Here is a 57,671-nt window from a genome sequence, read left to right on the forward strand (position 1 = left end):
ATGAGTAACACTGCGAAATCGGTATGGAATAATTGTCTTAATTTCATAAAAGATAACATCCAACCGCAAGCATATAAAACATGGTTTGAGCCCATTGTTGCAGTGAAACTCACTGACAATGCGTTAAGCATTCAGGTACCTAGTAAGTTTTTTTATGAGTGGTTAGAAGAGCACTACGTAAAAATTCTTAAAGTTGCATTAACAAAAGAGTTGGGTAAAAATGCCAAATTGGTTTACATTATTAAAATGGAAAACACTTACGGCAACAAGCAACCCTTTACAGAAAAAATACCTAGCTCAAATAGGTCTGCAGTAAAATCACAAGATGTTGATATTCCTTTAAACAATAAAAGTCCAGAATTACGCAATCCTTTTGTTATACCTGGTATTAGAAACGTTAAAGTAGAATCTCAACTAAACCCAAATTACAGTTTTGATAACTTTTTAGAAGGAGACTCTAACCGTTTGGCACGTAGTGCAGGTTTAGCTGTAGCAAACAAACCAGGAGGCACATCTTTTAATCCGTTATTAATTTTTGGTGGTGTTGGTTTAGGTAAAACACATTTAGCACATGCTATTGGTGTTGATATTAAAGACAAATACCCAGAAAAAACAGTTTTATATATTTCTGCCGAAAAGTTTACACAACAATATATAGACGCCATAAAGAAAAATAATAGAAATGATTTTATTCATTTTTATCAAATAATTGATGTTCTTATTATTGATGATGTACAATTTTTATCAGGAAAAACAGGAACGCAAGATGTTTTCTTCCACATATTTAACCACCTGCACCAAAACGGCAAACAAGTTGTTTTAACCAGTGATAAAGCACCGGTTGATATGCAAGATATTGAACAACGTTTATTATCTCGTTTTAAATGGGGGCTTTCGGCTGAATTGCAAACACCAGATTTTGAAACGCGCGTATCAATTTTAAAAAATAAATTGTATCGTGATGGTGTTGAAATGCCTGAAGATATTATTGATTATGTTGCTAAAAACATAAAATCGAATGTTAGAGAACTTGAAGGCGCTATTATTTCGCTTATTGCACAATCTTCTTTTAATAAAAAAGAAATAACTATAGATTTAGCTAGAGTTATTGTTGAGAAGTTTGTTAAAAATACCAAACGTGAAGTATCAATAGACTACATACAAAAGGTAGTCTCTGATTATTTTCAAATGGATATTGACACCTTACAATCTAAAACTAGAAAACGTCATATTGTTCAGGCCCGTCAATTAGCTATGTTTTTTGCAAAAAAATTCACAAAAGCATCATTAGCTAGTATTGGTTCTCAAATTGGAAAACGTGACCACGCTACCGTTTTACATGCTTGCAAAACAGTAGACAACCTTACTTCAACAGATAAACAATTTAGAAAATACGTTGACGATATTACCAAAAAGCTTTCAGTTTAATATTTTTTTACAATGACAAAAATACTAATGGTGTGCTTAGGTAATATTTGCCGATCTCCATTAGCAGAAGGTATCTTAAAATCTAAATTACCCAAAGAAAAATTTTTAGTTGATTCTGCAGGAACCGCAAACTATCATGCTAACAAACAACCTGATAGCCGCTCAATTGCCATAGCAAAAACACATGGTTTAAATATTTCAAACCAAAAATCAAGACAATTTACAGTAAACGATTTTGATGCGTTTGATTTTATTTACGTAATGGATAAAACAAATTACCAAAACGTTGTAAACCTTACCAGGAACCATGCAGATAAAAGTAAAGTTGAAATGATACTGAATGTAGTTTATCCTAATAAAAATTTTGAAGTGCCAGACCCTTACTATGGTGGAGCTCAAGGATTTGAAAACGTATACCAAATGCTTGATGAAGCTTGTAATTTAATTGCCAAAAAACTACAATAAAATAATGCGAACCAAAGCAAACCTATATTTAATACCAACAACTTTAGGTGATAATGAGCCGCTAGATGTTTTACCTATTACAGTAAAAAACACCATTGAGCAAATTGATTTTTTTATTGTTGAAAACGAAAAAACAGCTAGACGATTTATAAAAAGAATAGCCCCTAATAAACCCCAACCATCTTTACACCTTTTTGTTTTAAACAAGCATACCGAAATTTCAGAATTACCCGAATTTTTAACACCATGCTTAAATGGTAAGAATGTTGGATTACTATCTGAAGCTGGCTGCCCAGGTGTTGCAGATCCTGGTGCAGAAATTGTTAAAATAGCACATCAAAAAAATATTAAAGTAATTCCGCTAGTTGGTCCTTCATCAATATTACTAGCTTTAATGAGTTCTGGTATGAATGGCCAAAGCTTTGCTTTTAACGGCTACCTTCCTATTGATAAAAGTGAGCGTAAACAAGAATTAAAACGTTTAGAGCGCTTATCATTTGATCAAAATCAATCACAAATTTTTATTGAAACACCTTACCGTAATAACAAAATGCTAGAAGATATTTCAGCTGTTTTATCTGAAAACACAAGTGTTTGCGTAGCGTGCGACATTACTTTACCTTCTGAATTTATAAAAACTTTACCAGCGGGTAACTGGAAAAAAAATATGGTAGATCTTCATAAAAGACCCACCATATTTATTATTCATAAAAGCTAATAATGATTATTTTTTGCTGAAAAGCACAACAACTTACATAGCTTTTGCTTTCTTATTAGGTTTTATAAAAGAAGTATCATAGCCAGAAAAACGCTTCATGTAAGTGTACACTGTTGTACCAAAACCATCAGCAAAATTGTCTAATCCGTAACTTCTTAAATACTTTTTCACACTTCCAGGTCCTGCTAAATGCGCAGCTGCCAAAATACCAGATTCTGTTACCAAAACGCCATTTATGCGTTTACCAACAAAATTTCTGATGTCTCTTCTAAGAATCCATTTGTTTCTTGATGCATTAGCAATAAATGCTTTTTCCTGAAGTTTAGGGTCATTTAAAAACGCCTTGGCATTATAAATACCAATGAGTTTTAAAGTTTCTTCGCCAAATTGATACTTACCTAAATAACCAAACGTGTTAATACACGCATAATCTCCTCTAGATTCTTTAAAAGCCACCGCTTCTTTAAAACCAATAAAGGATTTACCTAGATAAGGCGTAAAAACTTCTTTAGATGCTATAAGATCCTGGTCTTTAACATCATTTAGGCCTACTGTGTAATTTAAGCCTAGTCCTTTTGTAGAATACTTACTCAAGTCTATAGTCTCATTTTCTGTATAAGAAATATATGCTATGACACATATAGTAAGACTGAGGGTAATATAACCTGCTATATTCTTTACCATAGTTCTAAATTTTTTCAGCATATTTTATACAAAAAACATGCCTTGAAATTTGAGCGTGCAAATATACGTAAAATATTAATACGCACAAACCTACTCGATTAAATACGTAATTTAATAGTAGAATGGATGAAATACAGTGCCTTTTTTATTAAATTCTAAGGCAGGAAAAGGTATTTTTATCACATTCAAAACGCTAAAAATAGAACTTAAAACTGGAGACTTAGTTTTTATGTTTTTCAAATTTACATCAAAACTTAAATAGAATTGACGCATAGGCTTTTTATTTGTTAACAACTGATTGTCAATATCTTTTGAATTACCAAGCATACCATGCGCACCATAACCAACGGCAATATTTAACCATTTTGGTAAATGGCTATGTTTAAAAAATGCATGTAAATTGAAACTTAGCCAATAGGTTTGGCCATTGTAATCTTTTAAAATTTCTTCTAAAAAATTAGCGCCAAGTGTATCTGGGTTTTGTTGTGCGTATGCTGTTTGATGAAAAGAATATTTTAAATTAATGCGTTGTTCTTTCCATAATAATTCTTGACTAACATACAATCCTGTACCGGCAGCATTGGCAAAAACATCGCCCCATGAAAAGCCCCATTCTTTTGAAAAACCATCTAAAACTTCAACAGCCGTTAAAAAAGAAAAGCCTAAAGTTGCACCATAAATTAATTGCTGCTTTTTATTTACACCACTCCAATTTAATAAATTGGCTCCCACTTTTCCCATTTGGTAGGCTGTAAACATATGGCCCGCTTTATCCATTTGTAGCCACTCATTATTATCATTAACGGTGTGAAATTTAGATCTTTCATAATCTGCATACCACAACGCATTTAATCCTAAAAGCGAAGCGGTTGCTAGTGATGCTTCAGAAATAATAACCAAATTACGCCTTGGTTTGTTTAAAGTATCACTGGGTTTAAAAAAATGAGATTTTTCAACTTGCCCAAATACAATATTTACAAATAGAATAAAGGGTAAAACATATTTGTGTTTACGGCGCTTCACTATCTATTTATACCTTGTGAAGACAAATACCTTTGGTAAGCTCTGGCATTTTGATTGTGTTGTGAGAGTGTTTTTGCAAATTTATGGTAGCCTAAACGCTTAGCATCGGCAGCAAAATATAAGTATTTATGCTTTTCATAATTTAAAACCGCATTAATTGCAGATAAATCTGGCATTGTTATAAGCCCGGGCGGTAAGCCTGTGTTTTTATAAGTATTGTAAGGTGAATTAATATCTTTATGAACATTTAATACACGCTTTATAACCGTGTTTTTATATTTTGGTAGCTGATAAGCTGCAAATTTAAGTGTTGGGTCTGCTTGTAGAGGCATACCAATTTTAAGGCGGTTTATGTAAACACCTGCAATTCTGGGTTGCTCTTGTGCTTGTTTAGATTCTTCGTAAACAATAGAAGCCAATGTCATAACTTCATCTTGTGATAACCCTAATGTTTTGGCTTTATTTAAACGGTTTTTATTCCAAAAAGCCTTGTATTCTTTAAGCATTCTTGCTCTAAAATCTTCAGCATTAGTATTCCAAAAAAACTCATAACTGTTTGGTAAATACATACCTAAAGCTGTTTTTTTTGTAAAACTATTTTCTTTATAAAATGTTTTATCTGTAAAAGCTTTAATTAATGAAACACTATCGGCTTCAATTTGTAACGCAATTCTACCGGCTAATTTTTCCAGAGAACTTTGGTTGTTAAAAGACACTTTAACGGGTATATTTTTACTACGTATGGCATTAATAATTTCGTTATTACTCATGTCCTTTTTTATGGCATACTTACCGGGTTTTACGTTATTAATGTACTTTTTTTGTTTTGCTAGTGCATCAAATTTTGTTATATTTTTTAACAAAGGCTCTAATTGTTCTCTAACTTGAGCATAATTATCAGTAGATTTAATATAAATGTAAGCTTCTTCGTTATTAAAAGCAGTATTTGGCACCATCATAGCACTGTAAATAAAATATGCAAAATAACCTGCTATTACCAAGCCTATTAATGCTATGGCCCAAAGAATTTTTTTTATGTACATGTTAATTATTTATTAGCTGAAATAAATATTCGTTTTTATAAGAATTGTTAATAAAATTCCAATCTTTTTTTAAACCCACTTGTTTAAAACCCTGTTTTTCAAAAAGTTTTATGCTAGCTAGGTTATCTTCTGAAATGTTACAATACAATTGATGCAACCTTAAATGTGTAAAACAGTAATTAACCAACAAGCTTAAAGCCTGAGCACCATAACCCTTGCCTCTACTTTTTCCGTTTTCAATTAAAATTCCAACACCTGCTCTACTATTTTTAACATCAAAATCAAAAATATCAATCATTCCCAAAGCTTCATTATTGTAATTTGAAATTACCAAACGTAGCTGCTTAACTTCATAAACATCTTTATGAGCATTTTCTAAATACTGCTTAATTATGTATTTTGAAAAAGGTGTTTGTGTGTTACTTATTTGCCAAATGGCCTCGTTATTTTCTACTTGATGAACAAAAGTTAAGTCTTCAGGCTCTAAAGCGCGCAAATAAATATCTTCGCCTTTTAATGTAATCATACTGCGCCTTTAAATACAAATTTTGCTGGCCCTACAAGCCATACGTTTTTGTAGGCTCCGTTATCTTCAGTAAATGATACATTTAATTTACCACCTTGCACATTCAAATTAACGTTATTGCTAGTTGTTTGGTTTGTTGCATGCATAGCAATGGCTACAGCAGTAACACCGGTACCACATGAAAGGGTTTCATCTTCAACACCGCGTTCATACGTTCTAACTGTAAATGTGTCATTTGTTATTTTTTTTACAAAATTAACATTACTACCAGCTTCATTGTAAGGTGCGCCGTAACGTATTTTTGCACCTTCGGTTTTAATATCAAAATCTTCAATATTATTTTTAAATTGAACATGATGAGGCGAACCTGTATTTAAAAACACGTGGTTTTCATGTTTTTCAATAGCATCAACATCTAACATTTGAAGTTTTACAATATCATTTGTAATTGATGCATGATGCAAACCATCAATAGCTTCAAAAACAGTGTTTTTTGTAATAATACCCAAATCTCTGGCAAAAGCTACTAAACAACGGCCGCCATTACCACACATGGTACTTTCATTTCCATCAGAATTATAGTAAACCATTTTAAAATCATGTTTTTCATGGTTTTCTAATAGAATTAATCCATCAGCACCTATGCCAAAACGTCGGTCACATAAAAAAGCAATGTGTTTGGTATTATTTTTGTCAAACGTTTGTAAACGATTATCAATCATTACAAAATCGTTACCTGTTCCTTGATATTTATAAAATTCTTGTTGCATAATAATGCACAAATATAGGAATATAAAACCATTTTTTTGTTTGTTAAAACTAGTTAAAGTTGAAGTTAAAAACCGTTAAAGAGCAAGTTGTAAATTCAATAAATAATTAATTTTAATTTTGAAATACGTTTACTTAAATATGTAACGTTTTAAGAAGAACTCAAATAAAACAAGTTCAACATAGAAATAATTTAAAATAAACTTAATTCTGAAAAATTATGAAGAAGATTGTATCATTAGTACTTATTTCGGCCTTAGGTGGTGTTTTAACGCTAGGTGGTTACAAATTATTTTTAGAAAAAGATAAAACCGTTGTTGTTGATACTACACAAACAACACCTAATTTTTTCCCTACTAGTAATATAAACACCTTGTATAATACTACTGAGGCACCAGATTTTGTAAGTGCTGCAGAAAACACAGTACATGCTGTTGTACACGTAAAAAACGTATCAATGGGCTCTGGACAAATGACCTTTGAAGATTTATTTTGGGGCCGTAATTCACAACGCCCACAGTTGGGTACAGGTTCTGGTGTAATAATAAATGCCGATGGCTATATAATTACCAATAACCACGTTATTAAAAATTCACAAGAGCTTTCGGTCACCTTAAACAATAATAAAACTTATGAAGCTGAATTAATTGGAGCCGATGAAAAAACAGATATTGCACTTTTAAAAATTGAACCTGATGAAGCTTTACCATTTGTTACTTTTGGAGATTCAGACAACGCTAAAATTGGCGAGTGGGTATTAGCTGTTGGTAATCCTTTTAATTTAACATCTACTGTTACAGCAGGTATTATTAGTGCAAAAGCCAGAGATTTATCGGGCAAAAGTATTCAATCGTTCATTCAAACTGATGCTGCTGTAAATCCAGGAAATTCTGGCGGCGCATTAGTGAATACTAATGGTGAGTTAATAGGTATTAACACAGCCATTACATCGCAAACTGGTTCATACGTAGGCTACTCTTTTGCAGTACCAAGTAATATTGCTAGAAAAGTTGTTGAAGATATTATGGAATACGGTAATGTACAAAATGGTATTTTAGGTATTAGAGGCGGCGCTTTAAATAGTAGATATTCTGATGAACTAGGCATTAATGATACCGAAGGTGTTTATATTGCTGAAGTTGTTGAAGACTCTGGAGCAGATAGAGCTGGTTTAAAAGAAGGAGACATTATTAAGAAAATTAATAACATTAAAATTTCAAAATTCTCAGACTTAACAGGTCAAATAGGCTCTAAAAGACCAAATGATGTAGTTGAAGTAACCTATACCAGAGACGGAAAAATTAAAACCGTTAATGTTACTTTACTAAAAAATCAAACCTATACTATGCCTTTGGTTGGTGAAGTGAAAAACGTTAAACCAACCGATTTAAAAAAGCTAAAAGCTTCAAATGGTGTAAAAATTATTAAACTAAATGAAAAATATAGAGATTACTGGACGCGTAATGGTGTTGAAGCCGGTAGTATAATTACTATGGTAAATGATGTTGAAGTAAACTCTATTGATGATGTGCAAAAAGCATTAAAAAATGCTACAGAATTTGAATCTTTAAAAATTGAGCTTATTAATACTAAAGGCGAAAAAGACCGTTTTAACTTTAGATAATTTCTTTAAATATTCGATTAAAAGTATAGCTTCCTCGTGTAAAATCAAGGGAGCTATTTTTTTTACAAAAAGCGCTACGAAAACGTTTGAAATATGATACTTTTGCAAAAAATTAAACCCAACTAAACATTTTTTGTATGAGTACAAACAAAACTTACGAAAAAGAATTAGCCTTTCAAGCAGACCGCAGAAGAGCTACCGTAGAATTCATTAAAGTTGTAAGCGATTTGTGGTATGACAAATCTATTGAACTAGTGCTTTTTAGAAATCAATTAATAGACCGCAACGTAAGTCAAATACTAAACTTACATGACTATGCCGGCAAATTTGTGCAAAAACACATTTCTATTTTTGATTCTGTTGAAATTGCTCGTGCAATAAAAACATTAAACGTGCCGCCCGCAAAATTAGATATTGGCAAACTTACCTATGAGTTTCATTTAGACGATAATAAACACGAAAACGCCACCTCATTTGTAGCCAATAAACTTAAAAACGCCGATAACAGTAAAAACATTACACCAAAAGATGTTGTGCTTTATGGCTTTGGAAGAATTGGCCGTTTAGTAGCCAGAGAACTAATGGTTAGAACCGGTAAAGGTAGCCAATTACGTTTAAGAGCCATAGTTACCAGAGGCGAAACCAATGCGCAGGTTTTAGAAAAAAGAGCATCGCTTTTACGTAATGATTCTGTTCATGGTGATTTCCCCGGCACTGTTGCTGTTGATACTGAAAAAAATGCATTAATAATAAACGGTACTACGGTAAATATTATTTCTGCCAACGCTCCCGAAGAAATTAATTATACCAATTACAATATTAAAAACGCACTAGTTATAGATAACACAGGCGTTTTTAGAGATAAAAAAGCTTTAAGCAAACACCTAAAAGCTAAAGGGGTTGAAAAGGTATTATTAACAGCACCCGGAAAAGAAATACCTAACATTGTTTATGGGGTAAACCATTTAGAACACAGCCCTGATAATGTTGATATTTTTTCGGCAGCATCATGCACAACCAATGCCATTACCCCTATTTTAAAAGTAATTGAAGATTCTTTTGGAATAAAAAGCGGCCATTTAGAAACCATTCACGCTTACACGAATGACCAAAACTTAGTAGATAACATGCACAACAAATACCGCCGTGGTAGAGCTGCTGCATTAAATATGGTTATTACTGAAACAGGCGCTGGTAGTGCTGTTGCCAAAGCGCTGCCTAGTTTAGATGGCAAACTAACATCAAACGCCATACGCGTACCTGTTCCTAATGGTTCTTTAGCTATTTTAAATTTAGAATTAGATAAAAAAACATCACTAAATAGCGTTAATACCATTTTAAAAAAATATGCTTTAGAAGGCGATTTAGTTGAACAAATAAAATACGAACTAAGTGACGAATTAGTATCAAGCGATATTGTAGGCTGTTCTGCTCCTTCAATTTACGATAGTAAAGCCACTATTGTTAGAAAAGATGGAAAAAACATAGTGCTATATGTTTGGTATGATAACGAATATGGCTATAGCCACCAAGTAGTAAGGCTTGCAAAATATATTGCCAAAGTAAGACGTTTTACTTATTATTAATTAATAACATCTCTTTTTTAATTTTATGCGTATATACAAAAGCCTCTTTAATAAAGAGGCTTTTTATTAAAAATGCATTTGTTTCACTTAATTTTATAAATTAGCAACACCAAAACCACACTTAAAAAAACCAATAATAATGAAGTTCATAAAATCACATACTATTTTACTACTTATGCTATTAATTTCTGCCACAAGTTTTTCACAAACTAATGCAGATGACAACCTATCATTAAATAGTGGTACAATAGACAGTCAGTTTGAATTTGTAATTAGAAAATCTGGTAATTTTAAAGGCACTAATGGTCAAGCTTACGAAGCCGTAAAACAAGCATGGTTATATACCTTAAAAGCTCACACCTTAGATTCTTTAAAGACCATAAGAAAAACATTGGTTGATACTGAAGCTGTTGTGAAAAATCAAGCCAAAGAAATTTCAGAATTAAAATCTAAACTAACGAATACAAAAGACAATTTAGATAAAACAAATTTAGAAAAAGATAGCATGGCTTTATTTGGCTTGCAAATGAGTAAAACTGGCTATAATATGCTTATGTGGACTATTATTGCTGCTTTACTTGCACTGTTGCTATTCTTCATATTTAAATTTAAAAACAGCAATGCTATTACCAAACAAGCTAAGAAAAATTTAGCTGAAATTGAAGAAGAGTTTGATGAACACCGTCGTGTTGCTTTAGAACGCGAACAAAAAGTAAGACGCCAGTTGCAAGACGAAATTAATAAACAAAAAGGGGTTCAATAACCTTAATAGAATTAATACATAAAAAAAGCTGCAATTAAAAAATTGCAGCTTTTTTTTTTATAATAAATTCACTAATTATCTTGAATAATTAGGAGACTCTTTAGTAATAGTTACATCATGCGGATGACTTTCATTAATACCACTAGCTGTAATTTTAACAAACTGTCCGTTTTCTTTTAAAGCTTCAATATCTTTAGCACCGCAATATCCCATACCAGCACGTAAACCGCCAATAAACTGGTGAATACTTTCATATAAATCACCTTTGTAAGGTACTCTACCAACAATACCTTCGGGTACTAATTTTTTAATATCATCTTCAACATCTTGAAAGTATCTATCTTTACTACCCTGTTTCATAGCTTCAACAGAACCCATACCACGGTAAGATTTAAACTTTCTACCTTCATAAATAATAGTTTCTCCAGGAGACTCCTTGGTTCCTGCTAAAAGAGATCCTAACATTACAGTATCTGCACCTGCGGCAATAGCCTTTGGTATATCGCCAGTGTAACGTATACCACCATCTGCAATTACAGGTACGCCGGTACCTTTAACAGCAGCAGCAACTTCTAATACAGCAGAAAACTGAGGAAAACCAACACCAGCAATTACTCGTGTTGTACAAATAGAACCTGGACCAATACCAACTTTTACGGCATCGGCACCTGCTTCAACTAAGTATTTTGCAGCAGCAGCGGTTGCTATATTTCCAACAATAACATCAAGTTCAGGGAATTTACTTTTCACCTCTTTAAGTACGCTAACAACACCTTTGGTATGCCCATGCGCTGTATCAATAACAACGGCATCAACACCAGCATTAACAAGTGCTTCGGCACGTTCAACGGCATCAGCAGTTACACCTAAAGCTGCAGCTACACGTAAACGCCCATATTGGTCTTTATTAGCCATTGGTTTTTGGCTAACTTTTGTAATATCTCTAAAGGTAATTAAACCAGATAATTTATAATTATCATCAACTATCAGTAATTTTTCAATTTTATGGGCTTGTAAAATAACTTCGGCCTCGGTTAATGATGTTCCAACAGGAGCAGTTACAAGGTTTTCACCCGTCATAACTTCAACAATTGGTTTTTTATTATCATGAACAAAACGTAAATCGCGGTTTGTTACAATACCTTTAAGTTTTCCATCTTCATCTACAATTGGAATACCACCAATGCTATGCTCTGCCATGGCACGTTTAGCATCACCAACAACAGCGGTAAGCGGTAGCGTAACGGGGTCTATAATCATACCACTTTCGGCACGCTTAACACGCCTTACTTTATTGGCTTGTGCCTCAATGGTCATGTTTTTGTGTAAAACACCAATACCACCTTCTTGCGCCATAGCAATTGCCATTTTACTTTCGGTAACCGTATCCATGGCTGCCGAAATAATAGGTACATTAATAGTAATGTTACGTGTTAATTTTGTTTGAATGTTTACCTCGCGTGGAAGTACTTCAGAAAATGCTGGAACTAGTAGAACATCGTCATAGGTTAAACCTTCTCCTACTATCTTGTTTTGATGTGCGGTCATTGTGCAATTACATTAATAATTGCGTGCAAATATACACCTTTTTTTCTTATTTAATGTTAATACAAACTTAAGAAGTCTTAAGTAATACATATAGTTATTTCTGGCACCATTAAATCAATTGGTTATTTAAAATGTAATTTGAAGCGTTGCATACCAATTTCTTGGTGCCGAAGGAATAATACCTGGCCCAGGATAACCTGTTGCTCTTCTGGTAAAATAACTATTATCTAATAGGTTATTAACACCTGTTTCTAACTTAAAATTATTAGTAAATCTATATGAAAAAGATACATCTAAAATATCATAACTTGGTATTGCACCAATAACATCGGTAGCATTATTAGGGTTGTACGGTGAGTTTGTAACATCTGTAAACTGTTCTGAAATAGCAGTGTATTGTAATGCCATTACCGCATTTTTAAATCCAAAATTAACACCTGCTTTTAAATTTATAGCTGGTATAAATTCTACTTCATTGCCTTCTATACCACTTTCTTCAGATTTTGTGTATTCTGAAGTTGTTAAAGCTAAATTACTAAAGGCATTAAATGAAATATTGTTGTTGTTTTTAAAAAATGTTTCTTTAATATTCCATTGTATTAAAGACTCTAAACCATAAATAAAAGCTGTACCAATATTTTTTCGTACCCATTGCGCTCTGTTATTTAAAACTTGTCCAATTCTATTATCATACAATAGTGAAAACGCATTTACATCATAAGACAGTGCTTTATTAAATTTACCGCGTACACCAACATCAAAAGTATAACCTTCTTCATCTGTTATATTAGGATCAATTATAAACGACGGATTTACAGTACGGATATTTGAAAATGTAACTGATCTGTAATTTTGTGAAATATTACTGTATAGCTCAAAATATGGTTTTGGTTTGTAACTTACACCAATGCCTAACAATACAAAATTTCTAACAAATGTGTTATTGTCTGGTATAAATTCATCTAAATTAACATCATAGTAACTTCCTTTAGATTCGGTGTTAATATGCTCAAACCTAAAACCTGGTGTTACACTTAAATTATTGGTTATATTGAAAATATGCTCTCCAAAAAATGACGCATTAAAATTAGGGTAATCAAAACTATTTTGGTTGGGGTATTGTGCTGCATTAATAAAATTAAAATCGGCATCGGCATTTTTACTTCCTGGTCCTTGTTGTGAGCTATTATTGGCATTGTAAACCTTAGAACCTAATAACAAATAAGCGTCTTTATTTCCTATTTTGTAGTTAGATAAAAACCTAACTTCTGCCCCCCAATTACTAAACTCATCAATTAATAAATCTCTTTGGTATTCATATTCACCAAACTCATTAACCGCATCACCATTAGGATTAAAAATTCTTGGGTTATCTGCACCTGGAACACCTCTAAAACCAACTGCTTTTCTTGCGGCTTCTAAAGCAAAAAGGCTAACTGTAATTTTATTATTTGTGTTAAAATCGTGCTCTAATTTAAGGTTAAATAAATTCCAATTTACATCAAACCAGTTTCTTTTAAAATAACTTTGCTCTGGGTTTTCTAGAAACTGCACATCAGACAAACCACCTGGTTGGTGTGCTAAATAATCGAAATATGTATATTCAAATGCTATACGTGTTTTTTCATTGAATTTATATGCCAAATGTGCAAAAGCATTATGCGATTCATAATCTGAATTTGGCCTGAAACCATCTCCTTTTTTTCCGTTGTAAAACGTGTAATATGAAACCTTATTTAACGTGCCACTCAAAGACGTAAAGTTTGAAAACGAATTAAATGAAGACACCGTATTGCGAGTTGTAAACTCAATAGGATTTAAACTTGGATTCTTAAATTTAAAATTTACCAAGCCACCAAATTGCGTACCATATTGCAATGATGCTGCACCCCTAATTACCTGAATTTGAGATAAAGCCTCGGTTGGTGGTGTATAATAACTTTCGGGGTAGCCTAAAACATCGGCACTAATATCGTAATCGTTTTGTCTGGTGTTAAAATTGGCCGTTCGGTTAGGGTCTAAACCACGCCCACCAATGTTTAGTTGCAATCCGCCATCATTAGCATCATAAATATTTAAACCTACTACTTTTGAAAATATTTGACGTGCATTGTTTGCTGCTTTGTTACCATCAATTAAATCTAAATGTACAACTTCAGATTTTTTTCCAGCGTAAATATGCGTGCCTTCAACGGGTGCTAATGCCGTTACTGTATAATCTTGTTGCTTTTTTGTTCTAATTACAACTTCAGAGAGTGTTTCAGATAATGGTATTAAATACACTTCAAAGGTGTTGCTTAAAGTATTGATAATTACTTCAGCAATTTTATAATCTTCATTTTGAAAAAAGAATTGGGTTTCTCCTTCGGTGTTAATCTTTAATATACCTGTGTTATTTGTTACACCTAATAATTTACTTTTTGCTGATATAATTTTTACATTTGAAACCGGCAGTAAAGACGTTTCATTGTAAACTTTAAATGTAATTTCTTGTGCAAATGTTAAGCTTGTAAACAAGAAAAAAAACAGACTAAAAACCTTTAATTTCATCTTTAAATGGTAAAACCCATGTTTTGTGTTTAAACCCTTTTTTTTCGTTATACAAATCTACAGTAGGGTTTATAAACTGCTGATTTAATCTGCCATTAAGCGCTACATAACTTTCGGCAAAAATTTGAATATTTTCATGTCCTTGGTTTTTAAAATGATCTCCTAATTTATGAGCATATTCTAAAATAAAATCTGGCTGAAAACTCATTTGCTTTATTTGAAAGCTGGTTAAAAAATCGGTATTATCTACATAAAAATATTTACCAGTAGCCGCATTTTTTACAATAAGTTGTGTTTCGCCAACCTTTTCCATAAGCATAACACGCCATGAAAATCTGTAACCTTGTTCATGCCAAAATAATTCTTCTGGATACAACAAATTTCTAAACGGCAAAAGTAGTTGTATTACAAAAAATATAGAAATAATACACCGTTTAATATTTTGATTTTTAACTGCATATTTTTCTTCAACATTACATATTTCAAAACGGTTTAACTTAAAAATGTGTTTTATAATGCTTATAAATGTATTGTGAACTGAAGCGTTAAAAAACACCAATGTAGCCACTATCATGATGTAAGGAAACATACCAATGTTGAACAAAATTCTTGTAAACACATGAAAAACAACCACCAAAACAAAAGCAAATGGCCTTGTTTTTTTGTAGAGTAATAAAAACGGAATTGTTAAATCATATAAAGCACCACTCCAACTCATGGCGTAATGAAACCATGTTTCTTTCATTAATGGCCCTATTAACCATAAATCGGTTTTTGATGATAACCATATTTTTAACGGTTGTGCTTTAAGCAACCAATCTGAATTTAATTTTGCCAAACCTGCATAAAAATATACAATACCTAAAAGTAATTTTATACTGTCTACGGTGTATGCTGGCACATATTTGTAGTTTATTTTTCTTTTAAAACTATCTATTGAAAATGTAGCGTTTAATGGTAAAAAATAAAGTAAAAAACTTAAAATACTTATAAAGTAATAATGGTTTAAATAGGTTGTTTTATCAATTAATTCAATGTAGGTGAACGATAAAAAGAAAAGCAACATTGAAATTCTATACCAAAATCCTAAAATGATACCAACGCAAGCGGTTATGGCTATACCAAATAAAATATATGTGTATTTGCCCCAAGTTTTAACCCATTCAAAACCATAATATTTAAAATGAAATTTTGGAGTTATATAAAAATCTTCAACCCAACCCATGCTTATAAATCTTACTAAACTTAGTAACATAAGCACACCAAATAAAACACGAAAAGAAGCTAATATGCTAGCTTCTTTTCTATTATTTTTTAAATATGACTTGATGACTAAACCGTTTGCCATTTTGTATTTATAGTTTATTAATCACCATCACTATCAACAAAATCTACCGTTACATCCATGGCATTTAAAGCACTTGTTTTTAAAACTGTAACGTACAGTTGAATAACGTTAAAGGTTTCTAAAAGTTGGTTGTTGTTAGTTTCAACTTGTATGGTAAAATCACTATTTAAACTGGCTACAACTTGATCTATTGCGGCAAAGCGTTCTTCAATAATGGCTGTAATATTTTTTGTTGCTCTTTCATCGGCATCAAAAGCGGTGGCTTGTAAAAAATCTAAATAATCATCAATACTTTGTCCGTTTGTACTGTTAGAAAAAGATGTTCCGTAGTATAAATTTTTCACAGCTTTATAAGCTTCTAAAAATAAAGCTTTTGAGTTTTGTGAACTGTAAAAAGACTCAACAGTTTCTTTATTTGGGCTACCGTTTCTTTTACCAGATGGTGTAGCAATTTTAAGTTCTCTAAAACCTTTTTCAACGTAGTTAACATAATCATTAACCAACTTGTCAAAAGATGCTGTTGCAGATGATCCATTGTTGGCAATTACAGCGTTTGCATTACTGTTCCAGTAGGTTACAACCTCATTTGTTAGGCTTACCATTCTGTTTAACACTTTTTCTAAATACGCAATGTAATTGTCTTTAATAGCGTTAGTTGTGTAATACGAAACTATTTCTGTGTTTGTAGCAGCAAGACCGTTTACCATATAATCTACCGCTGGAAAGCCTTGTTCATTATTTCTTTTCTCTAGTGTAAAATCTATATCGGCAATTGGTAATGTGTTAGCTTCAATATTGCTTACAATAGTGTTATCATCTTCTTGAGAATCATCGGCAGTGGTTATAAAATCTACAGGATATGAATTCATAAACAACCTGTAATTTAACTCTTCGGCTTTACCAAAATTAAACATTGCTATGTGTTGCCATGATTTTTGCGCATTAAATAATGCTGTTTGCAACGCTACTAAATTAGTTTCGTTTGGTGTTGTTGTAAACTGCGTTTGACTAGATTTTAATGTTGCTAATTTGGTATTGAAATCGGTTATTGCTGGTGTAATTATATTGTTTACCCAATTTGTTAATAGCGCTTCTCTGTTGAATGTGTTATTATTGCCTTTATCACCAGAATCATCACTTGAACTACATGAAATAATTACTAAAGTTGCAAAAGCAAAACAAACTAAAAATCCTTTTTTCATTTTCTTTTTTTTTATTGAAAAGCAATTTATTGCTACGAATATACTGCTTATTTGTAAAACCAAAAGAGTGGCTTATTTACATAAGCCACTTTTGTTAATTTATTGTATGTTATAATTTTTAAATTATGCACCTGCTTGGGCTACGGTAAAATTAAACTTTGCTGCAATAGCTGCAGAAATTTCATCTAATTTCGTTTCGGTAATATCCCAGAAGCCATCTCCTTCAATTAAATCGTCAATAAAACCTTGTACTTCTGTTTGTGTAAATAATGGTGTTACACCATCTAGAGACAAGAATTGTAAAGAGTATACAAAACCGTAACCTTCAGATAAATCATGAAAAGCAGTAGGTCTGTCAGTTAATTTAGCTTTACCTTGTTGTAAGTAATAAACGGCTCTAATACCAATTACTTTGGCAAGCTCTTTTCTAATAACCGTTATAGCTTCATCTCTAACATCGTATTTTTTTTGAGCAATGGCTGCTCTACCAATAATAAACGCATCAATAATAGTTTGTGCAGTACCTGTAAAATCACTATCGCCCTCTACTCTGTTAATGTATTTTTGCATTAAAATATCATCATTGGCAGATAACCCGTACACGTATCCATATGCTTCATCAAAATGGTGTTCCATGGTGGTGTAATCTTTACCTTCTGCATTTTCACCAGCATCATTTGCTGTACGGAAGCTATTTGTACCATCAAAATCATCTTCATCTAATCTATTAAAATAATGGTTAGCAGCTTGATCAAACACTAAAGCACCAATTAAAGATTTATAAAATGCTTGATTATACTCTAAACCATCACCATTTACATTTCTATTTCCATCGGCTATTCCAGCATTGCCTTTAGTAGCTACTACCGCATTTGAAACTGGTGTTTGTACTTCAGAAATAAAATTAGCTATATACGCATCAAAATCTGCTTTTAAAGCATCGGCATTGTTTGTAACGCCTACAGAAAATAAACCTAATGAATTGGCTACTTTGTTTCTTATTTTCTTTCCGGTGCCGTTTAATGAAGCATCATCAAACCCTTCGCCGTTTTTAAAATTATTTTCTAATTCAGTAAGTGTTGAAGTTGTAGCGTTTAAATCGCTACCAATGGCAGCCACTTGTTTTAAACGCGTTGTTTGCCCAGAAAAACTTACTGTTGTGTTTCCATCTCTTGTAAAAGTGTATGATGTTGGCACTGTTAAATCTGTAATATCTATACCTGTTGTTTGAGAAATTATGCGTTGTGCACCATCATTATCATCATCTGAACATGATTGAAATAATGCAGCAACTGCTACAAGCGATAAAACTAATTTTTTCATTTCGTCTGTTTATTTAGATTTATTTAAAATAATTTTCGCAAATATAAAACCCATTTTAAAGGATGCAAAATTTATTTAGATTAATTTTAAATTAAAAAACTAAAAGACAATTAATCTGCTGTATTTAAGAAAGATATACTAAAAATAATTTCTAAATATTTTTGAAGCTTCGTTAAAAGCGCTTTCAAAACTCATAGCGTTTAAAGTGTTTTGCTGTTTTGAAGTGAAGTATGACAGTAGTTTTTCAGTTGGCATATTGCCTGTAAGTTCATTTTTTGCCATAGGGCAACCACCAAAACCTTGAATGGCACCATCAAAACGTAAACAACCAGCATTGTATGCTGCATCAATTTTTTCAAACCAAGTATTTGGTGTGGTATGTAAATGTGCACCAAATTCTATTTTGGGGTACTTAGGAATTAAATTAGAAAACAAATACGATATATTTTCTGGGTTTGAACTACCAATGGTATCACTTAATGATAAAATTTCAACACCCATAGTGCTTAAACGTTCGGTCCACTCTCCTACTACATCAACATTCCACGGGTCGCCGTAAGGGTTTCCAAAGCCCATTGAAATATAAACAACTACTTTTTTATTATGCTTGTTAGCTTCTTCTAAAATATCATTTAAAATATCAACAGACTGCGCAATGGTTTTATGTGTATTACGCATTTGAAAATTTTCAGATATTGAAAACGGATACCCTAAATAATTTATTTCAGAATGTTTACAAGCATCTTGGGCCCCACGTAAATTGGCTACAATTGCCAATAATTTACTGCTGGTTTTAGTTAAATCTAACTGCTCTAAAACCTGAGCTGTATCAACCATTTGCGGAATGGCTTTTGGTGAAACAAAACTACCAAAATCTATAGTATCAAAACCAACACGTAATAACGACTGGATATACTGTACTTTTTTTTCTGTTGGAATAAATTGCTTAATACCTTGCATAGCATCACGCGGGCATTCTATAATCTTAATTTTTTCTAACATATACTCGTTTCGTTTCGGTGTAAAAATACTACTAATTTTTATAAGGTTTAAACTTAGAGGTTAATAGATATAACCTTAAAGTTGGTTTATATTTACTAAATTTTAATTTAATTGATAACGTACGTGTAAGCAAAAACTAATTGTCAATTATTTCCTATTTATCGATTAATAATTACGCTTAACGTTTATTTTACAATATTTTCACATTAACAGGTACATTTGATTTACCAAATTTACCCAATGATACCCAACCTAAAAAAATCATTCCTTTTTTGTGTAGCAGTAATGCTAACTGCATTTGGTTTTATATCTGCGCAAAACAATGATTTTGCTTGCGGAACCTCATTTTCTGAAGCACAAATTGAACTCTTCAACAGTATAAATTACAACGAGACTTTAAGTAACAAGCATTTAAATTTAAAAGACTTATCGGAAAACATTATTAATTATATTCCTGTAAAAATTCATGTTTTAAGATATTCTAACGGAAATGAAGGTATATGTGATGCCGATTTAAATGCTGCACTTGATAATTTAAACAACCATTTTAACAACGCTAGAATGACATTTTTTGTTTCTAGTGAAGTTAATTACATTGATAGTAACCATACTGCTCACATAATAAAAGGAGAAGATGATACTGTTTTTGAAACTAATAATTTTCCAGGAGTTATAAATATTTATTTTACGCATACCTTAAAAAACGAAGCAAACCAAAGTATTTGTGGTTACACCAATAATACCAGAAACAAAGATTATTTAGTAATTAAAAATAGTTGTGCCACATCATCACTTGTGCATGAAATGGGTCACTTTTTTTCACTATTGCACACACATGGTAACGACAATAATGCATTAACCACAGAGCTTGTTGATGGTAGCAATTGTGATACGGATGGCGATGGTATTTGTGACACACCTGCAGACCCAAAATTAACAACTAGTAATGTTAATGAATTTTGTGAATATATAGGCACAGAAACCGATGCTCATGGGCATACTTTTAAACCCGATGTTAGCAACATAATGTCTTACGCAAAAAAAATATGCAGAACGCATTTTACCAACCAACAATTACAAAGAATGTATGCTTTCTATATAACACAAAAGCATTATTTATCTAGCCCTACGTTTAATGCAGACATAGAAGCATATAATACCATAAGTTGTGAAAGTAAATTAACAGTAAACTTTAACAACTCTTGCGCTAACATATCTGCTTGGGAATGGGATATAAATTCTGATGGTGTTATAGATTATACCACACAAAACCCAACACATACATTTAATACCGGTATTTACAGTGTAACACTTTCAGTTTATAAAAATTCAAAAAAAATAACTAAAACATACTATAACCTTGTTAAAGTTGGCGTATTAACTGAAACTCTTTTTGATGAAGGTTTTGATACTTTTGACGTAGCAGGAGATGATGGATGGACTGTAAACGATAACAACAGTGGTTACCACTGGGTTATTAACCATGGTGAAACACACTCTGATGCTACTGGCCCCATAAATAATCATCATCACAAAAATGGTAATTTAAACAGGTATATTTATACCGAAGCTTCAGGCGCTGAAGAAGGCGCTACAACAGAGTTTATTTCGCCATGTATTGATGTAGTTCATCAAAATTCTGAAATAGATTTTAACTACCATATGTTTGGTGAAAATATAGGTGAACTTCATGTTGATATTAAAACTAATGATGGGTATATAAATGATGTTATTCCGCCATTTATTGGCAGCCAACAAAATAACCAAACCGATGATTTTTTAAAAGCATCTATCAATTTATCATATTATGTTGGTGAAACTATCAATATTAGGTTTAGGGCCGTAAGAGGTAATGGCTGGAAAGGTGATATTGCTATTGATAATGTACACTTAAAAACAATTAGTGTTCCTGTTACAGATAAAGACATTAAATTGTACCCAAACCCTGTTAAAAACAACCTACTTTATATACAAAGAGTAGCATCTAATTTTAATGATGAAAACAGTGTTTTATACTTTGAAATTGCAAACTTAGTAGGGCAAAAATTTTCATCAGGCGTAGTTACTAACAAACCAATTGACACCAGTAATTTAGCTTCAGGCTCATACTTACTTACGGTTATTAGTAATTCTGTTAGGGTAGTAAAACGTTTTGTTAAGTAGCTTTTAAAATTGCTTTGTTTATAGATTTCACCAAACGCGGTCCTTCATAAATAAAACCTGTATAAACTTGCACTAAATCTGCACCAGCATTTATTTTTTCAAGAGCATCATTAGCAGAATGAATACCACCAACACCAATTATTGGAAATGCTTTATTGCTTTTAGTTGCTAAATACTGTATAACTTTGGTGCTTTTATCTTTTATTGGTTGCCCGCTTAAACCACCATTACCAATAGCTTTTAGCATATCTTCAGATGCTTTTAAACCAGTTCTATCTACAGATGTGTTACTTGCAATAACACCATCTAACTTTGTTTCGTTTATTAGCTCTATTATTTCATCTAATTGCCCTTCATTTAAATCTGGTGCAATTTTTAATAATATAGGTTTCTGTTTTTCAAATGTTGTATTAGCCTTTTGTACCGCGCTAATTAGTTCTAGCAAATAATCTTTATCGTTTAATTTAGCATGACTACCAACATTAGGGCAACTTACATTTAGCACAAAATAATCTACATACGGGTGCAGTGCATTAAAACACGTTAAATAATCTTTAGTATAGTCTTCAGGTTTTGTATCTGTGTTTTTTCCAATATTTCCGCCAATAATTAAATTTCCCTTATTCTTTTTTAATTTTTCAATAGCAGCTTCAACACCTTCATTATTAAAACCCATTCGGTTTATAATACCTTTATCATCTTTTAACCTAAACAACCTTTTTTTAGGATTTCCCATTTGCCCTTTAGGCGTTACAGTACCAATTTCAATAAACCCAAAACCAAAGTTTGCCAATTCGTTATATAAAATGGCATTTTTATCAAAACCTGCTGCTAAACCAACAGGATTTTTAAAAGTTAAACCAAACAAATTGCGTTCTAGAGTTTTATCATTCACAACATATAAACTTTTAAAAACAGCTTGTAAACCAGGTATTTTTGATGTGAATTTTATTAAACTAAATGTGAAATGATGAATTTTTTCAGGATCGAAAGCGAAAAATATCGGACGGATAAGTTGTTTGTACATCAGTATTATTTGTGCAAAAATACACTTAATAGTTTAAATAAAAAATCAATATAGTTAAAGAGCTAAACAATTAATAATTGTAATTTTGAAATTATAATTACACATTTAAAAATTCACTTTTAAAATGATTTCAAAAGAACATATAATAAAACGTTTTACTAGTTACGTAACTATTGATACAGAATCTGACCCAAACTCTAAAACCACACCAAGCACAGAAAAACAATGGAATTTAGCCAATAAACTAGTTGAAGAGTTAAAAGCTATTGGCATGCAAGATGTAACTATTGATGCTAATGCATATATTATGGCAACCTTACCAAGTAATGTAAACCATGAGGTACCTACTATTGGATTTATTTCGCATTTTGATACATCGCCAGATTTTACAGGCGCTAATGTTAAACCTCAAATAATTGATAATTATGATGGTAAAGACATTGTTTTAAATGAAGAAGAAAATATTGTTTTATCACCAGATTATTTTGAAGATTTATTGCAATACAAAGGACAAACTTTAATTACCACCGATGGCACAACACTTTTAGGAGCCGATGATAAAGCAGGTATTTGCGAAATTGTGTCGGCTATGGAATATTTAATTCAAAATCCAGATATAAAACACGGCAAAATACGTGTTGGCTTTACACCCGATGAAGAAATTGGACGAGGCGCTCATAAATTTGATGTTGAAAAATTTGGAGCAGATTGGGCTTACACCATGGACGGAAGCCAAATTGGTGAATTAGAATACGAAAATTTTAATGCCGCTGGTGCCGTAGTTAAAATAAAAGGGAAAATTGTGCATCCTGGTTATGCCAAAGGAAAAATGATAAATTCAATGTACATAGCCACCGAATTTATAAATTCACTACCAAGACTAGAAACGCCAGAGCATACTGAAGGTTACCAAGGTTTTTTCCATTTACATAACATGGAAGGTGATGTTGAAGAAACCACACTACACTATATAATTAGAGACCATGATAAAGAGCATTTTGAGGCCAGAAAAGAAGTAATGGTAAAACTAACAAACGAACTTAATGCCCAATACGGTAATGAGGTTATTGTTACCGAAATAAAAGACCAGTACTTTAACATGCGTGAAAAAATTGAACCTGTAATGCATATTGTTGATATTGCAGAAGAAGCAATGAAACAATTAGAAATTAAACCACTTATAAAAGCAATTAGAGGTGGTACCGATGGTTCTCAATTAAGCTACATGGGCTTACCTTGCCCCAATATTTTTGCTGGCGGGCACAATTTTCATGGGCGTTATGAATATGTTCCTGTTGAAAGTATTATAAAAGCCACAGAAGTAATATGTAAAATTACAGAGTTAACGGCTAAATAAACTTTCATATTGATAGCTTAAGTATATTTTCACTTTATATTTATCGATAAAAATCGTAATTATTCGGCTTAATGTAAATTGTTTTTACAAAAACAATTTTAATCTAATAAATACAGTGTTTATCGAATAAAAACTGTTATTTCATTGACATATAATATTTTTACAATGCTATTAATCTAATATTAATTAATTTATAACAATGAAAGACAAGGGTAATTTTTTATTAAAAAATTTAAAGGTTATAGCATTTGTATTGACTTTTATGTTCTGTTTTGGTTCTAGTGCCAATGCAACAACAAATGCGCCTTCAATGAACTTAACTACAAACACACTAACAATTTCAGCACAAAACCCAACATTAACTTGGGGCTTTGGTTGGTATTATAAGTGGAAAAAGAAATGGTACAAAAAGAAGAGAAAGCATTGGAAAAAACCAAAACAACCTACAGATTCAGTACCATTAGATGGAGGTTTAGGTATTTTGCTTTTAGGTGCAACTGCTTTTGGAGTAAGAAAACTTAGAAAAAACTAAATATCAAAATTACTTTTAATATTTAAAAAAAGGTCTCAATATATATTGAGACCTTTTTTTATATGTAAGTTTTATAATTTCAAAAGCTAAATGGTTTCTATAATGAAAAAACTCGCTCTTATTATATTTACAGTAATGCTTTATGCTACTTTTCAACATTACTCTCTACTCTAATATTTTGAATAATATATATTAAAAAGGCTCCATTAAAAATGAAGCCTTAATATATTTTTTTAAACAATTTAAGTGTTTATTTTGTAGTTGCTGGAGTATTAATTTTGTTACTCATTTCCATTGAAATTGAAGTGCGTTCAAACTTAATTTTACCTGATAAGGTTTCAATAATACAGCTACCATCTTTATCATTAAGCTCTAAAACTTTACCATGCATACCACTTTTAGTAACAACTTTGTCGCCTTTTTTTAGTTCTGCAGCAAACTTTTTTTCTTTTTTTGCTCGTCTCATTTGAGGTGCAATCATAAAAAAATAAAGCACTACAAATAATAAAATCATTGGCATAAATGCCCCAAATCCTTCTCCCATAATTTATATGTTATTGTACTGGTGAATTAGTTGCTTTTGCATCTGTTTTTACAAAAGCTGTTATTTTTACTGTTTCTTTACCTTTTTCGGTGTTAGCAGTAACTGTTATTGTTTTTGATATTTTATTTGAACCACTACCATTATAAGTAACAGTAAATTTACCAGATTCTCCAGGAGCTAAAGGTGCTCTACTCCAATCTTGTGGTACTGTACAACCGCAAGAACTTTTAATATCTGTAATTACTAAAGGTGCATCTCCTTTGTTTGTGTAATTAAATACTGTAGATACTGATTTTTTAGCCTCTATTTCACCAAAATCATGTTCTTTTTTATCAAATTCAATCACAGGGAATTTTGATGCTTGAGCATCTCTTTCGGCAGCAGCTGCAATATTACTTTTATCTATTTTACTTGCGGCATTTTCTTTACAAGCTGTAAAAGCCAGTAAACACATAGTGCTTAAACCTAAAATTACTTTTCTCATGTTAATTATTTTTCTATTTGTAAGGGTAAAAATACTAATTATTTAATCTATTAAAAATTTTTCAACTTCAACTTAACAACATTTTATAATAAACCGCGTCCAATTTTATTAAGGGTTCCAGCGTCAGTATATTCTTTCACGAGTTTATCTAAAATACCATTTATAAAAATACTACTTTTTGGGGTAGAATATTCTTTAGCTATTTCTAAATACTCATTTATAGTTACTTTTACTGGTATTGAAGGGAAGTTTTTAAGCTCGTTAATTGCCATTTGTAGCAATACATAATCAATATCTGCAATTCTTTCTGCGTCCCAATTTTTGGTTTTGGTCTCTATTTCTTTGTTTAAATTAGCTCTATTTAATAGTGTTTTTTTAAACAAATCTATAGCAAATTGTTTATCATCTTCTTCTTTAAAAAGTTTAGGCACAAAATGGGTATCTAAACTGTTTGGTTTTACTTTACGTATCAATTTTAAAATGGTGGTATTTACGGTAGGCAAATCATCTAACCATGTTAAGTTTTTATCTTCAATGTAATCGTAAAGTTTATCATTTGGTGCAATAATATCTTTAAAAACATCTACAATAAATGCTTTATCTTCTTTAAAATCAGATACACGTGTGTTCATGTATTCTTTGTAAAGATCACTGCTTATAATATCTTTAAAAAGTATTTCAACATATTCAGTATCTAACTCCCAATTAGTAACTTTATGTAAATCTAACTCATCTTTAAGTGATAAACTATTGCTTAAAAAAGTTAACAACTGATTATTAACAAACTTTTTATTGGGGTCTTTATCTTCTTTTGTGGCTAAGTGTTTGTTTTGCTTTTTTTGAAGATCTTTTTCAGCTCTTTTTCTAATTTCTAGCAGTAAAGAAATTAATAACAAGTACAAATTGTACATATTATTTATACTAAACAATAGAAATTTTTGGTCTTTACTAAAATCATCACTTTCACTACCTTTAAAGGCGTATAAAGTTTGCATAACTTTTACTCTAATATGTCTTCTGTTTAGCATAATTACAAAGAACTTAATTTAAGAAATAATAAAACATTTACTGTTTGTTTTTCGCTGCAAAAATAATATTATTTTATAAAGAAACTTCATTTTTAATTTTAATTATTTCACTAATAATTTAGAGTATTTTTAACAATTACTAAACGCGTTTTAAAAGTATATAACATATATATACGTTATATTTGCTTTCTTGTTTACTAGTATTAAATGAAAGAATTAAAACATTTAAATAAATATTTTTTAAAATATAAAACATACCTTATTATTGGTAGTTTAACCACTGTTGCAGCACGTATATTTTTATTATACACACCGCGTTATGTAAAAAAAATTATTGCTACGGTTGAAAATTACAGAGCCAATACCATTACAGAGGCTGTTTTTAAAACGCAATTAACACAAGCTATTCTATACATTATTGGTGCTGCGGTAATTGCTGGTATACTTACGTTTTTTATGAGGCAAACCATTATTAATGTATCGCGATACATTGAGTATGATTTAAAAAACGAAATTTATGAACAATACCAAAAACTATCTTTAAATTTTTATAAGCAGAACCGAACGGGAGACCTCATGAACCGCATTACTGAAGATGTTGGTAGAGTGCGTATGTACTCTGGCCCCGCTTTAATGTATAGTATAAACACAGTTGCACTTTTTGTGGTGGCATTAATTTATATGTTTAAAGAAGCACCAAAGCTTACGCTTTACACTATTTTACCGCTGCCTGTGCTATCTGTAATAATTTATAAATTAAGTAAAGAAATACATAAAAGAAGTACCATTGTACAAGAGTATTTATCAAAACTTTCAACATTTACACAAGAGTCTTTTAGTGGTATTTCGGTAATAAAAGCCTATGGCATTGAACCCCAAACCTCTACTAATTTTGAAACTTTAGCTATTGAAAGCAAAGACAAACAAATAAGTTTAACAAGAGTGCAAGCATGGTTTTTCCCTATGATGATTTTATTAATTGGCGCCAGTAATTTACTTGTAATTTACGTTGGCGGCATGCAATACATAAACGGAGAAATAGACAGTATTGGTACCATTGCAGAGTTTATTATTTACGTTAACATGCTTACATGGCCTGTTGCTACAGTTGGTTGGGTAACTTCTATTGTTCAGCAAGCCGAAGCATCGCAAAAACGGATAAATGAATTTTTAAAACTGGAGCCCGAAATTAAAAACACTGTTACCAAAAACACTGAAATAACTGGTGATATTGTGTTTAAAAACGTATCTTTTACTTACGATGACACTAATATTAACGCTTTAAAAGGCATCAGTTTTTCTGTAAAAGAAGGAGAAACACTTGCTATACTTGGCAAAACAGGTTCGGGTAAATCTACTATTTTAGATTTAATTGGAAGACTATACGATATTGATAATGGCAGTATTACCATAAACAATAAAGAAATAAAAAACTTAAATTTAAACAATTTAAGAGACAGTATTGGCTATGTGCCACAAGATGCTTTTCTTTTTTCAGATTCTATAAAAAACAATATAAAATTTGGCAAAGAAAACGCTACTGAAGAAGCTGTAATTGAAGCCGCCAAAAACGCCCAAGTACATAAAAACATTATTAAGTTTAACAACGGCTATAACACTGTTTTAGGCGAACGTGGTATTACGCTTTCTGGCGGGCAAAAGCAACGTGTTTCTATTGCCAGAGCTGTAATTAAATCTCCAAAAATATTACTTTTTGATGATTGTTTATCGGCTGTAGATACTGAAACTGAAGAAAAAATACTTAAAAACCTTAACAAAATTTCAAAAGGAAAAACTTCTATAATTGTTAGCCATAGAGTATCATCAGCAAAAAATGCTCATAAAATTATTGTTTTAGATGATGGTAAAATTATTCAAGAGGGCACGCATGAAACCCTTATAAACACTGATGGTTACTACAAAGATTTGTATTTAAAACAAATTAGCGAAACTTCAAGCAAATAACCTTTAAATCAACATTTTACGATTACCATATTTAAAATAAAATCAACAAAACTTAACATTTCAAAAAGAAAATTCATAATTTGTTGGTTAATAAAGGTTTTTTTTAGATTTTTGGTACACAAACCATAATACTATAAATTTCTATACAACTATGAATAATAATGATATGATGGAGCGAGAAGAAATATTTTCTAAAGTATTGAGAGCAGGTAGACGTACCTATTTCTTTGACGTAAGAGCTACTAAAGCAGATGATTACTACTTAACTATTACAGAAAGTAAAAAGTTCACTAATGACGATGGATCATTTCACTACAAAAAGCATAAAATTTATATTTACAAAGAAGATTTTGCTGAATTTAAAAGTATTTTATCTGAAATGACAGATTATATCATAGAAGAAAAAGGTGATGAAGTAATAAGCGAACGTCATCAAAAAGATTTCAAAAAAGAATACAACAATGAATATTCTGCAAAATCTGAAACCGAAGACACCCTTAAAGCTACTGAAAGTTTTACAGATGTAGATTTTGATGATATTTAACTCATAAATTCTAAAAAAAGCAGCGTTTAAAACGTTGCTTTTTTTCACGATACTACCGTACCGTTTTTAACCTTTTGCTCTGGGTTTAACAAAATAACATCTTTACCATTTACGGCTCCTAACACCAAGCATTCACTCATAAAATTAGCTATTTGTTTTTTTGGAAAATTTACAATTGCCATAATTTGCTTATGCAGTAAACTTTCTTTGGTATAACGTTTTGTAATTTGTGCCGATGTTTTTTTAATTCCTAAATCACCAAAATCTATAATTAATTGATAAGTTGGTTTTCTTGCTTCAGGAAAATCATTAACTTCAATAATGGTTCCTACTCTTAAATCTACTTTAGTAAAATCTTCAAAAGTTATTGTTTCATTCATTTTTTAAAAATACAAATTATACCGAAATTTGATTAAAAATTAACACCATGGCAAATACACCTTCAAATATGTTACCTTTAGGTACAAAAGCACCAAATTTTTCACTATTTGATACTGTTTCAAATAAAACATTACATTTTGATGATGTAAAGGGTGAAAAAGGCACTGTAGTTATGTTTATTTGCAACCACTGCCCTTTTGTAATTCATGTAAATACTACTATTGTAAATATAGCCAATAACTATATAGAAAAAGGCATTGGTTTTGTGGCTATTTCAAGTAATGATGCTATTAATTATCCACAAGATAGTCCTGAAAAAATGGCTATACATGCCAAAAATGAAGGGTACTCGTTTCCTTATTTATATGATGAAACACAAACCGTAGCTAAAGCTTATGATGCAGCGTGTACGCCAGATTTTTATGTGTTTAATGCTGAAAATACGTTAGTTTACAGAGGGCAATTAGATGATTCTAGACCAGGAAACAACATTCCTGTAACTGGAACCGATTTAAAACATGCTTTAAATTGTATACTTGAAAACACTGAAAATAAAGCTTTACAAAAACCAAGTATTGGTTGTAATATTAAGTGGAAAGTATAAGCTGATACACGCCTACATCTTGCCACTGTTCAAATTTAAAACCTACCTGATTTAAATGTGCTACTTTTTTAAAGCCGAATTTTTCGTGTAATTTAACGCTAGCATCATTTGGCAACGTAAGTACACCTAAAACGGTGTGATATTTTTTTTGCTTTAAGGCTTGTATTAACGCTTGGTATAATTGTGTACCTAAATTTTTACCGTGTGCGGTATGCTTAATATAAATGGTAGATTCTACTGTGTTTTGGTATGCTGGTTTAGGCCTAAATTTGCTTGCATAGGCAAAGCCTAAAAGTGTGTTATTTTCTTCAAAAACTAAAAACGGATATTCTGAATTTATGGTTTTTAACTTTTCATAAAAAACACTGTATTTTAGTGGTTCATCGTCAAACGTGGCTACAGAGTTTTGTACGTAATAATTATAAATTTCTAGTAGTTGTTGGGTATCTTCTTCTTTAAAAGTTCTAATCATTTTTACAACCAGCCTTTTTCTTTTAAAACATTTTCAACGTGTGCATAATGGTGTTTGCTATGCCATACATAATTACCAACATTGTGTGATAAAAACACTTTACTATTAGTTTCGGGGTGTATGAAACTTTTATTAAAATCGGCTGTTTTTAATAGTTTTAGCAATGCTACTAGTTTGTAATGCACAGCCTTAATGTGCTCTAAAGACATTTGAATTGGCGCTTGTTTGCTATCGGGTAATTCGGCCCAAAGCTTTTCGTTATAAGCTTTAATTAGTGGAGTATCTTCAGTTAGAGCCCATTTAAAACGTATGTAACTATGGTGATGACTATCGGCTACATGATGCACAACTTGCCTAATAGTCCAACCTTCAGGCCTGTAAGGTGTATCTAGTTGCTCCTTTGTTAAGTGTTTAACTAGCGCTTCAAACTTAATTGGGAATTGCTCTAAAGTTAAAATCCAATTATTTAAATGTTGTGTTGTAACAGTTTCTGGGCATTGAAACTTACCTATAGGATATTTTAATTGCTCTAAGCTTTTTTTCAAAACGTATATTTTTATAAAATAAATATAGTTTTAAAAATTATGTTAAGCAACTTCTTGCTTTCTTGTTTTGGCTATATTTACAGCCTCAACCAAACAATTAAAAGTTTTTATTTTACTTCTAAAAAAAAGTTTTTCAAAAGTTATATTAAAGTGCCCTTTATTAGCCGCTGTAACAACAAAATATCCTTTTAAACCATAATTTAGTTTGAAATATTTTAACCAATCTTGTGGCACAACAGAATATGAGTTTACTCTGTTTGATATATATACTAAGTTTGTACCATCTGTACCTAAAAAGCTTTCAACGTCTGCAACCATTTGTTTGGCATTATCCCAACTTAGGGTAACACCTTCACCTATTTCTGAAATTACAAAACCTGAAAAAATATAAAGTTTACCAAAAGGGTAAATACACACTTTTAAAACTTCTTTATAAAAAGGAGCGTCTTCTACTCTAATCATACTAAAAATTATTGAGGCAAGGTAAATTTAAATAAAACAAGTAATAACTCACAAAAATACTCGATGTAATAAAAAAAGCACACCCCAAAAGGTGTGCTTTTATATAAAATGTAACTTTATTTTTATTTTACATTCATTAATTCAACATCAAAAATTAATGTGGCATTTGGTGGTATTACTCCACCAGCACCTCTGCTACCATAGCCTAAATTACTTGGTATTACTAAACGTGCTTTATCACCAACTTTTAAAAGTTGGATACCTTCATCCCAACCAAGAATTACTTGGCCAACTCCTAAAGGAAAATCTATGGGTTGGTTTCTTTTGTATGAAGAATCGAAAACAGTACCATCAGCTAATTGCCCTTTGTAATGTACAGATACTGTTTTACCTTTTTCGGCTTTAACGCCATCTCCTTTTTGAATAATTTGGTAACGCAAACCGCTTTCTGTTTTTTCAAAACCTGCAGCTAATTTATCTAATTCGGCATCGGCTTTTGCTTTTTCTTCAGCTATTCTTTTTTCTCTTGCACCTTCAAAAGTTCTAAAAGCTTCAATAGCATTAAATGCTTCAGCTTCTGTACCAACTCTTACTATTTCTAAGGTTTCAATAGCATCATCTTGTGCAATAGCATTAACAACGTCTTGCCCACTTTGTACTTTACCAAAAACGGTATGATTATTATCTAACCAAGGTGTTTCAACGTGTGTTATAAAAAACTGGCTTCCGTTAGTTCCTGGGCCAGCATTTGCCATAGATAATACGCCAGGGCCATCATGTTTTAAATCTGGGTGAAATTCATCATCAAATTGATATCCAGGATTTCCTGTACCGGTACCTTGTGGGCAACCGCCTTGAATCATAAAATCTGGAATTACTCTATGAAATTTTAAACCATTGTAGTACGGTGTGCCTTGTGGTTTTGCTGAATTTTCAAGGTTACCTTCTGCTAAAGCTACAAAGTTACCAACTGTTCCTGGTGTTTTTTTAAATTCTAAAGCAACTAAAATTTCGCCTTTTGTTGTATTGAATTTTGCGTATAATCCGTCTTGCATTGTTCTAATTTTTAAGAAAGTGCAAAGATAAGAATGATTGACGATTTACAATTGACGATTTACAATTTTATTTAAAATACTGAATATGACTTTTTAATTAGCTACTTCGCTAATAAACTTAATTCTGTAAAGGCGTAGTTCTTCTTCATCATAATCGCCATCAAACTCTTCAATAGCTTCGTTTATGGCATCAGATTCAGAATCCATAAAATACTCGTGTATTTCTTCCTGCTGGTCTTCGTCTAAAATTTCATCAACCCAATAATTAATGTTCAATTTAGTACCAGAATATACAATGGCTTCCATTTGCTTTATGAAGTCATTCATTTCTAATCCTTTTGCTGATGCAATATCATCTAAAGGTAATTTCCTATCAATACTTTGAATAATGTAGAGTTTATTTGCTGAATTTGTTCCGGTAGATTTCACAACTAAATCATCTGGACGTACAATATCATTTTCTTCAACATACTTTGCTATTAGGGCCACAAAATCTTTACCAAATTTTTTGGCTTTTCCTTCGCCTACACCATGAACATTACTTAATTCTTGTAATGATATTGGGTATTTGAGCGCCATATCTTCTAATGATGGATCTTGAAAAATAACAAACGGTGGCACGCCTAGTTTTTTTGCATTCTTTTTTCTTAAATCTTTAAGCATGCCCATAAGTGTTTCATCGGCAGATACGCCGCCACCTTTTGATGCTGTTACTATGCTGCCATCATCTTTTTCATTATCAAAAACATGGTCTTCGGTCATCATAAATGATACGGGCGATTTTATAAAATCTGTACCCGCTTCACTTAATTTTATAACGCCATAGGTTTCAATATCTTTTTTAAGATAACCTGCAACAAGTGCTTGCCTTAAAAGTGCCATCCAGTAATTTTTTTCTTTACCTTTTCCTCTTCCAAAAAACGGTTGTTCATTGGTTTTATGAGAATTTATCATGGCATTTTCTGTACCAACAATTACGTTTACTAAATCTTTTGATTTGTATTTTTCATTGGTAGCCTGTATGGTTTCTAGCAAAACTACTACATCATTTTTAGCTTCTGTTTTCTTTTTTGGATGCCTAACGTTATCATCCATATCGCCACCTTCGCCGGTTTCATTATCAAAAGCTTCACCAAAATAATGTAAAATAAATTTTCTTCTAGAAATAGATGTTTCTGCAAAAGCAACTACTTCTTGTAATAAAGCGTGCCCAATTTCTTGTTCGGCAACGGGTTTACCAGACATGAATTTTTCTAATTTTTCAATGTCTTTATATGAATAGTATGCTAAACAATGGCCTTCGCCCCCATCACGACCAGCGCGCCCTGTTTCTTGGTAATAACTCTCAATACTTTTTGGTATATCATGGTGAATTACAAACCTAACATCTGGTTTATCTATACCCATGCCAAAGGCTATTGTTGCTACAACCACATCAATATCTTCCATTAAAAACATGTCTTGGTGGTTAGATCTTGATTTGGCATCTAAACCTGCATGATATGGCACTGCTTTTATACCGTTTACTTGTAATACTTGAGCTAATTCTTCAACACGCTTTCTGCTTAAACAGTAAACAATACCAGATTTCCCTTCGTTTTGCTTAATAAACCTAATAATATCGGCATCAACATTTTTAGTTTTTGGCCTAACTTCATAATATAAATTTGGCCTGTTAAACGAAGCTTTAAACGTATTTGCCCCAGTAATTCCTAGGTTTTTTATAATATCTTCTTGTACTTTTGGTGTGGCTGTGGCTGTTAAACCAATTATTGGAATATTATCTCCAATTCTGCCAATAATATTGCGTAGGTTTCTATATTCTGGCCTAAAATCATGTCCCCATTCACTTATACAATGGGCTTCATCAACAGCCATAAATGATATTTTAACCGATTTTAAAAACTCAATGTTTTCATCTTTGGTTAAAGACTCTGGTGCTACATACAGTAATTTTGTAACCCCATTAACTATATCTTCTTTAACACGTTTAACTTCGGTTTTATTTAATGACGAATTTAATACGTGTGCTATACCTTCTTGGTTTGATACACCTCTAATGGCATCTACTTGGTTTTTCATTAAAGCAATTAAAGGCGAAACCACAATGGCTGTACCTTCTTGCATTAATGCAGGCAATTGATAACAGAGTGATTTACCACCACCCGTTGGCATAATTACAAATGTATGATTACCTGATAAAATACTTTCAACAACATCTTCTTGTAACCCTTTGAATTTGTTAAACCCAAAATACTTTTTAAGCGCAGAATGCAAGTCACTTTTTGCTACCAACATGAAATAATTAAAATTTATTTATACTTAAAAACACTATAAAATATTCAATATTTTTTTTGAATAATTTAAGAGACTATTTTAAAGAACCCCCATATTTTTTTCGTTAGCTTTGTAACGAAAAACCAAAATACAACAAAATTTAAATTTGAATACCTTTAAAGATAAGAAATTCTTTAAAAGCATCAACTAAAACCATATAAATTTTGAATAGCGAGAATTCTATTATAAAAATTGCTAAACAAACTATTGAAGCAGAAAGTAAAGCCATATTAAATCTTTCAAGCTTAATTACAAATGATTTTGAAGAAGCTGTAAAGCTTATATACAACTCTAAAGGGCGAGTTATAATTACTGGTGTTGGTAAAAGTGCTATAATAGCTCAAAAAATTGTAGCTACATTAAACTCCACGGGTACACCTGCTATTTTTATGCACGCTGCCGATGCCATTCATGGCGATTTAGGCCTGATTTTAGAAGATGATGTAGTTATTTGCATATCAAAAAGCGGTAATACGCCCGAAATTAAAGTACTGGTTCCTTTAATAAAAAGCGCAAAAAACAAAATGATTGCTATTACAGGCAACACAGATTCTTTTTTAGCACAACACGTAGATTTTATTTTAAATGCTTATGTTGAAAAAGAAGCTTGTCCAAACAATTTAGCACCTACTACAAGCACCACAGCCCAATTAGTTATTGGCGATGCCTTAGCTATTTGCTTACTTGAAATGCGCGGGTTTTCTAGTAAAGATTTTGCTAAATACCACCCAGGTGGTTCACTTGGCAAAAAACTATATTTAAGGGTTGAAAACATTTCATCAATTAGCGAAAAACCTCAAGTACAACCCAATGCCAACGTAAAAGATGTTATTGTTGAAATTACCGAAAAACGCTTAGGTGTTTCGGCTGTAGTTGAAAACAATAAAATTGTTGGTATTATTACCGATGGTGATATTAGGCGTATGCTAAGCAAAAATATTGACTTCACAACACTAACGGCTAAAGATATTATGAGCACAAACCCTAAACGAGTTGATGCTGATACTATGGCGGTTGATGCGTTAGATATTATGGAAGAAAAAGGCATATCACAACTACTTGTTGAAAGCAATGGTAATTATGCAGGCGTTGTACATTTACATGATTTAATAAAAGAAGGTATTATATAATGGCTAAAAAAAATATAAACGAGATGTCTTTTTTAGATCATCTTGAAGATTTAAGATGGCATTTAATACGAATTTGTTTAGCGGTAATTATTGTAGCTACTTTAGCGTTTGTTTTTAGTAGATTTATTTTTAAGTCTATTATTTTTGCACCGTTAGATATGAGTTTTCCAACATATAATTTTTTATGTAAAGCAGCTACTTATATTGATGTAACCACCACATTTTGTAACGAAAAAATACCAATTATAATACAAAACCGCACCATGGCCGGACAATTTTCGGCCGATATTTGGACCGCCATTTTAGGTGGTTTTGTTATTTCATTTCCGTATATAATTTATCAACTCTGGAAATTTATAAGCCCAGGCCTGCATGACAGTGAGCGTAAACACTCTAGAGGTTTTATAATCATTTCATCACTATTATTCTTTATAGGTGTTTTATTTGGTTACTACATAGTTACACCACTATCTATAAACTTTTTAGCAAATTACAGCGTTGCCGATATTGTTGATAACCAAATAGATATAAGCTCATACATTGGTTTAGTACGATCATCTGTACTAGCCTCTGGTTTAATTTTTGAATTGCCAATAATTATCTATTTTTTAACTAAAGTTGGTTTAGTAACACCTGAAACCTTAAAAAAATACAGAAAATATGCCTTGGTAATTGTTTTAATACTTTCGGCTGTAATTACACCGCCAGATATTGCTAGCCAAGTAATAGTAGCCATTCCAATATTAATTTTATACCAAGTAAGCATTTACATTTCTAAAATTGTAGTCAGAAATCAAAAACGAAAAGAAGCCAAAAATGTCTGATATAGTAAACGAATTTAATGAATATCGTTCAAAAATGAACGACAAAATATTAAACGACAACAACAAAATAATAAAACGTATTTTTAATTTAGATACCAACGCATACGCAGAAGGCGCTTTAGATGTAAAAACAAAAGAACTACTTGGTTTAGTAGCATCGGCCGTTTTACGTTGTGATGATTGCGTAAAATATCATTTAGAAAGCTGCCATAAAGAAGGTTTAACAAAAGAGCAAGTTGTTGAAGCCTTAAGTATTGCAACCTTAGTTGGCGGCACTATTGTAATTCCGCATTTAAGACGCGCGTATGAGTTTTGGGATGCCTTACAAGAAAACTAGTTATTTAACAATTTTAAAGCCACAAAGGCGTTTAGCGTTGTATAACACTTTTTCAATTAAATAAAAATTACGTTATTGCAAGTATGATTTTAAAAGCCGAAAACTTAATGAAGTCCTATAACGGACGAAAAGTTGTTAAAGATGTTTCTCTTGAAGTAAAACAAGGTGAAATTGTTGGATTATTAGGGCCTAACGGTGCTGGTAAAACCACTTCGTTTTACATGATTGTTGGGTTAATTAAACCTAATGGCGGACACATTTTTTTAGATAATACTGAAATAACAAAATTCCCCATGTATAAGCGTGCCCAAAACGGTATTGGGTATTTGGCTCAAGAAGCTTCGGTTTTTAGAAAATTAAGTATTGAAGATAATATTTTAAGCGTTTTGCAACTAACCAAATTAAGCAAAAAAGAACAACGCATGAAAATGGAATCTTTAATTGAAGAATTTAGCTTAGGCCATATTAGAAAAAACCGAGGAGATTTATTATCTGGTGGTGAACGCCGAAGAACTGAAATTGCCCGCGCTCTTGCTACAGACCCTAATTTTATTTTATTAGATGAGCCTTTTGCTGGTGTAGACCCTGTTGCTGTTGAAGATATTCAGCGTATTGTAGCACAACTTACCAAAAAAAATATAGGTATTTTAATTACAGACCACAACGTACAAGAAACTTTAGCAATTACAGACAGAACCTATTTAATGTTTGAAGGTGGTATTTTAAAACATGGTATTCCAGAAGATCTTGCTAGTGATGCCATGGTGCGTAAAGTATATTTAGGCCAGAATTTTGAACTTAGAAAGAAAAAAATTAGAGATTAATCTAACTAAAAATATAACAATAAGAAGACTTATTGTTTTGTTGACGACTTTTATATTTCTCAGTTGTTCTAATCCTCTAGAAAAATCTATTCTTGAAAAACTTACCTTGGATGAATTAAATCATGAATTACAAAAGGATTCTGAGTTTAAGTACATATACGAATCGATTCAAGAGACTATTAAAAACCTTGATTTTAAGGATACTGATAAAGCTGAATTTAAGAACCTCACATATAAAGATGGGTTAGAATTCCATCATTTTCTTTTAGATACTACCTCAAAAGAATACGTTCAATATAAGAATGAATGGATAAAAAACAACCACAAAAAAGAGTTTTTGTTTGATTCTGTTATTAGACTTTTCAATAACAGAAAACATAATAACTTTATTAAATCGGAACTTGGAAAAAAAACATTTGTGTTAGCTCATATATACACTAACTCTAATGATTATTTAATGAAAAGAGATTCAAAAGTTGATTTAATGAATATGTTAGGTTATTATAATTATGTTCCATTGAGAAAATTTGTCATAAAAAGAATTGACAGTATTTCGAAAAAAAGGTATCCGTTATTTTATAAATTTTCAAATCTTTACAATTAATACTCCTTTTTATTCAATTCTTCTTTTGCCTTTTCTTTTAATAATTTCTTTTGGTAACGCCCTTGCACAACATCAACAATTACCAATACAGCCAGCACAAAATAAAAGGTAGTTTTACTCATAGGCACTATATGATTACCAAATAATTCAAGATGCGCTAAATGCCCTCCTTCAGTAACTAGCATAATTCCAACAATAAAAAGTATGAATAATCCTAGAACTTCATACATTCTATTTTTAGCTAAAAACACTGATATTCTATCGGCTAAAAACAGCATTAATAATCCGCTAATTACAATGGCTATGGCCATTACAATAAATGCCGTTGTAGGATTTTTTATTTCACTTGTAAGCCCAATAGCAGCCAAAATAGAATCAAAAGAAAACACCAAATTCATTAACACAATACTTGCTATAACAGCATTTGATGATTTTTTACCTTTTTCTGCCTCACCATTTTCAACATCATGATCTAAATCATTTAAAGAAATCATATGCCAAATTTCTTTAATAGCCGTATAAATTATAAAACCGCCACCTGCTAAAACAATTAAACTGTGGCCGTTAAAAGCAAAATGAGCAACACCATCTATTCCGCCAGATAAAAATGAAAATGGTTCTTGAAAATAGCCTATTAATGATACTAAAACAAACAGTAAAACAATACGTAATGCTATGGCAATTAAAATACCCACTTTTCTAACACGTTTTTGGTCGTTTTGTGGGGCTTTTTTAGATTCTAATGAAATGTATAATAAATTGTCAAAACCTAATACAGCTTGTAATAATACAAGCATTAAAAGGGTAAAAATAATTCCTAGCATTTTTAAATGTTATTTTGAGGTTAAATTGTTTAAAACAGACATGGCTATGTACAATAAAATAATTAAAGGAATGGCTGCAAACTTAAGCACAACAAGCAATACAACGCAAAGTATTATAAAAATGTAGCGTGTAGCATTGTCTTTAAAATTCCAATTTTTAAACTTTAAAGCAAATAATTTTATACCAGAGTTTAGTAGCCAACAGCTTAAAATTGTTAGAGCTATTAAAAAATATTTGTTCAAAATAATAGCATTTACAGCATCATTATTTTGAAACTCTATTATTAATGGTAATGATATTATAAGTAGGGCATTTGCTGGTGTTGGCAAGCCTTTAAAAAATGTTTGCTGCTCTGTATCTACATTAAACTTTGCAAGCCTATATGCCGAGGCTAAGGTTATGGCAAGCCCTAAAATTGGTAAAAAAGGCAGGTTAAATTCGTTTTCAAAATTTAAAGTACCCCAATCTGCTTCAACAAGTTCAAACAACTTAAACATTACAATTCCTGGTACTAAACCACTGGTAACAACATCGGCTAAAGAATCTAGCTGTAAACCTATTTCACTTTGCACATTAAGTTTTCTGGCAGCAAAACCATCAAAAAAATCAAAGAAAATGCCTAAAAAAACAAAATATGCCGCCCAAGTAAAATTACCATTAACAGCAAATATAGCCGCAATACATCCGCTTAAAAGGTTTAAAAGTGTAAGAGCATTAGGTATGTATCGCTTCATAAAATGTATTGTAATTTGTGGTAAAAATAACAAACAATTTTAGTTACAAGCAATATCTAATATAAATTCAAGTTTATAGGTTTGTAAATTATGTGCATCTTTGTAAAAAAATTGCAGTTGAAAGTTTATTTAAGTACACTTTTTTGTTTGGTATTTTTTGCCGTTTTCAGTCAAACCACTAGAAAATACTCTAATGAGTTTATGAATATTGGTGTAGATGCTGCTGCTTTGGGCATGAGTGGCGCTGTTACCTCGCATACCGCCGATGTTAATGCTGGCTATTGGAATCCTGCGGGTTTACTAGCCTTAGAAGACAACCAACTTGCCTTAATGCATTCTAGTTATTTTGCAAATATTGCTAATTATGATTATGCCGCTTATGCTATGCCACTTGACGACAGAAGCGCTATGGCCATTTCATTAATAAGGTTTGCTGTTGATGATATTTTAAACACCACCCAACTTATTGATGAACAAGGCAATATTAATTATGACAGAATTAGTCTTTTTTCTACTGCAGATTATGGTCTAACATTTTCATACGCCCGAAAACTACCCGTTCAAGGCTTAAACTATGGTATAAATGCAAAGGTAATTAGGCGTATTATTGGAGATTTTGCATCATCATGGGGTTTTGGCTTTGATGCTGCTGTACAATTTGAAACTAATAACAATTGGAAGTTTGGAATTATGGCGCGTGATATTACCACAACTTTTAACGCGTGGGCTATTGATGAAACTGAATTTGAAACTATTAGAGATGCTGTTGAAGGGCAAAATCAAGAATTGCCAGAAACTACTGAAATTACCATTCCTAAATTACAAATAGGTATTTCTAAAAAATTCGATTTTAATTACGATTATACACTTTTAGCTGCCGCCAATTTAAATGTTAGGTTTGAAGAAAATAACGATATCATTTCAACATCATTTGCCAGTATAAACCCTGCTTTAGGTTTTGAATTTGGCTATATTGATATGGTTTACTTACGTGCTGGCATGGGCAATTTTCAAAACGAATTACAAATTGATAATTCTGAACAATTAACCTTTCAACCTAGTTTTGGTTTAGGCTTCAAATACAATGGTATTCAAGTAGATTATGCTTTTACTGATATTGGAGACCAAAGTGTTGCTCTATACTCAAACGTATTTTCATTAAAACTAGATTTTAGTATTTTTAGATAATGACAAAACAACTACTTTTACTTTTTTTAATTATATCATCGTTCACATTTTCACAAGAAATCAACCTATCAAACGCTGCCGAAATTAGCATATTAACTGCTGGCCCCGGAAACGCATTAAACGATGCCTTTGGCCATAGTGCCTTTAGAGTTAAAGACCCTGAAAACAAAATAGACGTGGTTTATGGCTACGGTGAATATGATTTTGATGCCCCTAATTTCTATTTAAAATTTGCCCAAGGCAAACTAAATTACCTAATGAGTAAAGATAATTTTAGTAGATTTTATAAAATTTATGTTTACCTAAACCGCACATTAAAAGAACAAGTTTTAAATATATCGCAAAGCGAAAAACAACAACTATACAATTACTTAATTACCAATTACAAACCTGAAAACCGAGGCTATTTATATGAGTTCTTTTTTGATAATTGTGCCACAAAAATTAAAGATGTAACCAATATTGCTACAAACAATAATATTACATTTAACTTACCTGATAGTTATACCGAAAAAACTTTTAGAACCTTAATTTACGATAATGTAAACAAAAATACATGGGGAAGTTTGGGTATAGACATTGCTTTAGGCTCTGTAATTGATAGAAAAGCCACCGCCGAAGAACATATGTTTTTACCTGAAAATATTTATAAGTTTTTTGAAGCAGCAACTCATAAAACAACCAACCAACCGCTAGTTAAAAAAACGCATGTAATTTATAAACAGAAAGATGTAACAACATCAAATTCGTTTTTAACAAGTCCGTTATTTGTATTTAGCATTTTAGCAAGTATTATTATTTTTATTACCTACACCGATTTTAAAAAACAAAAAAGAACCACTTGGTTAGATGTTGTACTATTTATTTTTACGGGTCTTGCCGGTGTTTTAATTTTACTACTTTGGTTTGCTACAGACCATACTGGTACACACCAAAACTATAATTTACTATGGGCTTTTGCTTTAAATATTTTTATGGTTTTTCAATTAACAAAAAAACATGTTAAACCATGGTTTGCTAAATACCTAAACTTTTTAATAATTATGTTATGCCTTTTAACCTTACACTGGATTATTGGTGTACAAGTATTTGCAATTGGTTTAATACCACTACTAATTGCTTTGTTTATTAGGTATGTATTTTTAACAAAACACTTTTCAAAAAAACAGCAATAATTAATATTTTACTTTACTACTGACCTCTAAAAAATATAATGGTGCTTAGTGTTTTTATTATAATATTTATATCTAATAAAAAACTACGACGTTTAATATAATATAAATCGTATTGAAGTTTTAATAAACTATCATCAACAGAAGAGCCGTAACGTGTTTTTACTTGTGCCCAACCTGTTAAACCCGGTTTTATTATGTGGCGTGTTTCATAAAAAGGCAACATTTTTGATAGTTCTTTTACAAAGAAAGGTCGTTCTGGTCTTGGCCCAATTAAACTCATATCACCTTTTAAAATATTTATAAACTGCGGAATTTCATCTAAGCGTGAATGCCTTAAAAACCTTCCAAAAGGCGTTACACGCGTATCATTTTTTTTAGCCCAAGCAATGCCATCTTTTTCGGCATTTTTTATCATGGTTCTGTATTTAATAATATTAAAAGGTTTTCCGTTTTTACCTATGCGCTCTTGTGTGTAAAACAGCGGTCCTCTATTAGCTAAAATATTACCAATTAAAACTATTGGTAAAAAAAACAGACCGAAAAACAAACCTATTACTGCAACAAACACATCAAAAAACCTACGAAAAAACAAGTACATTTTATTTTGGTTACTTCGGCTAAACGGAAAATATTTATAAAAATCTTTACCAACAAATTGTACAGGTATACGCTCGGTTAAATCTTCATAAACATGAGTGTACTCTCGTATTGGAATACCATCTTCTAACAAAGATATAAGCGCATAGTAAATTTCATATGTAATAGTTTCAGCATTATAACTGGCTACTACAATTTCAGAAATATTTTCTTTAGCAACCAATGCTTTTAAATCTTTTGGGTTGTATTCTTTTACGCCGTTAAACTTTATAGATTCTTTACTATTAGCTTCACAATTCACAAAACCCACAATTTTATAATTAGGATCTGCATCTTTAAAAGCTTCAATAATAGTTTCAATGTATGATGTTTCACCAACTATTAGGGCTTTTCTGTAAAACCTAGGTGATACTATAAAATTTATATACGCTAAACGCCATAAAATTAATGCTATTAAAATGGCAAAATAAAAGTATACTATTTGCAATCTATTATCGGGTAAAACCGGAGTAAAATATGGTGTTAGCAAATAAAACAATACGGTTGTAGAAACTGTAAAAACAACACTTGTTGAAATTTTTTCTATACGGCTAGATTTTTGTAAATCGTACATTTCAAAAATAGACCCAAAAAGTGATAAATACACTATTAAAACAAACACCCAACGCCAGTTTTCTTGGGTTATAGTGAAATAATCAAAATGAAAAGAATAACCTAAAAAATACAGTATTGTAAGTACCGAAAGTACATCAAAAATACGCAATAACACCTTACGTTCAGATATATTAAAGTGTATACTGCCTTTTGCCATAAACCGAAAAAGAAAATTAGTTTGCTGTAAAGATATAAAGTTTGCGCAATTAACTATTATGATAAAATTTTAAACCATGCATATTTTACAACATTCCAGTTAAAATGTTCAACTGTTTTTAATGCATTATGCGTTATATTGCTAACCTCATTGGGGCTATTTATTAAAAACTTTATGGCTTTAACAAAAGCCTGTGTATTATTTGCTTCAACTAAAATACCGTTTTCTTTATTTGAAATTAAATAAGGAATGCCTCCAACATTGGTTGATATTACTGGCAAGCCTAAAGCCATAGCTTCAATTACACTTACAGGCATGTTATCAAAATGTGTTGTATTTATAAAAATGTTGTAATTTTTTGAAAGATTAATCCAATCATGCTTTTCTAGTTTACCTGTAAATGTGACCTCAACTCTTAATTTATTGGCTAAATCTTTAACTTTTTTTAAACTTCCATCTTTCTCAGGCCCAACCATACATAAACTGGTATTTATGCCTTCGTTTTGTAATTGTTTTAAAATATGAACTGCTAATTCTGGATTATATATTTTTGAAAAAGACCGCACCCATAACAGCTTTACATCATGTATTTGTTTTTTTTCAAACGGATAATTTTCTAATTGAATACTGTTAGGAATACAAGTGATATTAGTAATACCAAATGTTTCAAAATGATGTTTTGTATATGCTGATGGTGCCACATTTATATAAGCGTTATTAAAAATAGCTTTTGATAATTTAGGCGATTTTTTTAAGCGCTTGGGTAAATTTCCGCCGTGTAAAATGGGTATGTATTTCAACTTAAAAAACCTACAAAGTAAACTACTAAAATAAGCGTAATAAAAATTTAAAGTACTGTAAGTATCAATTAAAACATAGTCTATATTATTTTTATATTTCACAATATGAAATAACATATCTAACATACGATACAGTTGTTGTTTTTTAATTGAAGCAGTTATAACGTGATAGCCTTCTTGCTTTAAATGCTTACTTAGGGTATCAATTGTTGTTACTGTATTATTAAAAGACTGTAATTTATTACCTATGTAAAGTATATTTTTCATTATTACAAAATGTAACTACTTTAAACTGTTATTTACAGGTTTTAATTTCCTTTTAGGAATATCATATTTCACATTTAACAATGTTAAACCATAAATAAATGCGGGTGCTGCAATACGCATTGCAGAATGATTTATTGTTAACAACCAAAATGCATAAAATGAATAGAAAAAAATATTAGACCGGTTTTTTAATCTTAAAGTTAATGGTGTAATAAGTAAAATTAGAAAAGCAACAACACCAAACAAACCGTGTTCTGCTACAATACGGCTCATTTCGTTATGTGATGCAGCTACAACACCGGTTTCATTAAAACGGGCTTCTTTTACTTTGCCTACACCAATACCAAAAAACGGATTATCTATAAATTCTTTAAGTTCAAAAGCCAATAAATCAGATCTTCCTGTGGTTACATCTTCTTTTGATCTGCCTTTGGCATCTTGGTTTGCATAACGCTTATCAATTAATCCGCTTGTTTGCACAGAGCTTATAAACCACATAAATAGAACTGCGCCTACAAAAAATAACAATGAAAATTTTATTTCAAATTTCTTTTTTAAATTCACTTTTAAGTAATATAACCCAATAAAGGCCGCTACCATTATGGCTGCTGTTAAAACGCCCCCTCTGCTAAAAGTTACAATAGCTCTAAAGCCTACAAGCGCCAAAATAGCCAAATCTATAAGCTTAAATAACCAGGCTTCTTTAGACATAAAAAAGCGAACTGCAAGTACAAACATAGCTAAGCCTAAAACAGTAGCTACTTGGTTGGGACCAAAACCACCTGAAGTTGCAAAATTTGAGCCTGTTCCATCTATAACAGCACTAACATCTGGCGTAAACAAAAACAAATATACCGTCATGCTTACCAAAGGCATTAAAAACCCCAACAAGATTACACGTATTTGCTTGAAGGTGACTGTTTTTCCGAAGCAAAAAACAGCTGCCAAACCCAAACATATAGGGCCACTTAAATTAAAGGCTATAGCCTTACGTATGTTCGTTTCAAAACCCATTTGGGTTACTGCCACAAAAATACCGGGTAAAAGGAATAAAATATACAGTACATATGAAAATGCTTTATTAGTAAAGCTTACACTAAACATACCCAAAAGCACGTATATTATTACTAAATACTTGCTAGCTTCATAAAATATGGTGCCGTTATTCATTCTTAAAAACACCTCAGCACCAACAATATAGGCACAAGCTAACAACACATAAAATACTTTGTTTTTTTTTGAAACTTTAATGATTTTATAGATAAAAAAAAACGTAGTAAATAAAAAATACAGCGTAGCTAAAGGCTTAAAAGCAAATATTAAAATGCCTAATAATACATGAAAAATAATAAGTTTATAATAGACCGATAACTTCATTTTATGTGAAGTTTATAAATTTCTATAAGTTTATTTATTTGTAATGCTTCAGAAAAATTATTCATTACCTTTTCTTTTAAACACGCTCCCATATTTTGCCTTAACTTTTCATCAACAATTAGGCTTAACAAAGCATTCTTTAAAGCATTAACATCTTCACTTTCAATTAAAACTCCTTCTTTTTTATTTGAAATAACAATATTACAATCACCAACATTAGTTGCTATACTAGGTAAACCAACCACTCCGTACTCTAACAATGCTAAAGGTAACCCTTCTGATTTTGAAGATAAAACACCTATAGTTGATTGTTTTAAAATATGAAATACATCAGGGCAACTGCCGTAAAGGTACACTTGATTTTCTAATTTTAGTTCCTTAATCAGATTAGTTATTGATTCAAAATATAAATTATTACTATAGTTACCAATCAAATGTAAACTCCAATCTGGGTGAATCTGTTTGATTTTAGAAAAAGCTTTTATCAAATTTTCATGATCTTTATCTGGTCTTAAGTTTGCTAAACAAACAATGCGTTTGTTAGGTAACCCTTCTAACCTAGTAATTTTAGGTTTAAAATTAACTACAGGATAGTTTGATAAAACATAAACATTTTTACATAATAACTTTTTTTTCGATCTATTTTTTAATTTTTGGTTAACTGCTATAATACTAGAAAAAAAAATTGAGCAGCATTTAAGAATAATTTTGTTTAACCATGATGTTTGGTCTCTATTCCCATAATGATCATGCCATACAAGCTTATATTTAGGATTTAAAATCTTTATTATGGTGGCAATAAAAAAAGAACTGGAGTGGGCATGAATAATATGAATATGGTTTGTTTTTAAAAATATATTTAGCTTAAATATGGCTTTTAAATCAAACGTACCGCTTTTATCTAAAAACAAATAACCAACATCACTATTTATGCTTTCTTTTAACAAACCCTCTTTTCTGGTGGTACATAAAAAAGACCTATCTATTTTATTTGCCAAAGCATTAGCTAAATTAACAGCAACACGTTCTGCGCCACCTGGTTCTAAAGAATCTATTATTTGAATGACTCGCATTAATGAACTATTAATTTTTTAATTTCAGACTCAAAATAATCTAAAGTAAACTGTTGAGACCATGTTGTTGCCAATTTAGACATAACTTCTAAGCTAGCAGTATCTTTTAAGTGATTTAAAATATATTGTGTTGCTAAATCTACTTCGGGTTCAATTAAAATACCTCTATTGCCAAAATCTAACATATAAGGCACACAAGATACTTTTGTTGCAATAGGAATAACGCCATAAAACATAGCTTCGGCAATTGCCTTTGGCCAACCTTCAGATTTTGATGGTAATATAGAAAAATGTGACTGTTTCAGGGCGGTTTTTATAATTTCTTTTGTTTGGTTTCCATGTAAAAAAACAGACGTTTTTAAATTTTTACAGTCTATATAGTCTTGTAATTCCTGTTTTAAAACACCATCGCCATACATATTTAAACAAACACGTTTTCCTTGTTTTATAAGTTGCTCAACAAGTTGTATGGAAAAAAGCGGATTTTTTCCTTCAACCAAACTACCTACAAATACCATGTTTAATGTTTTTGAATAATCTTTGGGTTTTAAAGCTTCTATTTCATTTTTATAAAAGGATGCTGTAAAAAACGGTTTAATATTTTTTGTTTGATGTTCCCAATGCCCATAAACCAAAACCTGCATATTCTTGGTTAAAAATGTATTGCTCAAAATCCATTTTTGTAGTTTATAACTTAATGGTTGGTTAGCTTTGGGATCCCAATTACCAGCATATTTGGCAGTTTTTATCTTCTTAGGAAATAATATTTGCACTAAACACCCCAACAAACCAATATTTCCAGGGCATCTTAAATGTATGTGATCTGCTTTTTTACAAGCCTTATAAATAGCATACAAAATAGTTGGAAATTTAAAAACAGAACGTATTGCGCTTATAGCCGATATGAATGAAATTTGAGGAACCTCTGTAAAATGTATTGAAGCATGTTTATAATCTAAATCAATTTCAGAAATAGCACCTCTTATTAACGGAGCAACAACATGAACCTCATCAACATGGTTTAACCACAAATTCATTTCTCTTACATAAGGTGCGTAACCAAAGTAGGCGTCATCCTTTTTTTTATGTAGAACATGTGTGATGATTAAAAACTTCATACCTCTACTTTGGGTTTATTAAAAATTAAATACAACCAACCTACAAACCTGCCTAAGCTCTCAGTAAAAGCTTCTTGTCTTCTATGGCTATTGCTTGTTAATATGTTGGTAAATCTAATAAGGGTTAATAAAAATGCGGTAGCATGCCATTTTAATGTAGCCTTAATAGAAGGCTTAGGGTATTTAACCCGCCACACATACCAACCATTTCTTATCACCATTTTACCATACTTGAGTTTATTAGGTCTCCCTGATATATTGTGATGATGCTCTAATTGTGCGGCAGTATTTACATAAAGATTGCCTTTTTTTGATAATCGCAATGAAAAATCGGCATCTTCATACAATCCGTAACCTTCAAAAAAGGTTGAAAACTGCATGGTTTTGAAAACCTCTTTTTTGTAAGACGACACACCTCCCATAATTTGTTCTACCTGATAAATTTTGCCCGATGGTGGTAAAAAACTCACCGAACGCCCATGAGAAAATGTAGGCATATAACCCGGTTTAGCATCTGGCAGCAAACCTAAGGTTCGCCTTATCCTAAAACGCGAAGGCTCCTTTCGTTTCCAACCATCATAATAAAAATAATTACTATGGTCTGTCTTATCAGATTGCTCCCAATGGACTTCATTAGTTATATAACCTCCTACTGCCAAAGCTTCTGGTTCTTTTGTATAAGTTGAAATTAATGCCTTAAAATAATCTGATTTTAAAATAATATCATCATCTAAAAAACAAATAACTTCAGAGTCAACCGAAACCTTTTTAATCCCAAAGTTTCGCTGCTTGGTTAAACCTCTGTGTTCCGCATCAACTTTAAAGTATTTAAGATGTTTAAACCTATGTTCTTTTATAAAAATGCCTGTATCGTCATTGGTAGAGCCATCAACAATAATAATCTCACTAGGGTATAGAGTTTGTGCCTTTACAGAATGTAGTAATTCTAAAAGCGCTTGTGGTCTCAAATATGTACATATAACTAGTGAAAATTTCATATCATTGAGTTCGCTTACCTAAAGCCATTAATTTTTTTGCATAAAATACAGATTTATTGAATTGAAGCAATCGTATAGGAAGTTTAATAAACCTTAAAAACCATGCTACTTTAGGTGCTTTAGTAAAATAAAACACAAAATATTTGATTTTGTATTCCTTACGCTGTCTTTTGCTATAGTGCTTAAACAGTTGATACATTATTGTTGGGCTTGGCTTGGGCACAATCCATTTCACAGGAGTATCCAATTCCCACGGTTGTCGTTTTCGTTGCTTGCCTTTAACACCGGCTTGCTGCCCCCAAAACCTATATCCGCCTTGAGGTGGTTTTAAATGGAGGTTTACCGAAAAAGGGTTGTGTAAAACGGTAACTCCCAGTTTGGTTATTTCTAAACCAAAATCGGCATCTTCTCCATAACCGCCATCATAATTTATATCGTTGCCTACCAAAATATCTACAACCCGTTTAGATACGCATGAATTAGCATTACTAAAATTTTGGCTCGCCCCTACCTTCCAACGTTGTGCGCCTAAAGCGTTTAATTTAATAGTTAAATCGTTTAAATCTTGTTGTTGATGATCGGCTCTAATATCTAGTCCGTTACATGCTTCCGCATTATAAGTTTGTAGTAATTTAATATGGTTTTCAATAAATTCTGGCGGCACTCTAATATCATCATCGCCAAAAACTATATAATCTCCTGTACATAAGGCTAGAGCCTCATTTCTTGCTCTACAACTACCCTTGGTGGTTTGCCATTTAAAAACCACTTTAAAAGAATAGTTTTCAGGATTATACAAAGAAACGTTACGTTTATTTTTTGGAGTAGCATCAACTACAATAACCTCATAAGGTTTATAGGTTTGTTGTTCTAAATCGTTCAAAAGATTTAGCGTAAACTCCTGACGCAGCATGGTAGGAATTATATAACTCACCTTTGGCGAACCCTTTATAGGTTGAAGTGCTCTAGGTGCTAACTGTATAGTCTTATGTTTAAACGTATAATATTTATTAGCAAATAAATAACTATGTAGGTCTTTGGGTTTCCAAAAACCGCGCCTGAAAAGCATATAAATACTATGAGCTTTTTTAAAGTTTTTCTTGTAAAACGTATAAATATCTTTTGTAGATAAACGCACTGTTTCATTTGAAGAAGGAAACAAACCTTTTACATACAATGGAATAGCCCCTTGATACCTTAATATATTAAACCCAAAATCTAGAGCAGACATTTGAGTAGACTCATAATCATAATCAAAACCCCCAAATGTTTCCCAAACATGCTTACGTATAGCAAATGCCTGCGGATTAATTCGCCAACTAACGCAAGTATCAATATTTTCAAAATCATTAGCATACCAAAAATACACCACAGTTTGATACATAATATCTGGAAAGGCATTTTTATAACCTTGGTCTAAGGCACTATGCCACACATCTCCTTCGCCTAAAGCTAATGTATTTAACAATTCAATATGAGGCTTACCCGTGTAGAGTATAGTTTCTCCTGTTGGTGCTATATGTTCTTTAAAATGTATCAACTTACTATAATGCTATTATAAAAATCAACGGAACGTTGGGCTACATGTTCATGATTAAAATGTTCGACAACCTTTTTTCTTGCCGCTTTTCCAAACTGATGTCGTTTTTCTAAATTTTCCAACAACTCTAAAATACATGCCGCATAATCTTTATGATTGGTAGGATGTACCAAAAAGCCCTCTTTACCATGCTCTATCATTTCTGTTGCCCACCCAATATTAGAAGCTACAATAGCTTTTTCCATAGCCATAGCCTCTAACCAAGATACTGGTAAAGCTTCAGCAAACGTAGGAAACACACATACGGTGGCTTCTTTTATTAAGGCTTCAATTTCAGAATAGCTAACAGCTCCCATGTAATTAACTTGTTTTATGGCCGCTTTACTAAACAGGGGTTTTATAAGTTCCCAGGTAGAAGGTGCTCCGGTTTTAACATCGCCACTATCTTTTCCTACTAATACCAATTCAACGTCTGCATGTTTTTCTTTAACTAAATTAAAAATTTCAGGAAGCTCAAAAAGACCTTTTTTTCTAATTAAAGTCCCAAAATAAAGAATTCTTAATGTATTATTATTAGGGTGTTCTGGTGTAAATACTTGGGCATCTATACTATTAGGTATTACCGTAAACGCTCTATTTAATCTAAATAATTCATTAGTTAAATTACCTGTAAAGGCACTAACACTTATAATACCATCGGCTTTTTTTAAAGCACGCTTTTCTAAAAATTTATTTATGAATTTTACAGGGCGCTTATCTAAATGACAAAAATAAGTATCACTACCATTTTGCCTAATTATTAACGGACATTTTATATTAACAAAAGCGGTAAACCCCGTCCAGTCTGGGGCTTCAACAATATCAATCTTACCACTTTTATATAACGAATTTAATAAACGTGCTACCTTATTTTGAGTGAGTAAGAGTGATAAACCTTTAACTTTTATATTCTTTACCTTATAAAAATGAATATGGTTGTCTTTAAAATAAGCATCAACATCTTGACCATAAATAATAACACTTACCTCATGCCCTAACCCCACAAGCGCCTTAGACAAATTGAAAATACTAGTCCCTATACCGCCAGATTTACCGGTTTTAGGATGTGGAAATTCTGGGGTCAAAAATGCTATTTTCATAAATTCAAGTTATTAACGAGTAACTTCGAAAAAACTTTAGCTCCATGTTTATTTAAATGACTACAATCCTTAAATAAAGAATCATTTGAAATAGATGATGAATAGTCTTTAAAATTTGGAAGCTTTTTTTTCAATTTAACAAGGTAGCCATTAGTATTTATCTTTGAACATAATGGAGAGCAAAAATAAATAACATTTATATTATTTATTTCACAAATAGAATCTATCTCTGTAATACTTTTATTTACTTCTATAATAGATTTTGGTAACTCACTAAGTCCTTTATCACTACTATTCATAACTCCTTCCAATGGAACAAATCCATCATTGAAATCAATCTTAGATTTTTTTCCTATTAAACTCGCAAAAAACTCTCGAAAACCTAATCTATAGTCGTTTGTAGCATATCTATAAAAAGGTAAATAATAATTTTTATAAAAACTAGAATCTACTCTTTCTAAATAATCCTTAATAACTTTATTACTTCGCATATAAGGTAATGCTTGCGAACGAACAATATCTGAACTCGACTCATGATTATAAGAGTAATCTACCTGAACAAAAAGTTTTTCCACCTTTACTTTCTTATCAATTAGAAGTCTTAAAAAAATATTTATATCATCTAATTTTGCTCCTTGAGTACCTAAATTTAGAGTTCGTTTTCCTGTGAATTTTTCTATTTCTGAACTAACAATTGAATTTTCTACTCTTGAACTCCCTAAAAAAACATAGTCTAACTTTTCTCCTTTCTTTAAGTTTAAAATAAATTGTGTTTTATTTCTGGGAAAAGAATTTTTATAAAAAGTTGTATAAAGGAAATCTAATGTATAAAGACCTATAATTATTCCGACAAAAAAGATAACACTATTTTTTAAAAATCTCTTCATTTAAAACTGAAAATATATAAAATCTGAATGTTCTGAGTAAACTCCTAAAATAATTATTAAAAGCACAATTATCGCTAAAAATATAACTTTGAACTTGCCTACAAAAGGATGTTCAAAATTTCTCGAGATCCATTCTACAACGATAAAAAACAACAGTAAAACCAATGCTTCTATTGCATAACGTTCTATAGGTAAATATTGTATTGAAAAATGCATATTTGAAAATAAATGACTTAAATAAGAAAAAGCATCTTTAATAGTTTCAGACCTAAAAAAAACCCAAGCAATTACAACTAATATAAATGTGAAAGCCATGTTTAGTAGATTTACCAAACCAGATGTATTAAATTTAATTGATACATTATTTAAATACTTTCTATTTTTATTAAGAAGCATTAGAGGTAAAAAATATATTGCATTTAATACCCCCCAAAAAATAAATGTCCAATTGGCTCCATGCCAAAAACCACTCACCAAAAAAATAACAAAAACATTACGAATTTTAATACTCTGTTTCCCTTTACTTCCACCAATCGGTATATACAAATAATCTCTAAACCATGTAGATAATGATACATGCCAACGCCTCCAAAACTCTGCAATATTTCTTGAGAAATAAGGTTTTTTAAAGTTCTGCATAATATCAAACCCTAATAATCTAGACATACCAATAGCCATATCTGAATACCCTGAAAAATCCCCATAAATTTGAAAAGCAAAATATATTGCACCTAGCATTAGACTTAGAGAGTTCATGTGCTCATAATCATTGAATATTACATTTACATAAGTAGCAAATGAATCTGCAATTACTACTTTTTTAAACAAACCCCAAACAATTAAATAAACTCCAGATACAGCAAATTTATAATCAAAATTCCTTTGTTTACTAAATTGGGGTAACAAACGAGAAGCTCTTTCTATGGGACCTGCTACCAGTTGAGGAAAAAAAGCAACAAAAGCTGCAAAACTAACTAATGAATTTGAATGCTTAATATTATTTCTATAAACATCAATGGTATAACTCATAGTCTGAAATGTATAGAAAGAAATACCAACTGGTAAAATTATAGTTAACGTAGACACATTTGTTTTAATACCTATACTTTGCCATGCGTTAATCCAGTTTTCAATAAAAAAATTATAATATTTAAAATAACATAATAATCCTATGTTAAATAAGACACTCAATGTTAACCATAATTTTTTTTTACTAGATTTTAACTCTTTATCTATAAATTTTCCAATATAAAAATCAACCAAAGTACTAAGTACAATTAAACCAAGAAATCTCCAATCCCACCAACCATAAAAAGTATAACTTGCTATCAGTATAAAAATATTCTGAAACCTTATTTTATGCTTTAATGGAAACCAATAAATAAAGAATACGATTAAAAAAAATACAAGAAATGTAATAGAGTTAAACAGCATTAATATTTAGTTATTATATCATAATATTTTTGGACCATTAAATCTATTGAAAATGTATTTTCCACTAACGTTCTTGTATTTCCTAAAATGTCTTTTTTGCCAACCATCACTAACTCTAATAATATAGCTAATTCATTTATGTTTTTAGCTTTAAAAATATAACCATTCACACCATGAGTAACAACTTCTAAATTACCGCCAATAGGTGTTGTAATTACAGGTACATTGGCCGCTAAACTTTCTAAAATAGATAAACTAAAACACTCCATATGTGTAGGTTGAATCATGTAATCATAAATACAATAAAGTTCATTAAGATTATGAACACTACCTTTAAAATTAAAAACCGTTTCTAATTTAAACAAACTGACCTTATTCTTTAATTCTAATTCATAAGGGCCTTCACCGTAAATATCTATTTTAAGTTTTTCTTTTATAGATTCTGGCAGTTTATTTACTGCATCAATTAAATCTTGTATCCCTTTTGATGCTCTTAAATGAGAGACTACTATAAACTTTGGGCATGTAACATTTCGGTTTAAATTGGGCTTAATATCTTTAACAATAATTCCATTATAAATAACCGAAGTTTTCGTTTTTAAATGGCTCCCAAAATCTCTAAATATCTCATTGGCAGTGTATTTAGAAACCCCAATAAACTGGTCTATACAGCGTGAATACAACCACCCTTTTAAACGTTTCTTTAGTCGTTTTTTTAAAGGATACCCATGCAGCGGTCTCGGGTTATGATCTACGGCTATAATTTTAGCTTTTGTTTTCTTTTTAAGCTGACAATAAAATGACGTGCACAGTTCTACAAAGTGCGTAAACACAACATCATATTTAACTTCAATAGCCTGAAATACAAAGGTTTCTAAAGCCATATCCGTATCTGGAGACATGATATTCATGCTTGCATAATTGCCATGATTTGAAGTATTTGGAAAAAACCAATCAATCTCAACATTATTGGCTTTACAGATTTTATCAAAAGCCCAGAAAAAATAATCCATTCCTCCTACTCTATTGGGTAATAATTTATAATTACATATTATGGCTACTTTCTTTGTATTTAAACCCATAAAAATAAACTATTAACCAATTGTTTATTAGTTGCTTTTAAAGGAACCCCTACTTGCTGATTAATAAATGTTTTTCGGTTTTTAGAACCTTCAGTAACCGATAAACACTCTGAAATAGCTTTTATTAATGCTGCTTCATTTTTTACAACCTTACTAGCCTTACTATTTACTAAATGCTGAATATGCTCATAATTTAAAAAACGCTGATCATCATATAAGCCGTTATGTTTATTTCCAAATACAGGGTTAATAACAGGCTTGTCAAACATCATAAAATCTAAACTCATAGTAGAAAGCATATTGATATTTAAATCTGAATATTCTAACAAAGCTCTTAATTGTTTTACATCATCTATTGTTGGAATACGTTGAGACCATGCTTCTTGATGATTAGCTCTTACCTGTTTCCATTTGGGGAAATGCCATGTTATAAAAGGGAATTTTTCAACTAATGCTTTAAACCTTATGGGGTCTTCGGCTGGCGAAGTTCTAACTATAAAATTAACAGGTTCTATATGGCCTGCATCAATAGCTTTGGCTATGGTTTCTATATACAATTCATCATTTTTACTGGTTGAAATATCTCCGCAACTAAAACAAATAGTTTTTAATTTTGGGTTCAAATCAAATTCATTAAAAAATTCAGGTGCTTGCATCTTATACACATCCATTACATAAGGTACAAACTGCGGTGTTCCTACAATTTTTACAGTAGCTTCCTTAACAGACTTATAAAACTTCAAGAGATCACGTTTCATTAAATCACTCCAAACCAAGTAATAATCAAAGTTTGAAGCCATTCTGCCTTTTGATGCTAAATTATCCCAACTAAATATAAATGCTGCTGTTTTTATGTGTTTCTTTTTGGCAGCATAGACTAAAGGCGCAATATATGGCGGACGTTGGTGTGTAAAAAACAACAAGTTAAATTGCTCTTTTTCTAATATTGATAAATAGGTTTTGGTTATGTTATGATGCCTAAATGTAAAATCTTGTAGCTTTTGAAACAGTTGTATGGTAGTTTCTGAATGACATAGAGTGGTGAGCTTATAAATGAACCGTGTGGCGTACCCTCTTGCGGTCTTTAATTTAGAATGATTGGCTTTTAAATTATCAAGAATTCCAAAGTTGCCTTTTTTATTCAATCTAAGGTGAGCAATCTCTTTGGCTTTTCTAAAAAACCAGGTTTTAAAAGTTTCTTCAAACACATCAAGTTCTATGATCTTTACTTGTGTATGCTTTTTATATACAGATTTTGGTAAACATGATAAAATGACCACCTCATCAAAATGCTGAGTTGCATCATCTAAAAAATCACTTAAAATGAAGTTTCTAAAGCCAACCCCGTCTGTAATTACTAATCCTAGTTTTTTCATTAAAGTGTTCTAAACTGTTTTTGATGATTTGTATTCCAGAATGATTTTGATTTTAAAACGTTTAAAAACGCTTTGGAACTATCACCTGTTCCAAAATTTGGTGATTCAATATATAAATTAACTTTATTAATCTGTTTTATACTCTCCAAAATATTAGAAACACTATAATCTGAATTTATGATGGTGTTTGAAAAAACTCTATTGTTTTGGCGCGTACCAATGTTTATGGTAGGGATGCTATAATAAGGTGCTTCTCTAACTCCTGCACTACTGTTTCCTATAATAAATTCAGCCTGTTTTAATAAAGTTAAAAAATACTCAAATCTAATAGATGGAAATACACGAAAATTAGGATGGTTTAAGAGTAATTGATATGCATCTAAAATAGCCTGACTTCCCATATCATTATTAGGAAAGATAACTACATAAT

General features: G+C 31.2%; 55 protein-coding genes (1 of these 55 running past the window's edge). 19 read left to right on the forward strand and 36 right to left on the reverse strand.

Translation table 11 applies throughout. The annotated features are described in order from the left end of the window. From dnaA to ACYX4H_RS00015, 3 genes are read left to right on the forward strand one after another with little or no spacing between them, the layout of a single operon-like run. The gene (gene dnaA / locus ACYX4H_RS00005) at positions 1-1,428 is read left to right on the forward strand and encodes a chromosomal replication initiator protein DnaA (protein ID WP_475296748.1); all 1,428 of its coding nucleotides are present in this window, start codon (positions 1-3) and stop codon (positions 1,426-1,428) included. Positions 1,429-1,440: 12 nt separating this feature from the next. Then, complete coding sequence (locus ACYX4H_RS00010) at positions 1,441-1,893, forward strand: low molecular weight protein-tyrosine-phosphatase (protein ID WP_476237187.1); 453 nt, start codon at positions 1,441-1,443, stop codon at positions 1,891-1,893. Positions 1,894-1,897: 4 nt separating this feature from the next. Beyond that, the gene (locus ACYX4H_RS00015; RefSeq protein WP_476237188.1) at positions 1,898-2,611 is read left to right on the forward strand and encodes an SAM-dependent methyltransferase; all 714 of its coding nucleotides are present in this window, start codon (positions 1,898-1,900) and stop codon (positions 2,609-2,611) included. 33 nt (positions 2,612-2,644) lie between these two features. Here the strand turns inward: ACYX4H_RS00015 and ACYX4H_RS00020 are convergent, their stop codons facing one another. The 5 genes from ACYX4H_RS00020 to dapF all read right to left on the reverse strand — a co-directional run bounded on the left by ACYX4H_RS00020 (position 2,645) and on the right by dapF (position 6,657). Then, positions 2,645-3,295: a peptidoglycan-binding protein LysM gene (locus ACYX4H_RS00020; RefSeq protein ID WP_475296751.1), complete on the reverse strand. Its 651-nt coding sequence runs from the start codon at positions 3,293-3,295 to the stop codon at positions 2,645-2,647. A 111-nt stretch (positions 3,296-3,406) separates the two neighbouring features. Further along, positions 3,407-4,321, reverse strand: a complete 915-nt coding sequence (locus ACYX4H_RS00025; protein ID WP_476238676.1) for a DUF2279 domain-containing protein — start codon at positions 4,319-4,321, stop codon at positions 3,407-3,409. Further along, positions 4,318-5,361 (reverse strand): endolytic transglycosylase MltG, encoded by a 1,044-nt coding sequence (gene mltG, locus ACYX4H_RS00030; protein ID WP_476237189.1) that lies wholly within the window; start codon positions 5,359-5,361, stop codon positions 4,318-4,320. Before mltG ends, ACYX4H_RS00025 begins: the two co-directional genes overlap by 4 nt. A gap of 1 nt (position 5,362) precedes the next feature. Beyond that, complete coding sequence (locus tag ACYX4H_RS00035) at positions 5,363-5,887, reverse strand: GNAT family N-acetyltransferase (RefSeq protein ID WP_476237190.1); 525 nt, start codon at positions 5,885-5,887, stop codon at positions 5,363-5,365. Then, on the reverse strand, positions 5,884-6,657 hold the full coding sequence (gene dapF / locus ACYX4H_RS00040) for a diaminopimelate epimerase (protein WP_476237191.1): 774 nt from the start codon (positions 6,655-6,657) through the stop codon (positions 5,884-5,886). Before dapF ends, ACYX4H_RS00035 begins: the two co-directional genes overlap by 4 nt. A 218-nt stretch (positions 6,658-6,875) precedes the next feature. On the opposite strand from dapF, the gene ACYX4H_RS00045 reads away from it, so the two are divergent. The 3 genes from ACYX4H_RS00045 (at position 6,876) to ACYX4H_RS00055 (ending at position 10,628) form a co-directional block, all read left to right on the forward strand. Then, the gene (locus tag ACYX4H_RS00045; RefSeq protein WP_476237192.1) at positions 6,876-8,279 is read left to right on the forward strand and encodes a trypsin-like peptidase domain-containing protein; all 1,404 of its coding nucleotides are present in this window, start codon (positions 6,876-6,878) and stop codon (positions 8,277-8,279) included. Positions 8,280-8,416: 137 nt separating this feature from the next. Then, positions 8,417-9,865: a glyceraldehyde-3-phosphate dehydrogenase gene (locus ACYX4H_RS00050; protein ID WP_476237193.1), complete on the forward strand. Its 1,449-nt coding sequence runs from the start codon at positions 8,417-8,419 to the stop codon at positions 9,863-9,865. Positions 9,866-10,004: 139 nt separating this feature from the next. Further along, a complete protein-coding gene (locus ACYX4H_RS00055; protein ID WP_475296758.1) occupies positions 10,005-10,628 on the forward strand; it encodes a tRNA (guanine-N1)-methyltransferase in 624 nt (207 codons plus the stop codon). 75 nt (positions 10,629-10,703) lie between these two features. Here the strand turns inward: ACYX4H_RS00055 and guaB are convergent, their stop codons facing one another. The 6 genes from guaB to ACYX4H_RS00085 all read right to left on the reverse strand — a co-directional run bounded on the left by guaB (position 10,704) and on the right by ACYX4H_RS00085 (position 19,601). Next, positions 10,704-12,176 (reverse strand): IMP dehydrogenase, encoded by a 1,473-nt coding sequence (gene guaB / locus ACYX4H_RS00060; RefSeq protein WP_476237194.1) that lies wholly within the window; start codon positions 12,174-12,176, stop codon positions 10,704-10,706. Between the two features lie 126 nt (positions 12,177-12,302). Continuing rightward, entirely contained in the window at positions 12,303-14,726 is a 2,424-nt protein-coding gene (locus tag ACYX4H_RS00065) for a TonB-dependent receptor family protein (RefSeq protein ID WP_476237195.1), read from the reverse strand. Beyond that, on the reverse strand, positions 14,707-16,074 hold the full coding sequence (locus ACYX4H_RS00070) for an HTTM domain-containing protein (protein WP_476237196.1): 1,368 nt from the start codon (positions 16,072-16,074) through the stop codon (positions 14,707-14,709). Before ACYX4H_RS00070 ends, ACYX4H_RS00065 begins: the two co-directional genes overlap by 20 nt. A gap of 17 nt (positions 16,075-16,091) precedes the next feature. After that, the gene (locus ACYX4H_RS00075; protein ID WP_476237197.1) at positions 16,092-17,276 is read right to left on the reverse strand and encodes an imelysin family protein; all 1,185 of its coding nucleotides are present in this window, start codon (positions 17,274-17,276) and stop codon (positions 16,092-16,094) included. A 123-nt stretch (positions 17,277-17,399) separates the two neighbouring features. Continuing rightward, positions 17,400-18,599 (reverse strand): DUF4856 domain-containing protein, encoded by a 1,200-nt coding sequence (locus ACYX4H_RS00080; protein WP_476237198.1) that lies wholly within the window; start codon positions 18,597-18,599, stop codon positions 17,400-17,402. A gap of 138 nt (positions 18,600-18,737) precedes the next feature. Continuing rightward, on the reverse strand, positions 18,738-19,601 hold the full coding sequence (locus ACYX4H_RS00085) for a hydroxymethylglutaryl-CoA lyase (protein ID WP_475296764.1): 864 nt from the start codon (positions 19,599-19,601) through the stop codon (positions 18,738-18,740). Positions 19,602-19,841: 240 nt separating this feature from the next. Between ACYX4H_RS00085 and ACYX4H_RS00090 the strand changes: the two genes are divergently transcribed. After that, positions 19,842-21,764 (forward strand): M43 family zinc metalloprotease, encoded by a 1,923-nt coding sequence (locus tag ACYX4H_RS00090; RefSeq protein ID WP_476237199.1) that lies wholly within the window; start codon positions 19,842-19,844, stop codon positions 21,762-21,764. On the opposite strand, the gene ACYX4H_RS00095 is transcribed toward ACYX4H_RS00090, so the two are convergent. Next, a complete protein-coding gene (locus tag ACYX4H_RS00095; RefSeq protein ID WP_476237200.1) occupies positions 21,757-22,791 on the reverse strand; it encodes a quinone-dependent dihydroorotate dehydrogenase in 1,035 nt (344 codons plus the stop codon). The genes ACYX4H_RS00090 and ACYX4H_RS00095 overlap by 8 nt on opposite strands. Positions 22,792-22,915: 124 nt before the next feature. On the opposite strand from ACYX4H_RS00095, the gene pepT reads away from it, so the two are divergent. Together pepT and ACYX4H_RS00105 are read left to right on the forward strand one after the other, a co-directional pair. Beyond that, a complete protein-coding gene (gene pepT / locus ACYX4H_RS00100; RefSeq protein WP_476237201.1) occupies positions 22,916-24,148 on the forward strand; it encodes a peptidase T in 1,233 nt (410 codons plus the stop codon). Between the two features lie 199 nt (positions 24,149-24,347). Continuing rightward, a complete protein-coding gene (locus ACYX4H_RS00105) occupies positions 24,348-24,680 on the forward strand; it encodes a PID-CTERM protein-sorting domain-containing protein (protein WP_476237202.1) in 333 nt (110 codons plus the stop codon). Positions 24,681-24,930: 250 nt separating this feature from the next. Here the strand turns inward: ACYX4H_RS00105 and yajC are convergent, their stop codons facing one another. The 3 genes from yajC to nusB form a co-directional block, all read right to left on the reverse strand. Then, a complete protein-coding gene (gene yajC / locus ACYX4H_RS00110) occupies positions 24,931-25,224 on the reverse strand; it encodes a preprotein translocase subunit YajC (protein ID WP_476237203.1) in 294 nt (97 codons plus the stop codon). 10 nt (positions 25,225-25,234) lie between these two features. Continuing rightward, complete coding sequence (locus ACYX4H_RS00115) at positions 25,235-25,708, reverse strand: DUF1573 domain-containing protein (RefSeq protein WP_476237204.1); 474 nt, start codon at positions 25,706-25,708, stop codon at positions 25,235-25,237. A gap of 83 nt (positions 25,709-25,791) precedes the next feature. Next, positions 25,792-26,703: a transcription antitermination factor NusB gene (gene nusB / locus ACYX4H_RS00120; RefSeq protein ID WP_476237205.1), complete on the reverse strand. Its 912-nt coding sequence runs from the start codon at positions 26,701-26,703 to the stop codon at positions 25,792-25,794. A gap of 240 nt (positions 26,704-26,943) precedes the next feature. Here nusB and ACYX4H_RS00125 point away from each other — a divergent pair, with 240 nt between their 5' ends. Both ACYX4H_RS00125 and ACYX4H_RS00130 read left to right on the forward strand, forming a co-directional pair. Further along, entirely contained in the window at positions 26,944-28,701 is a 1,758-nt protein-coding gene (locus ACYX4H_RS00125; protein ID WP_476237206.1) for an ABC transporter ATP-binding protein, read from the forward strand. A gap of 151 nt (positions 28,702-28,852) precedes the next feature. Continuing rightward, complete coding sequence (locus ACYX4H_RS00130; protein ID WP_475296773.1) at positions 28,853-29,245, forward strand: PUR family DNA/RNA-binding protein; 393 nt, start codon at positions 28,853-28,855, stop codon at positions 29,243-29,245. A gap of 44 nt (positions 29,246-29,289) precedes the next feature. Here ACYX4H_RS00130 and ACYX4H_RS00135 read toward each other — a convergent pair whose 3' ends face one another. Next, complete coding sequence (locus ACYX4H_RS00135) at positions 29,290-29,625, reverse strand: tRNA-binding protein (protein WP_476237207.1); 336 nt, start codon at positions 29,623-29,625, stop codon at positions 29,290-29,292. Positions 29,626-29,672: 47 nt separating this feature from the next. On the opposite strand from ACYX4H_RS00135, the gene ACYX4H_RS00140 reads away from it, so the two are divergent. Next, positions 29,673-30,230 carry a thioredoxin family protein gene (locus ACYX4H_RS00140; RefSeq protein ID WP_476237208.1) on the forward strand — a complete coding sequence of 186 codons (558 nt, stop codon included), beginning with the start codon at positions 29,673-29,675 and terminating at the stop codon, positions 30,228-30,230. Here the strand turns inward: ACYX4H_RS00140 and ACYX4H_RS00145 are convergent. From ACYX4H_RS00145 to ACYX4H_RS00165, 5 genes are all read right to left on the reverse strand, one after another. Then, positions 30,214-30,702: an N-acetyltransferase family protein gene (locus tag ACYX4H_RS00145; RefSeq protein WP_476237209.1), complete on the reverse strand. Its 489-nt coding sequence runs from the start codon at positions 30,700-30,702 to the stop codon at positions 30,214-30,216. The two genes, ACYX4H_RS00140 and ACYX4H_RS00145, sit on opposite strands and share 17 nt — an antisense overlap. A gap of 2 nt (positions 30,703-30,704) precedes the next feature. After that, positions 30,705-31,247: a YfiT family bacillithiol transferase gene (locus tag ACYX4H_RS00150; protein WP_476237210.1), complete on the reverse strand. Its 543-nt coding sequence runs from the start codon at positions 31,245-31,247 to the stop codon at positions 30,705-30,707. A 42-nt stretch (positions 31,248-31,289) separates the two neighbouring features. Beyond that, entirely contained in the window at positions 31,290-31,709 is a 420-nt protein-coding gene (locus ACYX4H_RS00155) for a hypothetical protein (protein ID WP_476237212.1), read from the reverse strand. Between the two features lie 122 nt (positions 31,710-31,831). Then, entirely contained in the window at positions 31,832-32,764 is a 933-nt protein-coding gene (locus ACYX4H_RS00160; RefSeq protein WP_476237214.1) for a peptidylprolyl isomerase, read from the reverse strand. Positions 32,765-32,857: 93 nt separating this feature from the next. Beyond that, positions 32,858-35,062 carry a RecQ family ATP-dependent DNA helicase gene (locus tag ACYX4H_RS00165; RefSeq protein WP_476237215.1) on the reverse strand — a complete coding sequence of 735 codons (2,205 nt, stop codon included), beginning with the start codon at positions 35,060-35,062 and terminating at the stop codon, positions 32,858-32,860. A gap of 203 nt (positions 35,063-35,265) precedes the next feature. On the opposite strand from ACYX4H_RS00165, the gene ACYX4H_RS00170 reads away from it, so the two are divergent. The 5 genes from ACYX4H_RS00170 to ACYX4H_RS00190 all read left to right on the forward strand — a co-directional run bounded on the left by ACYX4H_RS00170 (position 35,266) and on the right by ACYX4H_RS00190 (position 38,820). Then, positions 35,266-36,231, forward strand: coding sequence for a KpsF/GutQ family sugar-phosphate isomerase (locus ACYX4H_RS00170; protein WP_476237216.1), 966 nt, complete (start codon positions 35,266-35,268; stop codon positions 36,229-36,231). Next, positions 36,231-37,055 carry a twin-arginine translocase subunit TatC gene (gene tatC, locus ACYX4H_RS00175; RefSeq protein WP_476237218.1) on the forward strand — a complete coding sequence of 275 codons (825 nt, stop codon included), beginning with the start codon at positions 36,231-36,233 and terminating at the stop codon, positions 37,053-37,055. The genes ACYX4H_RS00170 and tatC overlap by 1 nt, the downstream gene beginning before the upstream one ends. Further along, positions 37,048-37,392 (forward strand): carboxymuconolactone decarboxylase family protein, encoded by a 345-nt coding sequence (locus tag ACYX4H_RS00180; protein ID WP_475296782.1) that lies wholly within the window; start codon positions 37,048-37,050, stop codon positions 37,390-37,392. The genes tatC and ACYX4H_RS00180 overlap by 8 nt, the downstream gene beginning before the upstream one ends. An 83-nt stretch (positions 37,393-37,475) precedes the next feature. Beyond that, the gene (gene lptB / locus ACYX4H_RS00185; protein WP_475296783.1) at positions 37,476-38,216 is read left to right on the forward strand and encodes an LPS export ABC transporter ATP-binding protein; all 741 of its coding nucleotides are present in this window, start codon (positions 37,476-37,478) and stop codon (positions 38,214-38,216) included. Next, entirely contained in the window at positions 38,185-38,820 is a 636-nt protein-coding gene (locus ACYX4H_RS00190) for a hypothetical protein (protein ID WP_476237219.1), read from the forward strand. The genes lptB and ACYX4H_RS00190 overlap by 32 nt, the downstream gene beginning before the upstream one ends. Here ACYX4H_RS00190 and ACYX4H_RS00195 read toward each other — a convergent pair. Both ACYX4H_RS00195 and ACYX4H_RS00200 read right to left on the reverse strand, forming a co-directional pair. Next, on the reverse strand, positions 38,817-39,644 hold the full coding sequence (locus tag ACYX4H_RS00195) for a TerC family protein (RefSeq protein ID WP_476237220.1): 828 nt from the start codon (positions 39,642-39,644) through the stop codon (positions 38,817-38,819). The two genes, ACYX4H_RS00190 and ACYX4H_RS00195, sit on opposite strands and share 4 nt — an antisense overlap. Positions 39,645-39,653: 9 nt before the next feature. Continuing rightward, positions 39,654-40,379: a CDP-alcohol phosphatidyltransferase family protein gene (locus ACYX4H_RS00200; protein ID WP_476237221.1), complete on the reverse strand. Its 726-nt coding sequence runs from the start codon at positions 40,377-40,379 to the stop codon at positions 39,654-39,656. A gap of 117 nt (positions 40,380-40,496) precedes the next feature. Between ACYX4H_RS00200 and ACYX4H_RS00205 the strand changes: the two genes are divergently transcribed. Both ACYX4H_RS00205 and ACYX4H_RS00210 read left to right on the forward strand, forming a co-directional pair. After that, a complete protein-coding gene (locus tag ACYX4H_RS00205) occupies positions 40,497-41,567 on the forward strand; it encodes a putative type IX sorting system protein PorV2 (RefSeq protein ID WP_476237222.1) in 1,071 nt (356 codons plus the stop codon). Then, positions 41,567-42,742, forward strand: coding sequence for a lipoprotein N-acyltransferase Lnb domain-containing protein (locus ACYX4H_RS00210; protein WP_476237223.1), 1,176 nt, complete (start codon positions 41,567-41,569; stop codon positions 42,740-42,742). Before ACYX4H_RS00205 ends, ACYX4H_RS00210 begins: the two co-directional genes overlap by 1 nt. A 16-nt stretch (positions 42,743-42,758) precedes the next feature. On the opposite strand, the gene ACYX4H_RS00215 is transcribed toward ACYX4H_RS00210, so the two are convergent. The 13 genes in view from ACYX4H_RS00215 to neuC are tightly spaced (at most 56 nt apart) and all read right to left on the reverse strand, a layout consistent with a single transcriptional unit that may run on beyond the window. After that, complete coding sequence (locus tag ACYX4H_RS00215) at positions 42,759-44,150, reverse strand: exopolysaccharide biosynthesis polyprenyl glycosylphosphotransferase (protein ID WP_476237224.1); 1,392 nt, start codon at positions 44,148-44,150, stop codon at positions 42,759-42,761. Positions 44,151-44,206: 56 nt separating this feature from the next. Further along, complete coding sequence (locus ACYX4H_RS00220; protein WP_476237225.1) at positions 44,207-45,217, reverse strand: glycosyltransferase family 4 protein; 1,011 nt, start codon at positions 45,215-45,217, stop codon at positions 44,207-44,209. A 15-nt stretch (positions 45,218-45,232) separates the two neighbouring features. Then, on the reverse strand, positions 45,233-46,594 hold the full coding sequence (locus tag ACYX4H_RS00225; protein ID WP_476237226.1) for an O-antigen ligase family protein: 1,362 nt from the start codon (positions 46,592-46,594) through the stop codon (positions 45,233-45,235). Further along, positions 46,591-47,667: a glycosyltransferase gene (locus tag ACYX4H_RS00230; RefSeq protein WP_476237227.1), complete on the reverse strand. Its 1,077-nt coding sequence runs from the start codon at positions 47,665-47,667 to the stop codon at positions 46,591-46,593. Before ACYX4H_RS00230 ends, ACYX4H_RS00225 begins: the two co-directional genes overlap by 4 nt. Beyond that, positions 47,667-48,785 carry a glycosyltransferase family 4 protein gene (locus ACYX4H_RS00235; RefSeq protein WP_476237228.1) on the reverse strand — a complete coding sequence of 373 codons (1,119 nt, stop codon included), beginning with the start codon at positions 48,783-48,785 and terminating at the stop codon, positions 47,667-47,669. Before ACYX4H_RS00235 ends, ACYX4H_RS00230 begins: the two co-directional genes overlap by 1 nt. Continuing rightward, the gene (locus ACYX4H_RS00240) at positions 48,782-49,783 is read right to left on the reverse strand and encodes a glycosyltransferase family 2 protein (protein ID WP_476237229.1); all 1,002 of its coding nucleotides are present in this window, start codon (positions 49,781-49,783) and stop codon (positions 48,782-48,784) included. Before ACYX4H_RS00240 ends, ACYX4H_RS00235 begins: the two co-directional genes overlap by 4 nt. A 1-nt stretch (position 49,784) precedes the next feature. Further along, positions 49,785-51,323: a glycosyltransferase family 2 protein gene (locus ACYX4H_RS00245; protein WP_476237230.1), complete on the reverse strand. Its 1,539-nt coding sequence runs from the start codon at positions 51,321-51,323 to the stop codon at positions 49,785-49,787. Continuing rightward, on the reverse strand, positions 51,320-52,462 hold the full coding sequence (locus tag ACYX4H_RS00250; protein ID WP_476237231.1) for a glycosyltransferase family 4 protein: 1,143 nt from the start codon (positions 52,460-52,462) through the stop codon (positions 51,320-51,322). The genes ACYX4H_RS00245 and ACYX4H_RS00250 overlap by 4 nt, the downstream gene beginning before the upstream one ends. Continuing rightward, positions 52,459-53,349, reverse strand: a complete 891-nt coding sequence (locus ACYX4H_RS00255; RefSeq protein WP_476237233.1) for a hypothetical protein — start codon at positions 53,347-53,349, stop codon at positions 52,459-52,461. Before ACYX4H_RS00255 ends, ACYX4H_RS00250 begins: the two co-directional genes overlap by 4 nt. Beyond that, entirely contained in the window at positions 53,350-54,783 is a 1,434-nt protein-coding gene (locus ACYX4H_RS00260; protein ID WP_476237235.1) for an MBOAT family O-acyltransferase, read from the reverse strand. It abuts the gene before it with no gap. Beyond that, on the reverse strand, positions 54,783-55,865 hold the full coding sequence (locus ACYX4H_RS00265; RefSeq protein WP_476237237.1) for a glycosyltransferase family 4 protein: 1,083 nt from the start codon (positions 55,863-55,865) through the stop codon (positions 54,783-54,785). The genes ACYX4H_RS00260 and ACYX4H_RS00265 overlap by 1 nt, the downstream gene beginning before the upstream one ends. Beyond that, positions 55,856-57,241, reverse strand: coding sequence for a hypothetical protein (locus ACYX4H_RS00270; RefSeq protein WP_476237239.1), 1,386 nt, complete (start codon positions 57,239-57,241; stop codon positions 55,856-55,858). The genes ACYX4H_RS00265 and ACYX4H_RS00270 overlap by 10 nt, the downstream gene beginning before the upstream one ends. Next, a protein-coding gene (neuC, locus tag ACYX4H_RS00275) for a UDP-N-acetylglucosamine 2-epimerase (protein WP_476237241.1) crosses the window boundary here: on the reverse strand, positions 57,241-57,671 show its final stretch. The gene runs 694 nt beyond the window's last position; 431 of the gene's 1,125 nt are visible here — the last part of the coding sequence; its start codon lies beyond the right edge, outside the window; the stop codon is at positions 57,241-57,243. Before neuC ends, ACYX4H_RS00270 begins: the two co-directional genes overlap by 1 nt.

This window comes from Seonamhaeicola sp. ABD4_340 (assembly GCF_056312135.1).

Coding starts and splice junctions, on each gene's coding strand:
- dnaA (WP_475296748.1), top strand. CDS start 1: ATGAGTAACACTGCGAAATCGGTATGGAATAATTGTCTTAATTTCATA.
- ACYX4H_RS00010 (WP_476237187.1), top strand. CDS start 1,441: ATGACAAAAATACTAATGGTGTGCTTAGGTAATATTTGCCGATCTCCA.
- ACYX4H_RS00015 (WP_476237188.1), top strand. CDS start 1,898: ATGCGAACCAAAGCAAACCTATATTTAATACCAACAACTTTAGGTGAT.
- ACYX4H_RS00020 (WP_475296751.1), bottom strand. CDS start 3,295: ATGGTAAAGAATATAGCAGGTTATATTACCCTCAGTCTTACTATATGT.
- mltG (WP_476237189.1), bottom strand. CDS start 5,361: ATGTACATAAAAAAAATTCTTTGGGCCATAGCATTAATAGGCTTGGTA.
- ACYX4H_RS00035 (WP_476237190.1), bottom strand. CDS start 5,887: ATGATTACATTAAAAGGCGAAGATATTTATTTGCGCGCTTTAGAGCCT.
- dapF (WP_476237191.1), bottom strand. CDS start 6,657: ATGCAACAAGAATTTTATAAATATCAAGGAACAGGTAACGATTTTGTA.
- ACYX4H_RS00045 (WP_476237192.1), top strand. CDS start 6,876: ATGAAGAAGATTGTATCATTAGTACTTATTTCGGCCTTAGGTGGTGTT.
- ACYX4H_RS00050 (WP_476237193.1), top strand. CDS start 8,417: ATGAGTACAAACAAAACTTACGAAAAAGAATTAGCCTTTCAAGCAGAC.
- ACYX4H_RS00055 (WP_475296758.1), top strand. CDS start 10,005: ATGAAGTTCATAAAATCACATACTATTTTACTACTTATGCTATTAATT.
- guaB (WP_476237194.1), bottom strand. CDS start 12,176: ATGACCGCACATCAAAACAAGATAGTAGGAGAAGGTTTAACCTATGAC.
- ACYX4H_RS00065 (WP_476237195.1), bottom strand. CDS start 14,726: ATGAAATTAAAGGTTTTTAGTCTGTTTTTTTTCTTGTTTACAAGCTTA.
- ACYX4H_RS00070 (WP_476237196.1), bottom strand. CDS start 16,074: ATGGCAAACGGTTTAGTCATCAAGTCATATTTAAAAAATAATAGAAAA.
- ACYX4H_RS00075 (WP_476237197.1), bottom strand. CDS start 17,276: ATGAAAAAAGGATTTTTAGTTTGTTTTGCTTTTGCAACTTTAGTAATT.
- ACYX4H_RS00080 (WP_476237198.1), bottom strand. CDS start 18,599: ATGAAAAAATTAGTTTTATCGCTTGTAGCAGTTGCTGCATTATTTCAA.
- ACYX4H_RS00085 (WP_475296764.1), bottom strand. CDS start 19,601: ATGTTAGAAAAAATTAAGATTATAGAATGCCCGCGTGATGCTATGCAA.
- ACYX4H_RS00090 (WP_476237199.1), top strand. CDS start 19,842: ATGATACCCAACCTAAAAAAATCATTCCTTTTTTGTGTAGCAGTAATG.
- ACYX4H_RS00095 (WP_476237200.1), bottom strand. CDS start 22,791: ATGTACAAACAACTTATCCGTCCGATATTTTTCGCTTTCGATCCTGAA.
- pepT (WP_476237201.1), top strand. CDS start 22,916: ATGATTTCAAAAGAACATATAATAAAACGTTTTACTAGTTACGTAACT.
- ACYX4H_RS00105 (WP_476237202.1), top strand. CDS start 24,348: ATGAAAGACAAGGGTAATTTTTTATTAAAAAATTTAAAGGTTATAGCA.
- yajC (WP_476237203.1), bottom strand. CDS start 25,224: ATGGGAGAAGGATTTGGGGCATTTATGCCAATGATTTTATTATTTGTA.
- ACYX4H_RS00115 (WP_476237204.1), bottom strand. CDS start 25,708: ATGAGAAAAGTAATTTTAGGTTTAAGCACTATGTGTTTACTGGCTTTT.
- nusB (WP_476237205.1), bottom strand. CDS start 26,703: ATGCAAACTTTATACGCCTTTAAAGGTAGTGAAAGTGATGATTTTAGT.
- ACYX4H_RS00125 (WP_476237206.1), top strand. CDS start 26,944: ATGAAAGAATTAAAACATTTAAATAAATATTTTTTAAAATATAAAACA.
- ACYX4H_RS00130 (WP_475296773.1), top strand. CDS start 28,853: ATGAATAATAATGATATGATGGAGCGAGAAGAAATATTTTCTAAAGTA.
- ACYX4H_RS00135 (WP_476237207.1), bottom strand. CDS start 29,625: ATGAATGAAACAATAACTTTTGAAGATTTTACTAAAGTAGATTTAAGA.
- ACYX4H_RS00140 (WP_476237208.1), top strand. CDS start 29,673: ATGGCAAATACACCTTCAAATATGTTACCTTTAGGTACAAAAGCACCA.
- ACYX4H_RS00145 (WP_476237209.1), bottom strand. CDS start 30,702: ATGATTAGAACTTTTAAAGAAGAAGATACCCAACAACTACTAGAAATT.
- ACYX4H_RS00155 (WP_476237212.1), bottom strand. CDS start 31,709: ATGATTAGAGTAGAAGACGCTCCTTTTTATAAAGAAGTTTTAAAAGTG.
- ACYX4H_RS00160 (WP_476237214.1), bottom strand. CDS start 32,764: ATGCAAGACGGATTATACGCAAAATTCAATACAACAAAAGGCGAAATT.
- ACYX4H_RS00165 (WP_476237215.1), bottom strand. CDS start 35,062: ATGTTGGTAGCAAAAAGTGACTTGCATTCTGCGCTTAAAAAGTATTTT.
- tatC (WP_476237218.1), top strand. CDS start 36,231: ATGGCTAAAAAAAATATAAACGAGATGTCTTTTTTAGATCATCTTGAA.
- ACYX4H_RS00180 (WP_475296782.1), top strand. CDS start 37,048: ATGTCTGATATAGTAAACGAATTTAATGAATATCGTTCAAAAATGAAC.
- lptB (WP_475296783.1), top strand. CDS start 37,476: ATGATTTTAAAAGCCGAAAACTTAATGAAGTCCTATAACGGACGAAAA.
- ACYX4H_RS00195 (WP_476237220.1), bottom strand. CDS start 39,644: ATGCTAGGAATTATTTTTACCCTTTTAATGCTTGTATTATTACAAGCT.
- ACYX4H_RS00200 (WP_476237221.1), bottom strand. CDS start 40,379: ATGAAGCGATACATACCTAATGCTCTTACACTTTTAAACCTTTTAAGC.
- ACYX4H_RS00210 (WP_476237223.1), top strand. CDS start 41,567: ATGACAAAACAACTACTTTTACTTTTTTTAATTATATCATCGTTCACA.
- ACYX4H_RS00215 (WP_476237224.1), bottom strand. CDS start 44,150: ATGGCAAAAGGCAGTATACACTTTAATATATCTGAACGTAAGGTGTTA.
- ACYX4H_RS00220 (WP_476237225.1), bottom strand. CDS start 45,217: ATGAAAAATATACTTTACATAGGTAATAAATTACAGTCTTTTAATAAT.
- ACYX4H_RS00225 (WP_476237226.1), bottom strand. CDS start 46,594: ATGAAGTTATCGGTCTATTATAAACTTATTATTTTTCATGTATTATTA.
- ACYX4H_RS00230 (WP_476237227.1), bottom strand. CDS start 47,667: ATGCGAGTCATTCAAATAATAGATTCTTTAGAACCAGGTGGCGCAGAA.
- ACYX4H_RS00235 (WP_476237228.1), bottom strand. CDS start 48,785: ATGAAGTTTTTAATCATCACACATGTTCTACATAAAAAAAAGGATGAC.
- ACYX4H_RS00240 (WP_476237229.1), bottom strand. CDS start 49,783: ATGAAATTTTCACTAGTTATATGTACATATTTGAGACCACAAGCGCTT.
- ACYX4H_RS00250 (WP_476237231.1), bottom strand. CDS start 52,462: ATGAAAATAGCATTTTTGACCCCAGAATTTCCACATCCTAAAACCGGT.
- ACYX4H_RS00255 (WP_476237233.1), bottom strand. CDS start 53,349: ATGAAGAGATTTTTAAAAAATAGTGTTATCTTTTTTGTCGGAATAATT.
- ACYX4H_RS00260 (WP_476237235.1), bottom strand. CDS start 54,783: ATGCTGTTTAACTCTATTACATTTCTTGTATTTTTTTTAATCGTATTC.
- ACYX4H_RS00265 (WP_476237237.1), bottom strand. CDS start 55,865: ATGGGTTTAAATACAAAGAAAGTAGCCATAATATGTAATTATAAATTA.
- ACYX4H_RS00270 (WP_476237239.1), bottom strand. CDS start 57,241: ATGAAAAAACTAGGATTAGTAATTACAGACGGGGTTGGCTTTAGAAAC.